The following is a 57369-nucleotide window of genomic DNA, read 5'->3' as shown; positions in this document are numbered from 1 at the left end:
TCCGGGAGGGCGCCGAACTGTCCGGACGTCGCTTCGGCGGTGTGCTCGCCACGGATTTCGAACTCCTCACCCTGTGACCGGGCCGGCCGCCGGGCACGACGAAGCGACACCGACCGTGTCGTCACCTCGCCACGGTGCTGCGACGGCTGCCGGAACCACGCTGTGGCCTCCCGCCTCGGGCGGGCGCGGGACGTCGCCGGGAATGAGCCGGTCGTGGCTGCCTACGCGTCGAGATCCGCTCGGGCACAGGCAGACCGGTGGGGGTGCGGGCGCCCGTGATCCGCGCCAGCTCGGCGTCGCCCGGGGCCACCACCGTGTATTGCGGTCGCACGCCGGCGCGCTCCAACATCCGGCGCACGGTGCGGCGCTGTTCCCGCGTCACCAGCGTCACGACCGTGCCTGACGCGCCCGCGCGAGCGGTGCGGCCAGCGCGGTGGAGGTAGTCCTTGTGGTCGGCGGCGGGGTCGACGTGCAGCACGAGGCTGATGCCGTCGACGTGGATACCGCGGGCCGCGACGTCCGTGGCCACCAGCACCGGCATGCGCCCGGTGCGGAAGTCGGTGAGCACCCGGTTGCGTTGCCCCTGGGTCTTGCCGCCGTGGAGAGCGCCCGCGGGAACACCGGCGGCCCGCAGCCGAGTGGTGAGCCGATCGACGTGGTGCTTGGTGCGCACGAACAGGATCGTGCGCCCTTTTCGCGCGGCGATCTCGGTCACCACGGCCTGTTTGTCCCGCTGCTCGACCTGCAGCAGGTGGTGTTCCATGGTGTCGACACTCGCCGTCACGGGGGCGACGGAGTGGGTCACCGGGTCGGTCAGGTAGCGCGTGACGAGGCTTTCCACTGCGTCGTCCAGCGTGGCCGAGAACAACAGCCGTTGCCCGTCCCTGGGAGTGCGATCCAGGATCTCGCGCACCTGGGGCAGGAATCCCATGTCGGCCATCTGGTCGGCTTCGTCGAGAGCCACCAGTTCGATGCCGTCGAGCGTGCAGGTGCCCTGCCGGACATGGTCCGACAGCCGTCCTGGTGTGGCGATCAACAGGTCCACGCCGCGAAGCAATGCGTCGGCCTGACGCTGCAGGGACATGCCACCGACAGCGGTGCGGCACCACAGGCCCATCGCCTTCGCCAGCGGAGTGAGCGCGTCGGCTACCTGCATGGCCAGCTCTCGCGTGGGCACGAGCACCAACGCCCTCGGCCGTCGCGGCTGCGCCTTCCCACCGTCGAGGCGGGACAACAGCGCCAGACCGAACGCCAGCGTCTTGCCCGAACCGGTCTGTGCGCGGCCGAGCACGTCACGGCCCGCGAGAGCGTCGGGCAGCGTGGCCGCCTGAATGGGGAACGGGGTGTGCAGCCCGGCTTTGCTCAGCGCGCGATGCAGGGCCTTGGGCAGGTTGAGATCGGCGAACGTGATCGACGTCGCGGGGGTTGTCGCGGAAATCTCTGTCACTAAAAGAGCCTCTCGGACGTGGCACGTCGCAAGGAAGCCCGACAGCCCGCAAAGCGGGCAGGGCCGCGAGGAAGCGCGGTGGGCGTGACCAACGACGAACCCGGCGCGTGGACGCGCCGCTGACGAATTGAAAGCACCGCGGCCACGGTCGGGCCTCTGCGAACGGTGCCGGGCGAGTCTACCCCAGATCACGAGTGTCTCCGTCGGCGAACCCGTTTGCGAGAACAATTCCGTTGCACGGACGCGGCGTCGTGACCAGGCTCGCGGGCATGCGTGTGATCGTCATCGGGTCGGGTATCGGAGGAGCGGCGTGTGCCTTCCATCTCGTGCGCCGGGGTGTGGACACCGTGGTCGTGGACGCGGGGGTAGCGGGAACGGCGACCTCGGCCGGGGCGGGCATCGTCAGTCCGTGGACGTCGCACCGCGAGGACGACGCCGAATTCGCCCTGGCCGCTGCTGCGGGTGCCTACTACCGGACGTTGGTCGACGAGCTCGCCGCGGACGGTGTGACGGATTCGTCGTTCGAGATCGTCGGCGGGATGGTGGTCTCGCCGGATGAGTCGGTACTTGCCGCCGGATATGAGCGGTTGTCCGAGCGCGCCGCCCGGTGGCCCGAGCTGGGCGAGGTGCACCGGCTCGACCCTGCGCGGGCACGCGAACTGTTCCCTGTGCTCGCCGAGGACTTCGGTGCCGTGCACTTCTCGGGAGCGGGCCGGGTGGACGGCCGGGTGATGCGGGAAGCGCTGTCGCGGGCCGCCGAGCGGCACGGTGCCCGCACCGTGAGCGGCACGGCCGAGCTGAGGGTGACCGGTGACAGGGTGCGCGGCGTGGAGGTGGACGGCGAGCGTGTCGACGGCGATGTCGTGGTGGTGGCGGCCGGGGCGTGGAGTCCGAGCGTGTTGGCCCCGCTGGGGGTGAGCCTGCCGGTGGAACCACAGCGTGGGCAGATCAGCCACTTCACCCTGCCCGGGGTGGACACCTCGACGTGGCCGGTGGTGTTGCCGCAGACGGGGCACTACCTGCTCGCCTTTCCCGGATCGCGTGTCGTGGCGGGAGCGACCCGGGAGACCGGTGCCGGTTTCGATCACCGGGTCACGGCCGAGGGACAGCGGGAGGTGTTGGAGCACGCGCTGCGCGTCGCGCCCGGACTGAGTACGGCGACGCTGGCCGAGACCCGGGTGGGATTCCGTCCCGCGACTCCGGACGGTCTGCCCGTCATCGGCGCGCTCGACGGGCACCCGGAGGTGGTGCTGGCCACAGGGTTCGGGCCGGCGGGACTGACCGTCGCACCTTATGCGGGGCGGCTCGTCGCACAGCTCGTGCTCGGCGAGGAACCGGACACGCCACTCGACGTGGTGGCCCCACGGCGGTTCAGGAACGGGTGACGATCTCCACCGCGGTCTTTCCGGTCTGTTCACAGTCGAGTCCGGCGGCCCTGGCGATCGTGACGACGTCCTCGATACGAGCGGGTTCCGTGGCACTGGTGGCCAGTGCGGCGGCGAGTCTGCCTTTATGGGCTTTGTTGTGGTGGCTGACCGTTTTCCGGTGGCCCGAGGAGTCCTCGGTGACGACGCGTACGGTGACCGCTGCGGGCACGCGGGCGAGGGTTGCGTAGGCGCCCGAGCGCAGATCCACCACCAGTTCTGTGGCGCCGACCTCGGCCAGGACGGGTTCGAGCGCGGGCCGCCACAGCGAACGCAGCGAACCGAGGCCGGGCAGCGTCGACCCGCCCGACAGTCGATAGGCCGGGATCGGGTCACCGGCCCGCACCACGCCGAACAGTGCGGAGGCCACCGCGAGCCGCCGTTGTGCCCGCTCGCGTTCCACACCGGTGAGGGCGGACGCGTCGAGAGCGTCGTAGAGCACGCCGGTGTAGCGCAGGATCGCCGGGGTGGTCGGTGCCGACAGGAGGGAAGCGTTGCGTTCGACCTCGCCGTGTTGTCGTTCCGACAGTCCCAGTGCCGAAAGACTCGCGGGCACGTCGGCGGCCAGTTCCACGAGCGCGTCGGCCAGTTTGCGCCGCACCGGATTCAACTCCGGAAACGACAGCGCGTCGAAGTCGAGAGGGGAGCCGTCACCGCCGTGGGCCTTGGTCTCGGAAGGGGGCAACAACACGAGCACGGCGGCGAGCCTAACCGTGCGTGACCGCTTCGGAAGGGGTGGGCACAGCTGCCGTGTTCGGCGGCGTAGAGAAAAAGAGAAAACAAGAGAACCCGAGAGAATGTGCACAGTGCGCGAAGCGGAACCACACCATGGAGCCACGGCGAGCACTGGCGAGCAGTCGTGGGCGCCGGAGGTCACCGGCTCGCCGGTAAATACCGGTTGCGGCAGTGTGTGTGGCGCCTACTAGTCTGCCTATAGTTCATCGTCTGTCTCCCTTCGCCGGAGCTTTCGGGCCAGACACGCCAAGGAGAACACCGTGATCACCAGGATGTCGTCGCTGTTCCTGCGCACCCTGCGTGAGGACCCGGCCGACGCCGAGGTGCCCAGCCACAAACTTCTGGTCAGGGGCGGGTACGTGCGGCGCGTCGCCCCGGGTGGGTACTCCTGGCTACCGCTGGGCCTGCGGGTGCTGCGCAACGTCGAGGCGATCGTGCGCGAGGAGATGGACGCCATCGGCGCGCAGGAGATCCAGTTCCCCGCGTTGCTGCCGAAGGAACCGTACGAGGCCACGGGCCGCTGGACCGAGTACGGGCCGAACCTGTTCCGTCTCGTCGACCGCAAGGGCGCCGACTACCTGCTCGGGCCGACGCACGAGGAGCTGTTCGCGCTCACGGTGAAGGGCGAGTACTCGTCGTACAAGGACTATCCGGTCATCCTGTACCAGATTCAGACGAAGTACCGCGACGAGGCGCGGCCGAGGGCCGGCATCCTGCGGGGCCGCGAGTTCGTGATGAAGGACTCGTACTCCTTCGACCTCGACGACGAGGGCCTCGACCGGTCCTACGATCTGCATCGCAACGCCTATCTGCGGATCTTCGACCGGCTGGGATTGGACTACGTGGTGGTCGCCGCGACCTCGGGCGCGATGGGCGGCTCGGCGTCGGAGGAGTTCCTGGCCGTGTCCGAGACAGGCGAGGACACCTACGTCCGCAGCACCGAATCCGACTACGCGGCCAACGTCGAGGCCGTGGCGACGCCCGTGCCGCCGGAACAGTCGGTGGAGGACAAGCCCGCCGCGCAGGTGCACCACACGCCCAACACGCCCACCATCGAGACGCTGGTGGACTTCCTCAACGCCGCCGACCTCGGTCGCACCTTCACCGCCGCCGACACGTTGAAGAACGTCCTCGTCAAGACCCGTATGCCGGGTGAGAAGGACTGGACGCTGCTCGGTATCGGGGTGCCCGGCGACCGTGAGGTCGACATGAAGCGGTTGGAGGCCTCGCTGGAGCCGGCCGAGGTGTCGTTGTTGGAGGACTCCGACTTCGCCGCCAACCCGTTCCTCGTCAAGGGCTACATCGGGCCGGGGGCGTTGCAGGCCAACGGCGTGCGCTACCTGGTGGACCCGCGTGTCGTCCGCGGCACGGCGTGGGTGACCGGTGCGGACAAGCCCGACCACCACGTCGTGGACCTGGTGTGTGGGCGCGACTTCACACCGGACGGCACCGTGGAGGCCGCCGAGGTCCGTGAGGGTGACCCGTCACCGGACAGCCGTGGCACGCTCGTCACGGCGCGCGGTATCGAGATCGGACACATCTTCCAGCTCGGCCGCAAGTACACCGACGCGTTCGAGGTCGACGCGCTCGGCCCCGACTCCAAGCCCGTTCGCATCACCATGGGCTCGTACGGCATCGGGGTGTCGCGTGTGGTCGCGGCCATCGCGGAACAGCACCACGACGAGTTGGGCCTGGTGTGGCCTCGTTCGGTGGCGCCCGCCGACGTGCACGTGGTGATCGCGGGTAAGGATGACGCCGTCAACGAGGGCGGGGAGCGGTTGGCCGCCCAGTTGTCCGAACGCGGTGTGCGGGTCATGCTGGACGACCGCAAGGCCACACCCGGGGTGAAGTTCGCCGACGCCGAACTCATCGGTGTGCCCACGATCGTGGTCGTCGGTCGTGGACTGGCCAAGGGCGTGGTCGAGGTCAAGGACCGCGCGACGGGTGAGCGCACCGAGGTCGCCGTGGACTCGGTTGTGGACCACCTTGTGGATGTGGTCTCCGGGGATGCCACCAAGTAGGTAACCTGCGCCCTCATGGGCTGGTTTCGCAGGCGGCAGGACAATCCCTACGGTTACGAGGATCGGGCAGCCCTCAAGGGCTTCGGTGGCTACGAGCCCTCAGAGCCCACCTCGCCGACATACGGCGTGCCGCAGGTCCCCACGCCTCCCACACCGACCCCCACGTCGGGGTCCCCTTCGACATCGAGCACCCCGTCGTACGGAGACGTCCCGCCGTTTCCCGAGCGGCCCGATGAGACACCCGAGCAGCTCCCGAGCGAGCAGCCGCCGCGGAGGCGGAAGCGCACGGGCCTGATGGGTTTCCTGTCCGTGCTCATGGTCTTCGTGGTCACGTGGTTGGGGAGCCAGGTGCAGGGGGATGACGACGGCGCGGACGTCTCTCCGGGCGAGGAGCTCCCGACGACGGCGCCGTCACCGGAGACTCGCGTCGTGGTGCCGGTGGAGGTGGACGGCTGGCAGTCCGTGGTGCAGAGCGACGGCGACTACGCCTACGACGTGCCGCCCGACTGGGTTCCGAAACCGGATGTCCTGCACGGTTGGGAGTCCGAGGACGACTCCAGCTTCACCCTGGCCACGAGCGCTTTCGTCGGGGAAGGGTACTGCGCCGACGACGCGGATCGCCAGCGCGGCGGCAGTGGATTGACGGTCGCCGAGGGGCGGGACGGCGACACCATCGCCGCTGACACGGTGAGACGGTTCGCCGAGGCCGCCTACAAGTCGGACGCAGGCACGGACCCGGAGGTCACGGTGAAGCCGCCGGAGACCGTCGAGGTCTCGTTCGGGAGTGGGCAGCGGCAGGCGAGTCTCGTGCTGGCCGATGTGGTGGTGCACGACGACGGCGATGGGTGCTTTCCGGACACGGCGCTGGTGGGCGCACTCGCGGTGGAGACCTCGTCGGACAAGGCGGTGGTCTTCGTGGCGTACGACGGCCAGGACGCCCCCGACGCGAGCAGCGAGGAGGAACTGACGCAGCTGCTGACGAGCCTGCGTGTTCCCGAGGAGGACGAGCTCACGACGACGGTGGTCGTCCCCATCCCGTGAGGCGCGGCGGCGTCAACCCGCCAGATAGGACAACCGGACCCGGCGCGTCGGATTGTCGACGTTGGTGTCGACCAGACAGATCGACTGCCACGTGCCGAGCGCCGGTGAACCGTCGAGCACGGGCACGGTGGCGTACGGGGGAAGGAACGCGGGCAGTACGTGGTCGCGGCCATGTCCAGGGCTGCCGTGTCGGTGTCGCCACCGGTCGTCCCTCGGCAACAGGTCGTCGAGGGCGGCGAGCAGGTCGTCGTCGCTGCCCGCACCGGTCTCGATCACGGCGAGCCCTGCGGTCGCGTGCGGAACCCAGACGTGCAGTAGCCCGTCGCCCGCACCCGCTTCGGCCAGGAAGCGGCGGGCATCGGCGGTGAGGTCGTACACCACCGCGTGTGAGCCGGTGTTGACGTGGATTTCCGTGGAATACATGTCTCGACGGTAGCCGGTCGGGGCATGGGAGCGTCGCTTCGGCTATGGCGTGCGTCACGTGAGGTGAATACGGTGGCGGGAGGGCGGGTCCACCGTTGTACTCGCTGCCTAGGAGGTCGCCAGTGGCCGACACACCGACTACTCGTATCGGGGTGGTCGCCGAGACCGCGCCGGGAGAACGCAGGGTGGCACTCGTGCCGGCCCACGTGGAACAGCTGACCGGCCGAGGTCTGGAGGTCGTCTGCGAGCCGGGTGCGGGTGCGGGCGCATGGCACAAGGACGAGGAATACGAGCAGGCGGGCGCCGAGCTCGGCGACCCGTGGAGCGCCGATGTCGTGCTCACGGTGACTCCGCCGAGCGCGGCCGAGATCGACCGGCTCGCCTCCGGTGCGGTGCTGATCGGCTTTCTCTCACCGGCCTCCAATGCCGACGGCATCGCCGCCTTGCGTGAAGCGGGGGTCCGGGCGTTCGCCGTCGAAGCCGTGCCGCGTATCTCCCGTGCTCAGAGCATGGACGCACTGTCATCCCAGGCGACGGTCGCGGGTTACCGTGCGGCGTTGCTCGCGGCCGAACGGCTGCCCCGGTTCTTCCCGATGCTCACCACCGCGGCGGGAACGGTGCTGCCTGCCTCGGTGCTCGTGCTCGGCGTCGGGGTGGCCGGGCTCCAGGCGCTCGCCACGGCGAAACGTCTCGGCGCTCGGACGACCGGTTACGACGTGCGTCCCGAGGTGGCCGACCAGGTGCGGTCGGTGGGTGCACAGTGGCTCGACCTGGAGATCTCCGCCGCCGGTGAAGGCGGGTACGCCCGCGAACTCACCGCCGAGGAACGTGCCCGGCAACAGGAGCGGCTCATCGAGGCCATAGCGGGTTTCGACGTTGTGATCACCACGGCGCTGGTGCCACGCGGTCGGGCACCCACCCTGGTCACGGCCGAAGCCGTCCGCGCCATGAGGCCCGGCAGCGTGATCGTGGACCTCGCGGGTGAGACGGGCGGCAACTGCGAACTCAGCGTCGCCGGCGAGGAAGTGGTGGTGCACGACGTGACGATCTGCTCACCGCTCAACCTGCCGGCCGAATGCGCTGTGCACGCCAGCGAGCTCTACTCGCGAAACCTCGTGGAGTTGCTCGAGCTCATGCTCGACGACGAAGGACGGCTGTTGCCCGCCACCAGCGACGAGATCCTCACGAGCGCGTGTGTGACAGCAACCGACGAGGAGGTCGACTGATGCTGGTCCACAATCTGGCGATCCTTGTGCTCGCCGGATTCATCGGCTTCGTGGTGATCTCGAGGGTGCCCACCACGTTGCACACGCCGTTGATGTCGGGCACCAACGCCATCCACGGCATCGTGCTGCTCGGTGGTCTCATCGTGCTGGGAACGGGCACCGAGGGGGTGCTCAACAAGATCCTGCTGGTGCTCGCCATCGCATTGGGCACGATCAATGTGGTCGGTGGGTTCCTCGTCACCGACCGCATGCTCGGGATGTTCAAACGGAGACCCGGGGACAGACCGGTCGACCGCCCGTCCTCGGGAGCCGACTCGTGACCACCGTCGTCGGTATCGGTTACCTCATCGCGTTCTCCCTGTTCATCGTCGGCCTCATGGGGCTCACTGGCCCGAAGACGGCTGTGCGTGGCAACGCGCTCGCGGCGACGGGGATGGTCGTCGCCGTCGTCTCGACACTCCTGCTCCCGGGGATGGGCAACTGGTGGCTGATCGTTTTGGGGCTCGTGCTCGGCGCGGCCATCGGTGTTCCCGCGGCTCGCAAGGTCAAAATGACGGCGATGCCGCAGATGGTGGCGTTGTTCAACGGTGTCGGCGGCGGCGCGGTGGCGCTCATCGCGTGGGTGGAGTTCCGTGACACGGCCGGATACCTCGGCCTGCCGTTGCACGTGTCGGTGGCGTCGTTGTTCGCCGCGATCATCGGCTCTGTGTCGTTCTGGGGATCGCTGGTCGCTTTCGGCAAGCTCCAGGGGTGGTTGCCCTCGCATCCGGTGATCGCGATAGCGGTTCTGCACCGGCTGCTCACCGTGATCGCGTTGTTGGCCGCGCTCGCCTACGCGATCACGGCCATGGCCGGGGGCACCTCGGAATGGTTGGTGATCGGTGTACTGATCTCGTCCGCGTTCTTCGGCGTGCTCATGGTGCTTCCGATCGGCGGCGCGGACATGCCCGTGGTGATCTCGTTGCTCAACGCGGCGACGGGACTGTCTGCGGCCGCGATGGGTCTGGCGCTGGACAACACGGCGCTCATCGTGGCCGGAATGCTCGTCGGCGCTTCCGGGTCCATTCTCACCAATCTGATGGCCAAGGCGATGAACCGTTCGTTGGTGTCGATCCTCGCGGGCGGTTTCGGTGGTGCTTCGGGGACCACGGGCGGTGAACGGGCGGACGATCGGCCGGTGCTCAGTACGAACGCCACCGACGCCGCCATCCAGCTGGCTTACGCGAACAGAGTCCTCGTCGTCCCGGGCTACGGCATGGCCGTGGCCCAGGCCCAGCATGCCGTGCGGGAGATGGCCGACCTGCTGGAGGGCAAGGGCGTGGAGGTCGGCTACGCCGTCCACCCTGTGGCGGGACGTATGCCGGGGCACATGAACGTACTGCTCGCCGAAGCCGACGTGCCGTACGAGTCGTTGAAGGACATGGACGAGAGCAACTCGCTGTTCGCCCAGACCGATGTGGCGCTGGTGATCGGCGCCAACGACGTCGTCAATCCCGCCGCACGCACCGACCCGGACTCGCCGATCTACGGCATGCCGATACTCGACGTGACGGCGAGCCGGTCGGTCATCGTGCTGAAACGGTCGATGGGCGCGGGCTTCGCCGGGATCGACAACGGGCTGTTCGTCGATCCGAAGACCAACATGCTGTTCGGCGACGCGAAGGCATCGGTGTCCGATGTGGTGGAAGAGCTGAAGAAGCTGTAGCCGTCAGCTCTCGGGGGCCGAGAAGGTCACCTGCGGCACGGTCGTCCTCGCGGCGGGAGCACGTTTGGCCGGTTTCGGCGAGGGAACGGCCGACGACGATTCGGCGGCCGTTGTGGCCTTCGTCCGCCGGTTGCCGCGGGACCGACCGGTTTTCGCGGTCGCACCAGTGGTCTTCGCGGCCGAGGCCGTGGTCTTCGCGGTCGAGGCCGTGGCAGAGCTTGTGGCTGAGCCGGTCGAGGAGTTCTTCCGCGAGTTCTTCCGCCGGGTGGTGGGCCTCGGAGCGAACCGCGCTGTGGAGGACGGGAGCGGCGTGGGGTCGTCGATCAGGCGGCGTGCACGCTTGCGGCCGCCGGTGCGGCGAGCGTGTTCGATGTAGCGGGTGAGGATGGAGCGGAGATCGTCTGCGTGCTCAGCCGTGAGGTCGATTGTGTATCCGACGCCGTCGAGAGCGAAGAACACCGTTTCCCGCGCTGGTTCCCCCGTGATGTCGTCCAGCGTGTGAATTGCTTCGAACCTGGCCAAACGAGACCTCCACTAGCTTCGAACTCCCGTTCGCCGCCCAGGATAGCCCCCTGAGTGCCCGGGCGAGTAAGGCTCCGGGTGTCGGTGGTGGGTGCCCATGAGGGTATGGCGTGATACGGCCTCGATGTCGCCGCCGGGAGCGCGGGGACGCGATCTCCGGTTCAAGGCAGTGGCAACTCCAGCGCGGCCTGCGCGACCCGCAGCGGGAGGTCGTCGCCCGGTTCGGTCTCGCCCTCCACCGGGTCGGCCAGCACCAGCCGAACGGTCGTGTCTTCCCTCCGGGTGAGGTAGGCGGCGTCCGCGAACTTCGGGGCCGGTTCCCGCCATCGCCCGGCCTGGGTGGCCGTGTCGGTTAGCGCACCCGTGCCCGGCTCCTCGGCGAGGGTGTGGAATTCCGCGGCGACGGTGTCGTCGGTGAACGTGACGGACCCTAAGGACACGGCGACGACGCGGCCGTCGAGCACGGTGGTGAAACTGCCGCGGCGCAGTTCCGCGCAGCCGTGTTCGGTGAGATAGGCCTGCACGTCGCCCACGGCATGGTGGGGTTGGCACAGAGTGCTGCGGTCGTGTGCGATGCGGGTGAACGCGACTCCGTTCACCGTCACTGTGGCTTCCTCACCCACCGAGTGCTGCGAGGGGGAGGCCGGAGTGGGGGTGTCTCCCGAGCCCACCGTGAGGATCAAGACCGTGGTCACCGCGACGACCAGGAGCGCGGCCGCCGCTGTGGCCACACGACGGCGGTTCGAACGTCGAGGCGAGCCGGTCACCTGTTCGGCTCCGGTGAACGGCCGTGGCGGTGTGGCGGACGAGATGGGCGGGGCAGGCGATACAGGAGCCTCGGAGCCGTCCGTGTTCGGCGCGGCGAATCCCTCGGCCGACAGGACGGCGTCGTCGAGTTCCGTGGCGGAAGGCGCCAACCCACGCAGCACGGTGCGGGCCTGCCGTGTCGTCAGCGGCCGTGAGGTCGGGGGCAGTGCCTCGGTGGCCGCCAGCATCGAGGGTGCCGACGGGTAGATCACGCGTACGGGGCCTGCGAGGTCCTCGGGTGGTTGCTGCACGGTCTCCACGAACGGGCCCACGGCGATGACGACGCCGATGCCGATCCCCGAGTCGATGCCGTGGACGAGGTCGGCGAACCGTCCCGCGGTCGCGAGTGCGGCCACGGCGGGGTTGATGTCGGCATAGACCCCGCCGTTTTCGTCGCCGTTTTCGCCGTCCGTTGCGTCGGCGGGGCGGACCAGCGGCCATCCGTCGGTTCTCCACTCGCCGTTCAACGGAGCGGTGAGAGTCATGGCGGGATCGGGCAGGTCGACACCGATGACGACCAACACCCCTCGGGGGAGGATCAGTACGGCGTCGAGCACGAGATCGGAGTCGGGCGGTGTCACCCCCAGCACTGCCACTCCGCCGACTATGTTGCCGCCTTTACCGAGAGAGGCGAGCGCGGCCCGGACGTCGTCGGAGACGCGCGTGGGTCTTGCCGGAAACCGGACGACTCGCACGTAGCCCTCCCTGACCGTCCTGGCTCTCGATATGCGTTTATATCCGACGTACCGATGTGCCGCTGCGCAGTGTGCGCATATCGGGACCGGACCCGGTGGAGCGTCGATTGTGGAGCTTGGCGGTGCCGAGTCGAACGTGGGGGCAAACCTCCGACGAACCCTGGCCGAACGTGGGCGAACACCGCGTCATGTGGACACCCGGGATACCTGTGCCGCGCTGATCGGCGCACCAGCTGAATTGGGTATTTTGCTCAGCAGGACAGCACTGCTGTGTGATTTTTGGTGTTCATGTGGCCAAATGGGTGAGTGCGGTGCAGAATAACGGAGGAGTCGCCGCGGTTTGATTATTCCGCTTCGTAGACGAGGTCGTACGGGGAAGACGCCCCTCGTCTAGTAGCGGAGGTCAGCAGTGAGCACTCGTGGCGTTGTGTACGTCCACTCGTCGCCGTCTGCGGTTTGCCCGCACGTCGAGTGGGCGATTTCCGGCGCGCTCGGCAGCCGGGTGGATTTGCGGTGGACGGCTCAACCCGCCGCGCCCGGACAGTTGCGCGCCGAATGTGACTGGCGTGCGCCCGTGGGGACCGGGGGCAAGCTCGCGGCCGCCTTGAAGGCGTGGCCCATGGTGCGGTTCGAGGTGACCGAGGAACCGAGCCCCGGCGTGGACGGGCAGCGGTTCTGCTATGCACCGGGCCTCGGCCTCTGGCATGCCCGCACGAGCGCCAACGGCGACATCGTGGTGGGGGAGGACCGGCTCCGCAGCCTGGTGTCGAAGAGCCGTGCGGGCGAGCAGCTGGCGCACGAACTGGACAAGCTCCTCGGAACCAGCTGGGACGAGGCTCTCGAACCGTTCCGGCACGCCGGTGACGGGGCGCCGGTGACCTGGTTGCACCAGGTCGGCTGACGGCGAAGCAGCTTTTAGGACAACTGGAGAGCCTGGAGCGAACGAAGGACCGCCTCGACTACGTCGAAACGCAGTCGAGGCGGCCCTCATAGTTCCGCCACCCGGCTACATCCGGGTGAACAGCAGCGCGGTGTTGTGGCCTCCGAAGCCGAACGAGTTGCTGACGGCTGCCGTGAGGTCGACCTTGCGTGCCTCGCCGGACACGACATCAAGCTCCACCTTCGGGTCCAGGGTCTCCAGGTTGAGCGTCGCGGGCACGATCCCGTGGTAGATCGACAGGATCGTCGCGATGGCTTCCACCGCGCCCGCGCCACCGACCAGATGGCCGAGCGAGCCCTTCGGAGCTGTCACCACCGGGTGGTCCCCGATGGCCTTGCGGATCGCCGCGGCCTCGCCGACGTCACCGACGACGGTGGAGGTCGCGTGGGCGTTGACATGCCCGACATCGCTTGTCGACAGTCCCGCCATCCGAATGGCGTTCCGCATGGCCGCGACCTGACCGATTCCCTCGGGGTGGTTGCCGGTGATGTGGTAGGCGTCCGATGTGATGCCGTAGCCGCCCAGCCGCGCGTAGACCCGTGCGCCACGTTCGGCGGCCCTGTCCGCGCGCTCCAACACGACCACGCCCGCACCCTCACCGAGCACGAACCCGTCGCGATCGCTGTCGAAGGGGCGGGAGGCTCGCTCGGGGTCGTCGTTGCGCGTGGACACGGTACGAGCCTGCGCGAACCCGGCGATGGTGATGGGAGCGATGCAGGCCTCCGCGCCACCCGCCACAACGACGTCGGCGCGGCCCGACTGGATCATCTGAACCCCGGCCGCGATCCCCTCCGCACCCGACGCGCACGCCGAAGCCGGCGAATGCACCCCGGCCCGTGCCTTCAGGTCGATGCCCACGTGCGCTGCGGGACCGTTGGGCATCAGCATCGGCACCGTCAGCGGCGAGACCTTGCGGATACCGTGCTCCTCCAGCAGGTCGTCCTGGTGCAGCAGCGTGAGCGGGCCGCCGATGCCCGAGCCGATGGAGACGCCGAGGCGGTCGGGCTCGACGTCCTGCTGTTCGTCGGTGGGTGGCTCGAAGCCGGCGTCGGCCCATGCTTCACGCGCTGCGAGCAGAGCGATTTGCTCGCAGCGGTCGAGCCTGCGGGCCTGGACGCGGGGGAGCTTCTCCGTCGGCTCCTCGGCGAGCACAGCGCCGATCTTCACCGGCAGGTCGACCTTCTCGACCCAGTCGGCTTCGAGTGTGCTGACGCCGCTACGACCCGCGAGCAGGCCGTCCCAGGTGGACGGGACGTTCGCGCCGAGCGGTGTGGTAGTGCCGAGCCCGGTGATCACGACGTCGATGTTGCTCATTGGTGCCTCCCCGAGGTGCGTAGTGAGAAGCTCTACTTCGCGTTCGTCGCGACGTAGTCGACGGCGTCGCCCACCGTCTTCAAGTTGGCCAGCTCGTCGTCCGGGATCTTCACGCCGAACTTGTCCTCCGCCTGCACGGCGATCTCGACCATGGACAGCGAGTCGATGTCGAGGTCGTCGACGAACGACTTCTCCGAGGTCACGTCGTCGGCGGACACACCGGCGACCTCCTCGACGATCTCGGCCAGGCCGGAGAGGATCTCGTCTTTGTCAGCCATGAGGGTTCCTTTCTCGTTTTCGTTATTCGGGTCGCGACGGGCCTTGCGCCGTCGGCGTCAGTGGTACCACGGTGCTCACGGACAGATAAAAACTTGTCCCGCGTAGGACAGGCCCGCTCCGAAGCCGACGGCGAGCACGACGTCCCCTCGTTCGATGGTCCCGGCGGCACGCATGTGATCCAGCGCCAGCGGGATCGAGGCCGACGACGTGTTGCCCGAGTACCGGATGTCGTCGGCGACCACCATGTCGTCGCGGGCACCCTTGGCCCGCAGTCTCTTGGCGATGGCCTCGACGATACGCAGGTTCGCCTGGTGCGGGATGAGCACGTCGATGTCGGACAACTCCAGCCCGGCCAGTTCCACGGCACGCATCGCCACCGGGGCGATCTGCGTCGTGGCCCAACGGAACACGGGCTGCCCCTCCTGAAAGATGTAGCGGTGCTCCCGCATGTAGATCATGTCCACCAGGTCGCCGGCGCTGCCCCACGCCACGGGGCCGATCCCGGGTTCCTCGGACGGGCCGACGAGCGCCGCTCCCGCGCCGTCGGCGAAGATGATCGCCGTCGAGCGGTCCGTGGGGTCCACGACGTCGGTGAGTTTCTCCGCCCCGATCACCAGCACCCTGCTCGCCGATCCCGCTCGCACGAGGTCGGAGGCCACGCCGAGGCCGTAGCAAAACCCTGCGCACGCGGCGTTGAGGTCGAAGGCGCCCGCGGCCTTGATCCCGATTCGGTCGGCCACCTGCGCGGCGGCGTTCGGGATGGGGGACGGCATCGTGCAGTTCGGCACGATCACCGTGTCGACCTCGGAGGGGGCCACGCCCGCGTCGGCGAGTGCCTTCGCCCCGGCGGTGACGGCCATGTCGACCACCCGTTCGTCCTTGTCGGCGAACCGGCGTTCGACGATGCCCACGCGGTCACGGATCCACTGGTCGTTGGTGTCCATGTGCTGGGACAGCTCGTCGTTGGTGACGATCCGGTCGGGCTGAGTGCTGCCCACACCCAGGATGCGGGTGGCCTTCGCGCCCTGGGCGAGGTTCAGTGTCGGCCGGGCTCCGGTCCTGCCGGTCATGCCAGTTCCTCCAAGTGCGCGGGTGTCTTCACCGCGAACGGCGTGGTCACGGTGCCCTTCAGAGCACGGCGCACCAGGCCAGTGAGCGTGCCTGCCGGGGGGAGTTCGACCGTCCGGTCGACACCGAGTGCGGCGAGGCCGTCCATCGTCAGGTCCCAGCGCACAGAGCGCGTGACCTGCGAGACCAGTCGGCGCAGGTACTCCTCACCGCTGGCCACGACCTTACCGTCCACATTGGACAACAGGGGGCGCGTGGGATCGGCCGGGTTCAGCTTCTCGGTGTGGGCCCGCAGCGCCTCCTCGGCCGGGGCCATGTACCGGGTGTGGAAGGCGCCGGCCACCTTCAACGCGCGCACCTTGGTGCCCGGCAGGGGCTCGGCGACGATCCTGTCGATGGCGTCGGCGGCGCCGGAGGCGACGATTTGCCCCGCACCGTTGCGGTTGGCGGCTTCGAGACCGTGCTCGTGCAGCCAGGCCACCACGTCGTCGGGGTCGCCGAGCATCACTGCGGCCATGCTGGTGCGCTCGGTGGCGCACGCCGCCGCCATCTCGGCGCCGCGCACGGCGGCCAAGGCCACGGCGTCGTCGGCCGACAACACCCCTGCGATGGCGGCGGCGGCCAACTCACCCACGGAATGTCCCGCGACCGGGGCGTCCTCCGGTACCCCTGCGGGGAGGTACTCGAACGCCAGCAACGACGCGGCGACGACGAGTGGTTGCGTAACGGCGGTGTCCTGGATCTCCTCGGCATCGGCCTCGGTACCCAGCCGTACCAGGTCGAGCCCGCAGTGCGCCGACCACTGCGCGACGCGATCACGCGCGTCGTCGAGTTCGAGCCAGGGTGTGAGCATGCCGGGAGTCTGAGAACCCTGTCCGGGGCAGAGGAGAGCGGTGGTCACTCCTGTAGGGAACACGGAGCGGTCCTTTCGAGGGGATGCCGCCGAGTCACCAAGTCCTTCCGGCGGTGTTGTAGGTGTCCTACAAAAGCGGTGGTGGATATGGGTGATCCGGGCAACGTTGTGCCATACCTCACTCACTGTGGCGGCGAGGTGGCCATTCGGTCACCACAGGCCTCGTGAGCGGGCCAATCGGCCTACGGTCAGAGCTGTTCGCAGTACAAGAGCGTCCCGGGGGTCGGCGGCGTTGCGCCCGGTGAGTTCGGTCGCCTTCTTCAGGCGGTACCGCACGGTGTTGGGATGAACGAACAACTGCCGCGCGCACGTCTCCAACACCCCGCCGCTTTCCAGGTAGGTCTCGATGGTTTCGAGTAGAGCCGGGCCGGCTCCTTCCAGTGGGCGGGCGATCTGTTCCATGAGTATCCGCTCGGCCTCGGCGTCCCCCGCCAGAGCGCGTTCCGGTAGGAGGTCGATCGACCGCGTGGGCCGTGGCGCCGCAGGCCAGCCGACCACGGCACGTAGCCCCGACAGGGCCTCCGCCGCGCTGCGATGTGCCTCGGCCAGACTGCTCACCGTCGGGCCCGCGACGACAGGGCCTTCGGCGAACGCCGTCGACAGGGTGGGAAGGACTTCCTCGTCCTTCGCCGTGCCCTCGGTGGGGCCCGCGACCACCACCACCAGTCGGGAGCCCTGTACGCCCAGCAACACCGGTCTCCCGACGCGGGCGGCCTTGCTCCGCACCTCGAACACCACCGACGGTGGGTCGTCCGACGGGGGATTACCCACGAGGACGGTGGCGTCGGCGGCGGGGTCCCAACCCAGAGCGGCGGCTCGTGACAACACCGATTCCTCGGCGTCGCCACGTACGACGCCGTCCACGACCAGCGCTTCCAGTCGAGCGTCCCAGGCACCCCGTGCCTCGGCGGCGGCTGCGTACGAGTTGGCCGCGGCGAAGGCGATCTCCCGGCCGTATCGCAGGATGCCTTCCCGCAGAATGGCGCGTTCGGCGTCGTCGGCCGCGAACTGGGGGAGTTGCTCCTCGAACACGTCCACCGCCAGCCGCACGATCTCGACGGTCTGGCGCAGGCTGATCCAGCGGGACAGCTCCCTCGGTGCCGATCGGAACGCCTCGGTGGTGAGCTTCAACGCCTCCTGCGAGTCCCGCATCCACCGCACGAAGCCCGCTGCCCCGGCCTGAGTGATCAGCAGCACGCTCGCCCGCTGATCGGCGGGCATTCGTCTGAACCAGGGAAACTGCTCTTCGATAGCCGCCACGCTCGCCTTGGCGAGTCTGCCGGAAGCACGTTCCAGCGCGCGCAGTGTCGACTCGGACAGTTCCTGCCGGGCGAGCGGCGAAGCCGCGGTCTCCACGGTCGGCGGTGTGGACGACGGTTCGATGGACATACTGCGCCGAATCCTACGCCCCAGGTGTGGACAGGTCGGTGATACGGCGACGTGGAGGCCACTCAGGGGGCCGCAAGGGCGCATAAAGAGACCGCCCGGCGCGCCGAGGACGGCACGCCGGGCGGTCTCACTTCCCCGGTCCCCACCGGTGTTTCCACTATGGACTGCGGGATCATGACCCGCCACCGGACTCACTCGTTCGTGAGTGCTGGCGGCGGGTGCCCATCGAGGTCTGTTTCGGACGATAAGGGCCGGGCCGGTGCGTCAGGCCACGCCGGAGTCCGAGGTCTGGGGACCCGCGGCGGAGACGTCGTGGAGCTGGTACTTCCGTGTGGCCTCCACGACTGTGTCCTGCGACACCTCGCCGCGACGGGCCAGCATCGTGAGCACGCCGACCGCGATCGACTCGGCGTCGACCAGGAAGTACCGACGAGCGGCGGGACGGGTGTCGGAGAAGCCGAACCCGTCGGTGCCCAGCGTGAGCATGTCGGTGGGCACCCACGGCCGGATCAGGTCCGGCACGGCACGCATCCAGTCCGACACGGCCACGACCGGGCCTTCCGCCGTCGACAGCTTCTGTGTCACGTACGGCACGCGCGGTTCGTCCGCCGGGTGGAGGAAGTTGTCGCGGTCGACCTCCACGGCCTCCCGACGCAGCTCGCTCCACGACGTGGCCGACCAGACGTCCGCGCGGATGTTCCACTCGTCGGCCAGCATCCGCTGGGCCCGCAGAGCCTCGGGCATCAGGACACCGGACACCAGGATCTGCGCCTTCGGGCCGGTGCCGTCCGGTGCCGTCTTGTAGAGGTAGAGCCCCTTGAGCAGGCCCTCCACGTCGAGGTTCTCCGGCTCCGGCGGTTGCTGGTACGGCTCGTTGTAGATGGTGATGTAGTAGAAGACGTCCTCACCGTTGCCGTTCGGGCCCGTCTCGCCGTACATGCGGCGCAGACCGTCCTTCACGATGTGGGCGATCTCGTACGACCACGCCGGGTCGTACGACACCACGCCCGGGTTGGTCGTCGCCAGCAGCTGGGAGTGCCCGTCGGCGTGCTGCAGGCCCTCGCCGGTCAGCGTGGTGCGGCCTGCCGTGGCGCCCAGCACGAACCCGCGCGTCATCTGGTCGGCCGCCGCGTACAGGCCGTCACCGGTGCGCTGGAACCCGAACATCGAGTAGAAGATGTAGATCGGGATCATCGGCTCGCCGTGCGTGGCGTACGACGTGCCCGCCGCGGTGAACGACGCAGTGGAGCCGGCCTCGTTGATGCCCTCGTGCAACAGCTGTCCTTGCTCGGACTCCTTGTAGGCGAGCATCAGCTGAGCGTCGACCGAGGTGTAGTTCTGACCCTGCGGGTTGTAGATCTTGGCCGTCGGGAACATCGAGTCGAGCCCGAATGTGCGGGCCTCGTCCGGGATGATCGGTACCAGGCGGTGGCCGATCTCCGGGTCCTTCGCCAGTTCCCTGATCAGGCGGACGAACGCCATCGTGGTGGCCACGTCCTGCTTGCCCGAGCCCTTGCGGATGGCCTCGTACACCTTGTCGCCCGGCAGCACCAGCGGCTTGGCCGTGGACCGACGCTCGGGCAGGTAGCCGCCCAGAGCCTGGCGGCGGCCCTTCATGTACTGGATCTCCGGCGAGTCGTCGCCGGGGTGGTAGTACGGCGGCAGCGTCGGGTCACGTTCCAGCTCGGCGTCGCTGATCGGGATGCGCTGAGCGTCCCGGAACAGCTTCAGGTCGTCGAGCGTCAGCTTCTTCATCTGGTGGGTGGCGTTGCGACCCTCGAACGCCGGGCCCAGGCCGTAACCCTTGATGGTGTGGGCCAGGATCACCGTCGGCTGGCCCTGGTGCTCCATCGCCGCCTTGTACGCCGCGTACACCTTGCGGTAGTCGTGGCCGCCACGCTTGAGGTTCCAGATCTGTTCGTCGGTGAGGTGCGCTACCAGTTCCTTGGTACGCGGGTCGCGGCCGAAGAAGTGCTCCCTGACATACGCGCCGTCGTTGGCCTTGTACGTCTGGTAGTCGCCGTCCGGCGTCTGGTTCATGAGGTTCACCAGGGCGCCGTCACGGTCGGCGTGCAGCAGGGCGTCCCACTCACGTCCCCAGATGACCTTGATGACGTTCCAGCCCGCGCCGCGGAAGTAGGCCTCCAGTTCCTGGATGATCTTGCCGTTCCCGCGGACCGGCCCGTCGAGTCGCTGCAGGTTGCAGTTGACGACGAACGTGAGGTTGTCCAGCCCCTCGCCCGCGGCCACGTGGATGAGACCGCGAGACTCGGGCTCGTCCATCTCACCGTCACCGAGGAACGCCCAGACGTGCTGGTCGCTGGTGTCCTTGATGCCTCGCGCGTGCAGGTAGCGGTTGAACCGCGCCTGGTAGATCGCGTTCATGGGGCCGAGGCCCATCGACACCGTGGGGTACTCCCAGAAGTCCGGCATCAGCCTCGGGTGAGGGTAGGACGGCAGGCCGCCGCCCTCGCCGGCATGAGAGATCTCCTGCCGGAAGCCGTCGAGCTGGTCGGCCGCCAGCCTGCCTTCGAGGAAGGCCCTTGCGTAGATGCCGGGGGAGGCGTGCCCTTGGATGAAGATCTGGTCGCCACCACCGGAATGGTTCCTGCCCCGGAAGAAGTGGTTGAAGCCGACCTCGTAGAGCGCTGCGGACGAGGCGTAGGTGGAGATGTGGCCGCCCACGCCCACTCCCGGCCGCTGCGCCCGGTGCACCATGATCGCGGCGTTCCAGCGGATGAACGCGCGGTAGCGGCGTTCGACCTCCTCATCGCCGGGGAACCACGGTTCGTTCTCTGTGGGAATCGTGTTGACGTAGTCCGTCGCGGACAGTGGCGGCACGCCCACGTTGCGTTCGCGGGCGCGTTCCAGCATCCTGAGCAACAGGTACCTGGCGCGCTGTTGACCGCCCCTCGCCAATGCGGCGTCGAAGGAGTCGAGCCATTCGGACGTTTCCTCCGGGTCGATGTCGGGCAAGTGCGCCGCCAGTCCGTCGCGGATGACGCGTACACGTGCCGGTGCTCCCTGGCCGGAGGCGCCTTCAGTGATGCCGCGCCCGGCCTCGTCGTTCTGGGGGGCCAAGGGATCTCCTCGCCGGTTTTCGGAGTTGCTTTGTGTTGTCGTTATGCCATCGTGTCTATGGACGCGGTGCTCGTCAGCAACTACTCTGCGGTAACAATGAGCTGTTCGTAACACCGTGTCTAGTCGTGAGCGGTTTAGCGGGACTCGCCGCTGTGTAAACCCTGCTTCTAGCCTAGTTCAGGTTGTATGAGGACGAGCCGCGTGCAGTGCGTCACGCCCGAGTCGACCGGCATCCGGTGTGGACGGTTGCGCTCTGAGCCGTAGCAGTGTTCGCTAGGTCCATCCGTGTACGTAGTGCGGTCGCCCGCGGCATGCGAGGCGTGCGGCGACCCGCACATGCCCAAAGTTGGAGGAGTGAGAAGTCGTGGTCGCCGCGGGAGACGCTGACCTGAACAGCGTCGCCGAAAGGCTCGGAATCAAGCCCGACATGGTGGTTCAGGAGCTGGGCTGGGACGAGGACGTCGACGAGGATGTCCGTGCCGCCATCGAGGCGTATATCGGTGGTGAGTTGCTCGACGAGGACGCCGACGAAGTCATCGACGTGGTGTTGCTTTGGTGGCGTGACGGCGACGGCGACCTCGGAGACGTCCTGGTGGATGCCCGCGCGCCTCTGGACGAGAACGGCATCGTGTGGGTACTGACGCCGAAGACCGGCCGGCCCGGCCACGTCGAGCCCAGCGAGATCGCCGAGGCGGTGCCCACGGTCGGCATGTCTCAGACTTCGAACCTGAGCATCGGCGAGGGGTGGACCGCCACCAGGCTGGTACCGAGGTCGAAATCACGTCGCTGAGTCTCGACGGCCCTCTCCGCGCCTTCTCGTTCACAAGGTAGGGTTTGCGCGGCACGTCGGCGCCCCGTCGAGGCGAGTCGCCGTAAGATCGGACAAGCGGAAAGGTTGTCGAGCCCATGGCGGTCGAGGTCGGTACCCAGGCCCCGGACTTCACGCTCAACGACTACAACAAGCAGGAAGTCACGCTGTCGTCGTTCCGCGGTGACAAGCCGGTGCTGCTCGTGTTCTATCCTTTCGCCTTCAGTGGCATCTGCCAGGGCGAGCTGTGCCAGCTGCGGGACGAGTTCGACCAGTACCCCGGTGTCCAGGTGCTCGGTGTCTCCGTGGACACACCGTTCGCGCTGAAGGCGTGGGCGGAACAGCAGGGCTACCAGTTCCCGCTGCTGTCGGACTTCTGGCCGCACGGTGAGGTCGCGAAGAAGTACGGCGTGTTCAACGAGCAGGCGGGTCTGGCTCTGCGCGGGACCTTCCTGATCGACACCGAGGGCATCGTGCGGTTCGCCGAGGTGAACCAGCCGGGTGAGCCGCGTGACCAGGAGGCGTGGAAGAAAGCGGTGGCCGCTCTGGCCTGAATCGACGGAGCTTCCGGCGCCTCGTGTGCCGGAAGCCCTTCGGGCGCATAGCTCAGCGGGAGAGCACCTGCCTTACAAGCAGGGGGTCGCAGGTTCGAACCCTGCTGCGCCCACCAAGCCCACAGAACACAGGATGACCGTGTTCTGTGGAGCGGCATCTTCGGAAGGTTGTGGCTGGCCGTCGTTCCGGGCTCGACGCGGTCGATGGGTCTTTTTTCCAAAGCTCCGAAAAGGGTCGCCGTTCGCGGCTCTTTCCTCGTCTTCTTCCTTGTCTTCTGCCTCGTCTTCGCTCCGTGTGCTTCGGCGATACCGAGTTCCGACAGTCGCCGCCCATGATCGAGACGGGCTCGAAGGTTGCTCGAAGCATTCGCCTGCATCCGTTTCGTGACCATGCGCTGTGACGTGCGTGGCGGTGAGGCCCTATCCTCGTCGCCGGTATGTGATGTCAACCGTGAAGGCTGCTGTGCACACTGTCGGCGATGCGGCAGAGGAACCGGACCGTGAGTCCGGGGCCGTCCGGCCGTACCTTGACGATCTTCCTCTGGAGTTGTGGGACGCGGAGGACACTCCCGTATCGCCACCAGGGCCGGCACGGAAGCGTCCGTGGTGGCACACCGTTCTGCCCGTCGTCGTGGTGCTTGCGCTCATCGGCGCGCTCACGTTCGTGGTGCCCGCGTTCGAGGACGAGAAAGCCGTGGATCCCGGCGCGACATCCGATGACGAAGCCGTCCTGTCGCTGGCCTCGATCGGTGACAATCCGCTGTTGAGGTCCGGCACCGTCCTGGCCGATGTCAGTTGCGAGCTACCCGAGCTCCGCAGCGGGGAGGAGCAACTCCACGAGTTCTACACCGCCCAACTGCGTTGTTTGGAACGCGCGTGGGAGCCCGCGTTGACCGGTGCGGGCCTGCCGTTCGAGCCGGTCACCGTGGACCTCGCCGACGACCCGGCCACCGCCTGCGGCGAATTGCCCCCGGCTGATCAGGCCACCGGACTGTACTGCGCCGAGGACACCACCATCTACCTGCCGCGTGAGCGCACCCTGGAGGCGTTCGGCCTCGCCGACGAGGCCCATATCGCCACCCTCTCGCACGAGTACGGCCACCACGTGCAGCACCTCAGTGGCATCCTGTCCGACGCCAACGAGCAGCTCAATCGCTATCCGGCCGGGAGTCCACCGGATCGCGAGCTGGGCAGGCGGCTCGAGCTGCAGGCGAACTGCTTCGCCGGGGTCTTCCTCGCCGGGGCGTCGGGGCGCGGGTCCATCAGCGAGGACCTGGCCCGCGCCGCAGTGGACGACTTCCGCAACTGGGTGGACAGCGACACTCACGGCACCAGCCAGACCCAGCGGGAATGGGCCACTCGCGGCCATCGACACGCCGATGTCGGGTACTGCAACACCTGGCACGCGCCGATCGAGGACGTCACCTAAGGCAGCGAAGGCAACGACCACCGTTGGCCCGTCGAGCTGTCGATGAGCGCGGCACGGCTGACACGCACCGTCAACGGAAGGATGTCGTACACCGAGGACGCCACTGTCGGTAACTGCGATGTCGTCGCCCTCGTCGCCACGGACGTGTGCGGCAACCAGCGGTCGACGGCGTAGTGACGGTATACGTTGGCGCCCGTCGCGCTCACCGCGCGGACCACCGCCCGTTGTCGAGCCAGCAGTTCGGCGGACATCAACGGGACGAGTGAGATCCGGCCCCGAGGAAACGCCGCCAGAGCGTCGAAGGTGAGTTCCATCGAACCGCCGTCGGGTAAGGCTTCCACGGCCGCGCGCACCGCGTCGAGATCCCAGTCCAACAACACCACGTACGACAGGTGCGGATGGTGCCTGCCGTGGGTATGAGTCTGCAGTGTCGCGACACCGAACTCCTCGAGCCGCGACCACAACCCGCGCAAGGCTCGTTCGGAGGGCTGGTCGAACAACAGACAGACGGCCAGAGCCACGCCGATGACACTAGGCTGTGGGAAGCCCGCTCGCCGTTTCGCCGCCCACCACTCGGGTACTCGCTCGACTGAGTGATGCCTTGCATACCTGAGGAGGAGGCGCAGTCATGACTCGTCCAACAGAGGCCCGCATGAGCAGGGGAGGGCTGCAACCCGTTCAGGTACTTGCCGGACTGATCGGCCTGGTTTACCTGGCCATCGGGATCATCGGCATGATAATCACCGGGTTCGGGGGGTTCGCCGACGCGAGCCACAGCACCCTCTGGGTCTTCTCGATCAACCCGCTTCACAACGTTTTCCACATCGTCATCGGCGTCCTAGGCGTGCTGATGGCGTTGAGTTCCGGCTTGGCGAGGACCTACGGCTGGGTGCTGCTCGCGGTCTTCGGCATCCTGCTCCTGTGGGGGCTCGCCGTGACGGGAGTGTTCGCCGGGAACCCGGTGTCCGGACTGGGTAACCCGTTCGCGCTCGACGCGGCCGACAACTGGCTGCACTTGGGCACGGCTCTGCTGGGTCTTGTGCTGGCCGTGATGCCCGCGCGTAAGAAGATCAGCGCGCCGACGAGGGACGAGCACGATGCCGCGGGTGGTGTTACCGGCCGCACCGACATCGGTGGTACTCCGGCGGGGCAGGCCGGTGAGGCCGGTGGGCGTCGAACTCCTCGGACGGCGGGGCGTCGCCTCTGGCGTCGCGGCACCGCCCACTGACAAGTTTTCGCTGACGAACCACCGATGAACCACTGACGAGCCCACGATGTCCACGAGAACAGGGCGTGCGACCCACGGCACGCGGACACGGGACGCGTCAGCCTTCCTCCGGCGTGACGTGGACGACCACGCAGGTGATGTTGTCGGGGCCGCCACCCTCGTTGGCGAGGTCGATGAGCGACGTCACGGCCTCGTCAGGGGTGGCGTCCTTCGACACCACCTCCGCGAGCACCCGGTGGATCTCGTCGACCTTGACGACGTCCGTGAGTCCGTCGGAACACAACAGGTACACGTCGTCGGCTTCGGCGGTGTGCAGCGAGACGTCCGGCTCGGCGGGGACTCCGGCGAGCAACGCCCGCACGAGTACCGACCGACTGGGATGCCGCTCGGCGACGTCCGGGGTGAGACGCCCTTGATCCACCAGCGTCTGCACCATCGTGTGGTCGCGGGTGAGCTGGGTCAGGACATCGTCACGCAGGTGGTAGCAGCGCGAGTCGCCGATGTGGGCGAGCGCGAACCGCGGGCAGTCCCACAGCATCGCTGTGACGGTGGTTCCCATGCCGGTGAGATCGGGGTCCTCGGCCACGCTCCGGTTGAGCCGGTCGGCCGCGGCGACGATGGCGCCCGACAGTTCGTCGGCCAGGTCCACCTCTCCCAGGTCGGTGTCCGCTAGACGGGCATCGAGTTCCTCCAACGCGGCGACAGCCTGAGCGCTGGCGACTTCACCCGCGGCATGTCCGCCCATGCCGTCGGCGACGGCGAGCAGCCGGTCGGTCGCGTAGGCGGAATCCTCGTTTCCGCTGCGGTGTCGTCCCACATCGGAGCCCGCGGCGTAGTGGAGGGCGAGTGCCTGGTCGTGTGTCATGAGTGCAGTGAACCATTGCTCGGTGAGCAGCGAGGTACAACAGTACGCTAATTGGTCTCGTTTCGCCGCTCCGACCGCACCTCCGATATCGGACGGCGAAAGGTACCCCATCGGTAGCGGCATGCCATCCCGGTGTGGGCCGTCGGCGGAGCTAAGCTGGTCGGCACGTCTTGGCCGTCCTGAGGGTGTTTTCGGAGGTTTTCCGCCGGTGTCGAACGATTCCTTCGTCCACCTACACGTCCACACCGAGTACTCGATGCTCGATGGGGCGGCGAAGATCGCTCCGTTGTTCGCGGAGGCGTCCCGGCTGGGAATGCCCGCCGTGGGTATGACCGACCACGGCAACATGTACGGCGCGGACGACTTCTATCAACAGGCGAAGAAGGCCGGCATCAAGCCGATCATCGGTATCGAGGCCTACGTCGCGCCCGAGAGTCGCTTCCACAAGAAGCCGGTGTTCTGGGGGAACTCCGGTCAGCGCAGCACCGACGAGTTCGGTGAGGGCGGTGACGTCTCCGGCGGTGGTGCCTACACCCACATGACGATGCTGGCCGAGAACTCCGCCGGTCTGCGGAACCTGTTCGGGCTCTCGTCCCTGGCGAGCATGGAGGGCTACTACCGCAAGCCGCGCATGGACCGCGAGCTGATCGCGGAACATGCCGAGGGCATCATCGCCACCACCGGTTGCCCGTCCGGCGAGGTACAGACGCGGCTTCGGCTGGGACAGAAGGAGGAGGCGCTTCAGGCCGCCTCCGACTACCGCGACATCTTCGGGCAGGACAACTTCTTCCTGGAGCTGATGGACCACGGCCTGCCCATCGAACGCGCGGTACGCGAAGGGCTGTTGGAGATCGGGAGGAAGCTCGGTCTGCAGCCTCTGGCCACCAACGACTCCCACTACGTCACCAAGGATCAGGCGGAATCACACTCGGCCCTGCTGTGCGTGCAGTCGGGCAAGACACTGTCCGACCCGACTCGCTTCAAGTTCGACGGCGACGGTTACTACCTCAAGTCCGCGCAGGAGATGCGTGAGTACTGGGACACCGAGGTGCCGGGCGCCACCGACTCGACGTTGCTGATCGCCGAGCGCGTGCAGTCCTATGAGGACGTCTTCGCCCACCGGGACCGGATGCCGAAGTTCGAGGTTCCCGAGGGACACACGGAGGCGAGCTGGCTGCACCACGAGGTGATGAAGGGCCTCGAATGGCGCTTCCCCGACGGTGTGCCCGACGGGTACAAGGAGCGAGCTGAGTTCGAGCTCAAGGTCATCGAGCAGAAGGGCTTCCCCGCTTACTTCCTCGTCGTCGCCGACTTGATCAACTATGCCCGTAGCGTGGGCATCCGGGTCGGTCCCGGGCGTGGCTCGGCCGCCGGGTCGCTGGTCGCGTACGCGTTGGGTATCACCAACCTGGACCCGATCCCGCAGAACCTGCTGTTCGAACGGTTCCTCAACCCCGAGCGCGCGTCGATGCCCGACATCGACATCGACTTCGACGACCGCCGTCGCGGCGAGATGGTGCGGTACGCCACCGAGAAGTATGGCGCCGACCACGTCGCGCAGGTGATCACCTTCGGCACCATTAAGACCAAGGCCGCGATCAAGGACGCGGCGCGCGTGCACTTCGGCCAGCCGGGCTATTCGATCGCCGACCGGATCTCCAAGGCACTGCCCCCGCCGATCATGGCCAAGGACATTCCGTTGGCCGGCATCGTCGACCCGGAGCACGAGCGCTACGCGGAAGCCGCCGAGGTGCGCTCGTTGATCGAGACCGACCCCGAGGTCAAGACGATCTTCGAGACGGCCCGGGGCCTGGAGGGCCTGATCCGTAACGCGGGCGTGCACGCCTGCGCGGTCATCATGTCCAGCGAGCCGTTGCTGGGGACCATTCCCCTCTGGCAACGCGACGACGGCGCGATCATCACCGGCTGGGACTACCCGTCGTGTGAGGCCATCGGCCTGTTGAAGATGGACTTCCTCGGTCTGCGCAACCTCACCGTCATCGGGGACGCTATCGACAACATCAAGGCCAACCGAGGCGAGGAGATCGACCTCGACCGGCTCGGATTGGAAGACCCCGAGGCGTACAAGTTGCTGGGCCGGGGGGACACACTCGGCGTGTTCCAGCTCGACGGTGGTGCGATGCGCGACCTGCTGCGCCGTATGCAGCCCACCGGGTTCGAGGACATCATCGCCGTGCTCGCGCTGTACCGGCCCGGTCCGATGGGCATGAACGCCCACAACGACTACGCCGACCGCAAGAACGGCCGGCAGCAGATCAAACCGATTCACCCGGAGCTCGAGGAGCCCCTGAAGGACATCCTGTCCGAGACCTACGGCCTGATCGTCTATCAGGAACAGATCATGCAGATCGCGCAGAAGGTCGCGGGCTACTCGATGGGTCGCGCCGACGTGCTGCGCCGGGCGATGGGCAAGAAGAAGAAGGAGGTCCTCGAAAAGGAGTTCGAGGGCTTCCGTGCCGGGATGAGGGACAACGGCTTCTCCGACGAGGCCATCCAGGCTCTGTGGGACACGATCCTGCCGTTCGCCGGGTACGCGTTCAACAAGTCGCACGCGGCCGGCTACGGCCTGGTGTCCTACTGGACCGCGTACCTGAAGGCGAACTATCCCGCCGAGTACATGGCCGCGCTGCTCACCTCGGTCGGTGACAACAAGGACAAGTCGGCGGTGTACCTGTCCGAATGCCGCAGGCTCGGCATCCGGGTGCTGCCGCCGGACGTCAACGAGTCGGACCGTCGTTTCGCCGCTGTCGGCGACGACATCCGGTTTGGGCTGGGCGCAGTGCGCAACGTCGGCGCCAACGTCGTCGACTCGATCATCACCACGCGGGAGAAGAAGGGGAAGTACACGTCGTTCACCGACTTCCTCGACTCCTCTGAGCTCGTGGTCTGCAATAAGCGCGTCATCGAGTCCTTGATCAAGGCCGGTGCGTTCGACTCGTTCGGCAACACACGGCTGTCGATGATGCGCGTGCACGAGGACGCGGTCGACGCCGTCGTGCCGCTCAAGCGGCAGGAGGCGATGGGACAGTTCGACCTGTTCCAGGGCTTCGGCGGAGGCGCCGACGACGACACCACGGCGCAGACGGCCTCGTCGCCGCTGGCGCACCTGAAGTTCGACGACGAGGAGTACCCGCGCAAGCAGAAACTCGCCTACGAACGCGAGATGCTCGGCCTGTACGTGTCCGCGCATCCGCTCGACGGGGCCGAGCGCATTCTCCGCAAGCACGCCAAGCGACCGATCGCGGCGATCCTGGCCGATCCGCCGAAGGAAGGCGAGATCGAGATCGCCGGGCTCATCACCTCCTTGGAACGACGGGTGAACAAGAAGGGTGAGCCCTGGGCCATCTGTACGGTCGAGGACATGGACGCCTCGCTGGAGGTGCTGTTCTTCCCGAAGTCGTACGCGCTGTTCGCCGCCGACCTGGTCGAGGACAACGCGGTGGTGGTGAAGGGCCGCGTCAACTGGCGGGAAGACAAGATGTCGGTGTTCGCCGCCGGGCTCGTGCCACTCGACCTCAGTGACGTCGCGCTCGGTGACGAGGAGCCTCCGCTGATGCTGCTGGCGTCGGCCGAGAAGATCACCAAGAGCGTGGTGATCGAGCTGAAACAGACGTTGCAGGCACACCGCGGTGACACCCCGGTGCGGCTCAAACTCGTCGGTAGGTCGTCCGAGACCGTCTTCGCGTTGTACGACTATCCGGTGACGGTCAGTTCGATGCTGTTGGGAGAGTTGAAGAGCATCCCCGGTATCGCAGCGGCGAGCAGTTGAACCGCGGGTTCAAGACGGTGAAGGAGTGAACTCGAAGATCGACAGGCCTGATCCGCGGCGGTGGAGGGCTTTAGCCGTCACGCTGGCTGCCGGGTTCATGTCCCTGCTCGACGTCAGCATCGTCAACGTGGCGCTGCCGTCGATCCAGCAGAGTCTGGGTGCCTCCACGGCCGGTGTGCAGTGGGTCGTGTCGGGGTACGCGTTGGCGTTCGGGCTCGTGCTGGTGTCCGGTGGTCGGCTCGGTGACGTGCTGGGCAGGCGCCGGATGTTCCTCTTCGCGCTGTCGGCGTTCGTGTTGACCAGCGCGCTCGCCGGGTCGGCCGTCAACGAGACGATGCTCGTGGTCGCCCGGTTGTTGCAGGGCATGGCGGCGGGCATGTTGACTCCGCAGAACACCGGTCTGATCCAGGAGTTGTTCAGCGGTGCGGAGCGCGGGAAGGCGTTCGGCCTGTTCGGCACGACCGTGTCGCTGTCCACGGCCGTGGGGCCGTTGATCGGTGGTTCGATCATCGCTGTTTTCGGGGCGGAGGACGGCTGGCGCTGGGTGTTCTTCGTCAATGTGCCCATCGGGGCGCTCGCGTTGGTGTTGGCTGCCCGGCTGTTGCCTCGTGCGCCGCGACGCGGGTCCTCGTTGCGGTCGGAACTGGACTTCGTGGGCATCGGCCTGCTGGGTGTGGCCGTGCTTGGGGTGCTTTTCCCGCTCGTGCAGTCCGACCAAGGCGGGTTGGCCGCGTTCTGGTGGATGCCGGTGGCGGCCGTGCCGTTCGGGGCCGCGTTCGTGTTGTGGGAACGGCGGGTCGTGCGGCGTGGAGGTTCTCCGCTGCTCGACGTGCGACTGTTCACCGAGACACCGGGATACGCGACGGGTGCGGCGATCGGGGCGGTGTATTTCGCGGGGTTCTCCGGGATCTGGCTGGTGTTCGCCTTGTTCTTCCAGCAGGGCCTGGGATACACGCCGTTGGAGTCCGGGCTGATCGTGACACCGTTCGCCATCGGAGCCGCGGTGTCGGCGGCCGTGGCGGGACGACTCGTCGCGCGCTTGGGGAGGCGGTTGACCCTGCTAGGACTGTCCTTGGTGACGGTGGGGTTGACGACGGTGGGGATCGTCGTGCCGATGGTCTCCGCCTCCATGGCGGGGTTGGCCGCGGCGGCTCCGTTGCTGGTCGCGGGCGTGGGCGGCGGCATGGTGATCTCACCCAACACCACGTTGACGCTGGAACAGGTGCCTACGCGGATGGCCGGTGTCGCCGGGGGAGCGTTGCAGACGGGGCAGCGTATCGGTACCGCGATCGGCGTGGCCATGTTGGCGTCGATGTTCCACGTGGGCATCGATTCGGCGGGCGGTTATCTGGCGGGGCTGCGATGGGCGATGTTGAGTGCGGTGGCCATGATCCTGGTGGCACTGGTCCTGGCTGTGGTCGATGTGCGTCGACGCCCTGGACTTTCTCGGACGGAACAAGCTCAAGCCGCGAACACCACCCCTACTCCTACGGAGTGACCGAATAAGTGAATGGCCCGTCTCGGCTGGCATAACACTGACCGGTGAGTAATCCTGGTACGGACCTTCGGCGAGGCGGAACCACCACCCGATCCATGCCCTTACCTGGGGCGATGGTGCGGTGGCGTTTTCGAAAGGATCGGGCAGGAACCACATCGGCTCGATGTGCTTGCCGTGTCACCTCACGCGAGGGCCGCGCTCGGCGACCGCGGGGGATCGACCGGGACGGCCTCGAAGGTTTTTTGATTCGGGTGGGTCCTGGGAGGAAGGGGACAGGACCCACCCGGAACGTCTGGCGGCGTGTCGATGTGTGCTGTGGGAAACGACGAGCTCAGCCGCGGTCGTCGGCTGGTTCCTTCGTGGCGGCGGCGAGTGCGGCGGCGGCCTTCTTCCTCTTGTAACGGACGAGGAAGAAAAGACCGATGGCCGCGAGCACGCCGACGACGATCATGCCGCCGGTGCTGAGAACGTCCTCCACCTGACGCGCGGCTTCGCCCAGCGCCGCGCCGAGACTGACGTGCAGGAGTGACCAGCACAGGGCGCCGGAGACCACGGCGGGCAAGAACTTGCGGTACGGCAGTTTGGACGTCCCCGCCGCCGCTGGGGTCAATGTGCGTACCACCGGCAGGAAGCGGGCGAAGAACACCGCCCACGCTCCCCGCCGTTGGAGGATGCCGGTGGCCTTGTCCCAGGCGTCGGTGCCGTATCGCTGGATCAGCTTCGTCTCCCGGAGGCGCGGCCCGAACCGGCGACCGATCGCGTACCCGATCGAATCGCCGATACCGGCACACACCGTGACCACGAGGACGAGGACGATGAATCGGGGGGCCGTGGTGGCCGTGGTGGCCGCGATGAGCAGCCCTGACTCGCCTGGCGCGATGAACCCCAGACCCACGGTGCACTCAAGCAGGACCAGCAGTCCTGTCGCACCGACCAGGGCCGGCTGCGGCAGGCTCTGCAGCCAGTTGAGTACCTCGGTTACCACGGAAAAGCCCCCTGAATGCCGTCTGTATCGGATCGACTGTCCCAGACAGTCCTACGGAATCAGACGACACCAGCCCTCGTCCGGTTCACTCGATCCAGGAGTTTTCTTTCAAGTTTTACCCGTGGAAGGGCCTCGGCCCCCGGATCAGCTCATTCGGGAGAGGACGCTGCTGGCTTCCTGGGCCGCCGGTGCGGCGGCCGCGAGGTGCTGCAGGTTCTCCGGCAACGGTTCGCCCCGGTGCTGCTTGGTTTGGGCGAACAGTTTGCCCGCGCGGTACGAGGAGCGCACCAGGGGACCCGCCATGACTCCGGCGAAGCCGAGGGCCTTGGCCGCCTTCGTGTGCTCCACGAACTCCTCGGGCTTCACCCAGCGGTCCACCGGATGGTGCCGCACCGAGGGACGCAGGTACTGAGTGATGGTGAGGATCTCGCAGCCCGCTTCCGCGAGGTCGCGCATGGCGGGTTCGACCTCTTCAGGGGTCTCGCCCATCCCGAGGATCAGGTTCGACTTGGTGACCAGCCCGGCCTCACGGGCCTTGCGGATCACTTCCAGTGAACGCTCGTAACGGAAACCCGGCCGGATGCGCTTGAAGACCCGCGGCACGGTCTCGATGTTGTGGGCCAACACCTCGGGTTCGGACCCGAACACCTCGGCCAGCTGCTCGTCGTTGGCGTTGAAATCCGGGATCAGCAGTTCGACGCCCGTGCCCGGGTTGAGTGCGTGGATCTGCCGGACCGTCTCGGCGTACAGCCACGCTCCACCGTCGGGCAGGTCGTCGCGGGCCACACCGGTCACGGTCGAGTAGCGCAGGCCCATGGCCTGCACGCTCTCGGCGACCCGCCTCGGTTCGTCCCGGTCGAACTCGGCGGGTTTACCGGTGTCGATCTGGCAGAAGTCACAGCGTCGGGTGCACTGGTCACCTCCGATGAGGAAGGTGGCCTCGCGATCCTCCCAACATTCGTAGATGTTGGGGCAGCCCGCCTCCTCGCACACGGTGTGTAGACCCTCGCGCCGGACCAGCCCCTTGAGTTCGGTGAACTCCGGGCCCATACGCGCGCGGGTTTTGATCCATGACGGCTTCTTCTCGATCGGTGTCTGGCTGTTGCGGACTTCCAGCCGCAGCAGCTTCCGACCTTCCGGCACCACAGTCACGCTCCCAGCCTACGCCCGAGGCGGCCCGGAACTCGACCACGTGGGGGATCCGGGGTGACCCGGTCAACTCTTCCCCCGCTCCCGGGTGGCTTTCCGGCCCCCTCACATGGGGCGGGACGTGTCGCGTGCGGTGCTCACGCGGACGAGGCCAACCGGCCGAGGCGACGCAGCCAACGCTCGGCCGTGGTGGTGCGGTTGCTCGAGCGAACGGTGTCGCGATGCCGCAGTAGCGCCACCAGCGTCGCCCCGATGCGTGCGGCCTCGTCGTGCGGCTCGTGCGGTTCGGCCAGACCGGAGGTCACCGCGAGCATCCGCAGCTCGGCCTGGTGGGCTCGGCGCAACGCGGGGTAGCGCTCCACGTTCGCGTCCACCACCGCGTGCAGTGTCGGATTCCGGCGTACAGCGGCTCGCCAGGCGCGGGACACGGCGTCGACGTGGTCGCCGTGGCTCTCGCTGCCTTCGCCGGGCACGTCGTCGGCGTCCTCGGGGCCCGCCACATAGGTGCGGAGGTGCCCGGTCAGCACCTGTGTCCAGCGGTGGTGCAGGGCCAGCAGGAGGTTCTCCTCGGTGCCGAAGACCTCCCTGGCGCCGTCGATGTGGTCGAACGGAATACGGGCCTCTTCGTCGTGCCGCGCGCGGGCCAGTGCGGTGTCCATGATGTCGCGACGGCGGTAGTGATCACTCCAGCCCATGGCCTCGGCCTCCCCCTTTTCGGCCTGTCCTCGACTGTACCGGCGGCCATACTCGAAGTCGGGTTCATACTCTCGGTATGTGCGGACGAGATCAACATACCACCGGTATGTGACGAGGAGGGGTGCGTAAGGTTGTGAATGTGGCGACACCGAGGTCCAGGCGGGACGACTACACGGAATCCACCCGTGACGCGTTGATCGACAGCGCCATCGCGCTGTTCACCGAGCGCGGCTACGCGGGCACGTCGCTCGACGAGATCGCGCGCCGCGCCCGAGTGACCAAGGGCGCGCTCTACCACCACTTCACCGGCAAACAGGCGGTGTTCGAAGCCGCGTTCGACGCCGTGGAGACCGATGTCAAGGGCCGGTTGGAGAAGATCCTCCGTGGAGCCGAACCACCGTGGGAACGTGCGCTCGCCGGATTGCGGGAGTTCATCTCCAGCTGCCTCGACCCCGCCTACCAGCGGATCGCACTGCACGAGGCCCCTGTGGTGATGGGCTGGCAGCAATGGCGGGACGCCGAGGAACGCTACAGCTTCGGCCTCATCAAAGCCGCCCTCCAGGACCTCATCGACGCGGGCGACGTGACGAGCGTGCCGGTGGACGTCGCCTCCCGTCTGCTGTTCGGTGCCCTGGCCAGCGCCGCCACCGAGATCGCGAGTTCGGCTGAACCCGAACGGGTGGGAGCCGAGGTCGAACAGGTGGTGGTCGCACTGCTGCAGCAGGTGCGGGACGCCGCGCGTTCCCACCGGGCTCGTTAGGCTCGAGTGCGTGGAACTCAGGATCTTCACCGAACCCCAGCAAGGTGCCAGCTACGACGATCTGCTGCGCGTGGCGAAGACGACCGAGGACGCCGGTTTCAACGCGTTCTTCCGATCGGATCACTACCTCAAGATGGGCTCGGTCAGCGGTCTCCCCGGGCCGACCGACGCCTGGATCACCCTCGCGGGACTAGCCAGGGAGACGTCCCGGATCCGGTTGGGCACGTTGGTGACGGCGGCGACGTTCCGGCACCCCTCGGTGCTCGCGATCTCCGCGGCGCAGGTCGACCAGATGTCCGGTGGCCGGGTGGAGTTCGGCTTCGGCTCCGGCTGGTACGTCGACGAACACACCGCGTACGGCATCGAACTGCCGCCGATGCGTGAGTTGTTCGACCGCTACTCCGAACAACTGCAGATCATCACGGGCCTGTGGGACACCTCGGAAGGGGAGACCTTCGATTTCGAGGGCAAGCACTACCAGCTGAAGGAGGCGCCGGGGCTGCCCAAACCCGCGCAGCGTCCGCGTCCGCCCATGATCCTCGGAGGTACGGGTAAGAAGCGCACGCCCGAGCTCGCGGCCCGTTACGCCGACGAGTTCAACGTGCCGTTCAAGGACATCGAGACGGCACGCGCTCAGTACGAGCGAGTGGACGCCGCCGCCGAGGCCGCGGGTCGCAGGCGGGGTGAGCTCATCCGTTCGGCCGCTCTCGTGGTGGCCGTGGGCAAGGACGACGCCGAGGTGGCCCGTCGCGCCGACGCCATCGGCCGCGAGGTCGACGAACTCAAGACCAACGGTGTCGCGGGCACCGTGTCCGAGGCCGTGGACACGATCGGCCGTTGGCGTGAGAGCACGGGCATCACGCGCCTGTACCTCCAGGTGCTGGATCTGTCCGACCTCGACCACCTGGAACTGATCGCCTCGGAGATCATGCCCCAGCTGAACTGAGGTCTCGCTGGATCGTGGTGGCTCGGCCGACCGTCGGGCCACCACGAACCGGCCTCGGAGTCGCTCTTTTTCCGGGTCGCTCCTTCTCAGGGCTGCTGGAGAGCGAAGGTCACCCCGGGAGCCTCCGGTTGCTGTGGACGCGGCAGCCAGCGGTCCTCGTTCACCGGCAGCTCGCCGTCCAACGCGGCGAGCACCGCGTCCCTCGCCACGGGCAGGGCCTCCGCCACGGTCACCGTGCGGCCCAACTCCTCCGACAACGACGTCGTGCCCGCGTCCCGGATACCGCACGGCACGATGCGATCGAACGCCGTCAGATCGGGATTGCAGTTGAGCTCGAAACCGTGCATGGTCACGCCTTGCTGCACCCGGATACCGATCGCCGCGATCTTGCGTTCGGGGCGGGTGTCGTCGGCGGGAACCCAGACTCCGCTGCGCCCTTCGACCCGACCGGTGTGAAGGCCGAACCTCTCGCACACCGAGATCAGCGCTTCCTCGATGCGCCGCACGTAGTGCACGACATCGATAGGGTCGGCGAGCTTGACGATCGGATATCCGACCAGCTGGCCGGGTCCGTGCCAGGTGATGCGGCCTCCCCGGTCGACATCGATCACGGGTGTGCCGTCGGTCGGCCGGTCCTCCGGCTGGGTGCGTTTACCCGCCGTGTAGACCGAGGGGTGTTCCAGCAACAGCATCGTGTCGGGGCCCTCGCCGTCCGCACGGGCGCCCGCCAGCTCACGCTGGAGTTCCCAGGCTTCGAGGTAGTCGATGGTGCCGATGTCGCGAACGTCCACGGGGTCACTGGACGCGCGACAGGAACGGGTCGCTTTCTGACTCACGATGACGAGGCTACGCCCTGCGGTCTGGGCGGCAACAACCGCAGAGCCGGGGCCACCAGCAGTCCGACCCCGACGACAGCGAGGACCGAGCCGATGGTGTCGGTGAGCCAATGCACCTGCAACGTCACCCGAGCGGCGCCCGCCAGCACCGTCGCGACCACGGTGACGACGCCCACGGTGGTGACCGAACGCGGTGCAAGCCACAGGCACAGCACCACCAGCACGAACCCCGTGCTCGCCACCGATGCCACGTGTCCGCTCGGGTAGCCGAGGTCACCGTGCTTCAAGGGGCGTTCCCTGTCGAACGCGAGTTTGGCGAACACGCTGCTGAGACGGCAGGCACCGAGCAGGACCACCAGACGCAACGTCACCCACGCCCTCGGGTCCGAACGTCGTCGCCACACGACCGTGGCCGCGATCAGGCCCAGTCCCGACAGGATCGGCAGCGGAGGCCCGAGAACGGCACTGATGACGGCCGCGGCCTCGTCGAAGTCGTCTCGCCACCACGTGCTCGCGGCATCGTGCAGCGCCCGATCCGCGGCCGGTGGATCCTGTCGGACCACGATCCCGAGCACCACGAACGCGGTGAGCGACAAGGACCCGAGCAGGTACTCGACCCTCACCGGTGAGCGTTTTCGTGACGCTGTCACGACAAGGCGGAGGCGAGGGCCTGATCGAGATCGTCGAGCGTGTACGTGAACCCCGCTTCGGTGAGCACACCGGGCACGGCCCGTGGCCCTGCCAGCAACAGCTCATCAGCGGCCTCTCCGAAAACCACCCGCAGCAGCCCACCGGGCACCCGCCACGGAGTGGGACGGCGAACCGCGCGTCCCACGGCCCGAGTGAACTCGGTGTTGGTCGCCGGACGTGGGGCGGTCGCGTTGACCGGGCCGGAGACATCGTCGCGAAGAAGGCAGAACACGATCACCTCGACGAGATCGGAGAGACCGATCCACGGCATGTACTGCCTGCCGTGACCGAGGGTGCCGCCCAAGCCGCCGCGGAACACGGGGGCCAACAGGCGCAGCATCCCGCCCTGTCGCGCGAACACGGGTGCGATACGGAGCAACACCACCCGGCTACCCGCTCGGCTCGCCGGCGCACACGCCCCCTCCCACTCGGCACACAGCCGGGCGAGGAAACCGTCACCGATCGGGGCCGATTCGTCGACTTCCACGGCGCCGGTGTCACCGTAGTAGCTGATTCCCGAGGCGTTCACCAACACCGGTACGCCGTGTTCGGCCACAGCCTCGGCCAGCACCTCGGTCGGCTCGGTCCGGGAGTCGCGCAGCAACTGCTTACGTGCGGCGCTCCACCGGCCGGACGCCAGCGGCGTACCGCACAGGTTCACAACGGCGTCGACACCGTCGAACGCATCGTCGTCGATCCGCCCCGACGGGGGGTCCCAGCGTCGTTCGTCGCGATGCGCGGGAGCACGTCGAACCAGCCTCACCACGTCGTGCCCCGACTCCCGTAACCGGGAACGCAGGGCAGTGCCGATGAGTCCGCTGGAACCGGCCACGAGAACCCGCATGGGCACACTTTATGCGCCATATGCGACGGGGCGTCCACCATGTGCGGTAGACGCCCCCGAGCGCGTGATACGGCGAGTCAGAGCCCGAGCTCGTCCTCGAAGTTACCTTCCTCGAGACGCTGCTTGATCGTCGTAAGGAACCGTCCCGCGTCGGCACCGTCGATGAGGCGGTGGTCGTAGGTCAGCGGGAGGTAGGCCATCGAACGGATCGCGATGGTGTCGTTGCCCTCGGTGTCGGTGACCACGACCGGCCGCCGCACGACCGCGCCCACGCCCAGGATCCCCGACTGCGGCTGCACGATGATCGGCGTGTCGAACAGCGCGCCGTTGCTGCCGAGGTTGGTGATCGTGAACGTGCCGCCGGTGAGCTCGTCCGGGGTTACCTTGTTGCTGCGGGCCCGCTCCGCCAGGTCGGCGATCCGGTGTGCCAGGCCGGACAGGCTCAGCTCACCCGCGTCGTGGATGACCACCGACAGCAGACCACGCTCGGTGTCCACGGCGAGGCCGAGGTTGATCGAGCCGTGGTAGGTGATCTCCTTCGTCTCCTCGTTGTAGGAGGCGTTGACGTTCGGGTGCTGCTTCAGCGCCTCGACCGTGGCCTTGGCGAAGAACGGCAGGAACGTCAGGTTCACACCCTCACGCTCACGGAACGCCGCCTTCGCGCGCTGCCGCAGCTGCGCGATCTTGGTGACGTCCACCTCGTGCACCTGCGTCAGCTGGGCCGAGACCTGCAGCGACTCCTTGGTCTTGGCGGCCGTGATCTGGCGGATGCGGTTGGCCTTCTGCACCGTGCCACGCAGCGCGGCCTTCTCCGCTTCCGACACGGGGGTCGGTGCGGCGGGCCGGGACGGAGCGGCCGGGGGCTGCTGCGCGGCGGCGGGCTTGGGCTGCTGGGCGGCCTGCTGCTGCTTGGCCTCCGCGGCGGCCAGCACGTCCTGCTTCCGGATACGACCGCCGACGCCGGTGCCCTTGACGGTGTTCAGGTCGATGCCGTGCTCGGCCGCGAGCTTGCGCACCAGCGGCGTGACATACGGCGTGCCCGCGCTGTCACGCTCGGTCGAGGCGGGCCGAGCCTGCTGCGGTGCCGGAGCCGGTGCCTGCGGAGCGGGAGCGCTCGGTGCGGGCTGTGCCTGCGGTGCAGGCTCGGGCTCGGGCTGAGGTGCGGGCTGGGGCGTGGGAGCGGGCTGTGCCTGCGGCGCCGCCGGCTGCTGCGGTGCGGGCTCGCGCTCGGGCTGCGCGGGCGCCTGCGGGGCCGGGGCGGCACCGGCGGGCCCCACGACGGCCAGCTGAGCACCCACCTCCACGGTCTCGTCCTCGGCCGCGGTGATCTCCAGGACCGTACCCGCGACCGGCGAGGGCACCTCGGTGTCGACTTTGTCGGTGGAGATCTCGAGCAGCGGCTCATCGACCTCTACCGTGTCACCGACCTGCTTCAGCCACCGGGTGACGGTGCCCTCGGTGACGCTCTCACCGAGCTCCGGCAGCGTCACAGGAGTGCCGGACGCGGCACCGGAGGATGCCGACGGTGCCGGCGCCTGCGGCTCGGCGGCGGGCTGTGCGGCCTGCGGCTCGGGCTGGGCCTGCTGCTGAGGCTCCGAGGGCGCGGCCGCGGCAGCGCCGCTGTCGGCCCCACCACCGGAACCGTCGTCGATCACGGCGAGTTCGCCGCCGACCTCCACGGTCTCGTCCTCACGCGCCACGATCCGAAGCACCGTGCCCGACACGGGCGAAGGTACTTCGGTGTCGACTTTGTCGGTGGAGATCTCGAGCAGCGGCTCGTCGACCTCTACCGTGTCACCCTCCTGCTTCAGCCACCGGGTGACGGTGCCCTCGGTGACGCTCTCACCGAGCTCCGGCAGTGTGACGGAGTACGCCATCGTTGCTGACTCCCTTGTGTGTGCTGGTGTGGTCTGCAGTTGCTGCGTCGGCAGTGCCGGCTGTCTTCGTCGGTTCCTTACCTCAGCCGTGCACGTGCAGCGGCTTGCCCGCCAGAGCGAGGTGCGCTTCGCCGAGAGCCTCGTTCTGAGTGGGGTGGGCGTGGATCAACGGGGCGACGTCCTCGGGGAATGCTTCCCAGTTGAAGATGAGTTGCGCTTCGCCGATCAGCTCGCCGACACGATCCCCGACCATGTGCAACCCGACGACCGGGCCGTCGGGAGCCTTGATGAGCTTCACGGCACCGGAGGTCTTGAGGATCTGACTCTTGCCGTTACCCGCCAGGTCGTAGGTGAAGGTGGTGATGTCGGGACCGTACTTCTCCCTCGCCTGGGCCTCGGTCAGGCCCACGGACGCCACCTCGGGGTGCGAGTAGGTGACCCGCGGGATACCGGACTCGTCGATGGGTGTCGGGTTGAGACCGGCGATGTCCTCGGCGACGAAGATGCCCTGCTGGAAGCCACGGTGGGCGAGCTGCAGGCCCGGCACGATGTCGCCGACGGCGTAGACGTTCGGGAGGTTGGTGCGCAGGCGCTCGTCGGTCAGCACGAAGCCGCGCTCCATGCGGACACCGGCCTCGTCGTAGCCGTGGCCCGCCGTGTTCGGCCCGCGACCCACGGCGACCAGCAGCACGTCGGCCTCCAGGGTCTCGCCGGACTCCAGCGACACCGTGACGCCGTTGTCGTCCTGCTTCGCGCCGGTGAACTTCACGCCCGTCTTGAAGGCGATCTTGCGTCGGCGGAACGCCCGCTCGAGTTGCTTGGAGGAGAACTCGTCCTCCGCGGGAACCAGCCGGGGCAGCGCCTCGACGATGGTGACCTCGGAGCCGAAGGAGGCCCAGACACTGGCGAATTCGACGCCGATCACGCCACCGCCCAACACGACGGCCTTCTTGGGCACGAAGTCGAGCGACAGCGCGTCCTCACTCGTGATGATGCGCCCGCCGAGTTCCAGGCCGGGGATCGTCTTCGAGTACGAGCCGGTGGCGAGCACGACGTTCTTCCCGGTGTAGCGGGTGCCCTCGACGTCGACGGTGGTGCCGCCGACGAAGGTGCCCGTGCCCTCCACGTAGTTGATCTTGTGGGCCTTCGCCAGGCCCTGCAGCCCCTTGTACAGCCGCGTGACCACCGAATCCTTGTACTTGTGGACACCGGCGACGTCGACGCCGTCGAACACGGTCTTGACGCCGAACTGTTCGCCGTCCCGCGCCGAGTCGGCGACCTCGGCGGCGTGGAGCAGCGCCTTGGTCGGAATGCAGCCTCGATGCAGGCAGGTGCCGCCCAGCTTGTCCTTCTCGATCAGCGTGACGGATAGACCCAGCTTGGCGGCGCGGAACGCCGCGGCATAACCACCGGATCCGCCACCAAGGATCACCAGGTCGGCTTCAGCGTCGGTCACTTCTCAAACTCCTCGGCAGGCAGTGTTCAGTAAGCCGATAACGGCAGTCGTCTGATCGTCTTCACGGGCGCTGTGGGGCGCCTCATGCCACTTCATCTTGTCACTTCGCTCGAACGACATGCGACCTAGTGCGGGTGTGATGAGGTCTGGGGCATTGCGTAGCCGGGATAATGCACAGTGCGAGGCCGGAAGGAGAGTGGTCGCCATGGGCCTGTTCGACGCATTCCGCAGACGTCGCCGAGGAAGGAAGAAGAACAGACCCGGGACCTTACGTAGCGTATCCTCCGCCGACATCGCGCACCTGGACCAATGGGTCGCCACGCACAGGGGCGTGGAGGCCTACGTCGAGCCTCGGACCACCGTTACCGAAACCACAGTGGTGTTGGTCGCACACGACGGCGAGTGGACTCGGCGCCGCATAGGGAGTCTGGACACCGCGCAACAATTCGGTCGCAAGCGGTCCATTCCCGTGTACGAGGTCGCCAAGACCGGATATCCGAAACGGATGCGTGAATACACGGAGCGTCAGCGCATCCTGCGGAAAAAGGCGCAACGGGAACGAGACGAGTCGGCCTAGGAGTCGGCCTGGGATGACTTAACTCTCGGTGTCTTGGCCGTCTTCGGCGTTCGCGCTGTCTTCGGCGTTCGCGGTGTCTTCGGCGTTCGCGGTGTCCTCGAGCGGCCCCACGGCGGCTTCGAGCAGCCTCCGGTGGTGTTCGAGCAGTGCGCGCACGTCATGATGGACGCTGACACCGAACATCGGGTCGTGCTCCACCACTTCGCCGGTCGTCGAGCGCAACACCAGCACAGCAGGCTCGGCGATCACCACGTCGGCTTCGGATTCGTCCTTCGTCGTTCGCATGGTGAGTTCGCCCACGCTCAACAGGCGGGGGAACACCACGTCGGCCGGCAGTCCGTCACAGGTGAACAGGAATCGGCGGTAGGAGTCGGGCAGAGCGACACCGAGGCGGTGTTCGGCCTCCGCCAGCGCCTCGCTCGATGCCGGTGGCGGGGCGGTGCCCGGTACGCCGCGTAGCCGCAGGATCTCGTCGATCAGCTCAGACCACGAGGAACCCGCCGCGTCGGTCGGATGCCGGGCGTGGAGAGCCGCGATGAGTGCGTCGGCGTAGGCGTTCGCCCACTCCGCCGGCAGAGTGAGCGCACCCTGCGCCAACAGCGCCGCGACCGGACGGCATCCCGCGAGTAGAGCCACGTCCGGACGTGGTGTGTCACGTGCCACGCTCGCCCACGCCGCCACCGCGGCACGGGCACCGTCCACGTCTCCCGCCTCCGCGCGTTCCCGCGCTCGTGCGGCCAGTTCGGTGAGTGTGTCCTCCGGAGCATCCCGACGCTGGGCCCGGGCCAGGCGGTCGCGGTGGGCGCGTTCCTCCGCGTCGAGATCCAGCGGGGGCAGTTCGGCGGCCCATTCGGGCACGGCCTCGCGCACGGCGAACAACATCACCCAAGCCCGCGCGGTCGAAGAGTCCCGGACCAGCCGCGTCACCGACCTACCCGTCGTACGCCGCCACTGCCGAACCAGTCGATCGGCGGCCCCGCTCACGTTGGCGCACGCCAACAGCAGAGCCGCCTGACCGACCGTGGTGTCCACCTCGTCGTCGGCCGCCGTGAGGACGGTACGCACGGCGGCCTCGACGAAATCCTCACTACCGTCGCCGGAGGAGGACATGGTGACCGGATTCACATCCTGCGACGGTCAGCCGTTCTCGGCGATGTCGGCCAGGACCGCGGCGATCGTGCGCACCGGCACACCCGTGCCGCCCTTGCCCGTGTAGCCCCACGGAGAACCGGAGTTGTAAGCGGGACCCGCGATGTCGATGTGCGCCCACTGCACGTCGTCGGCCACGAACTCACGCAGGAAGATTCCCGCGGCGAGCATGCCGCCCCACCGCTGTCCGGTCACGTTCGCGATGTCGGCGAGCTTGGAGTCCAGTTCGGAACGCAGTTCCTCCGGCAGTGGCATCGGCCAGCCACCCTCGCCCGTGGCCTGCGCGCTCTCGGCGACGCGATCGCGGAAGTCGTCCGAGCCCATGACACCCGCCGTGCGGTCGCCCAGCGCCACCTTCTGCGCACCGGTCAACGTGGACGTCTCGATGAGATAGTCCGGCTCCTCCTCGCACGCCCGCATGATCGCGTCCGCCAGCACCAGGCGGCCCTCGGCGTCGGTGTTGAGCACCTCCACGGTCTTACCGCCGTACATCGTGAGTACGTCACCCGGCCGGTACGAGGTGCCCGACGGCATGTTCTCCGCGAGCGGGATGTACGCCACCACCTCGAGCGGGTACTTGAGCTTCGCCGCCAACACCATGGAGGCGAGCACGGCCGCGGCACCGGCCATGTCCGAGGTCATCTCGTCCATACCCGCGGCCGGCTTGAGGGAGATGCCGCCGGTGTCGAAGGTGATGCCCTTGCCCACCAGGGCCACGCTCTTCTTCGCCTTGGACCCGCGGTAGGCCACCCGCAGCAGCCGCGGCGGGCGCGACGACCCGCCGCCGACGCCGAGGATGCCGCCGAAGCCCTTGCGCTTCAGAGCCTTCTCGTCGAGGACCTCGATGTCGAGATCGTGGGCACTCGCCAGCTCCTTGGCACGGTCGGCGAAGGACGCGGGGAACAGGTCGTTCGGGGGAGTGTTCACCAGGTCCCGGGCGATGGTGACCGCCTCGGCGATGGCCGTGGCGGCCTTCAGCGTCGCCTTGTGCGAGCGTGCGGTCCCCTCTTCGGGCGAGACGAACTCCACGTTGGACGGCGGCGCGTCACCCGGCTCGGACTTGTAATCGGTGAAGCTGTAGGCACCGAGCACGGTGCCCTCGACCGCGGCCTGCAGGTCCAGCGCGGACAGTGTGGTCAGCACTCGCTTGTGGCCCGCCAGCAGTCGCCCGGAGGCACCGGCGGCCCGGCGTACCCGCTCGTCGGTGATGTCGTCGGGCTTTCCGAGCCCCACGGCGAGCACGACCCCCGCGGGCACCCTGCCCAGGCTCGGGACCTTCACGGTCTCCTCGGGCTTGCCCGTAGCGCCCAGAGTGGTCAGAACATCGGCCAGCGTGCCGTCGAACGCGGCATCCACCGCCTCTGCCCCGGCTGCCAGCTCGAGTCCGTCGGGTCCCTGAACGGTTCCCACCACGACGACCTCGGCGCGGGTCTTGGCCAGCGCCGCCTCGGAATTATCGGACAGGGACAGTTTCGGCACGCTCACGTCAGGCTCCTCTGTGTCATCGCGTCATCGCGTGTGGACCGACCTCGGCACCCTCGTGGGGCGGCGAGCGAAGTCCGTCGACCTCCTCCGCCATGCTATTGCCGATACCGGTGTGAGTGTGGAGGTAGGTCGGGTCGATGTCGCTGCCAGCGGGACTGTTCCTCATCCTGGCCGTCGCCGCGTCCTGGGCCGGGTGGTGGCTGCTCGCCGCGGTCGTCCTGGCCGGCTGCCTCGCGTGGGTGACGGGACGTTCGAAGCCACGGGGCCGGGGTGGTGAGTTGCTCGCCGCGGTGCGGGAGTGGTCGTTGTTCGTCTCCTCGGCCGCCGTTCCCGCGGCCTATCTCGGGAGCGCTACCGCTTCCGCGGACATCACCTATGTGGCGGTCGCGCTCGTGGTCGTCCTCGTCGCCGTGGCGGCCGACGCTTTCGGGGCGAACCGCTCCGATCGGTCGTCCCGCTGGCCCGTGGCGCTGTTGGGGGTGGCCGCGGCAGCCTTCGTGGCCGTCTGCGTGGCGATCCCGCCGGCAGCATCGACGACCGCGAGCCCCGAACCGTTCTCCCCGATCGGCCTGATCGTGGCCGTGGTGGTGGTACTGCCGTGGCTCATGGGACTGAGCCCGGTCCGGCTCACCATCGGAACCGTTGCGGCACTGGCGGTCGGGGCCGCCGCGCTGTATCAGGTGGGACCGGTCCGACTCGGACTGTCGGTGACGTCGCTGCGGGACGTGCTGGCCGCCGCCGACGCCGCCGCGTTGACCCCGATGCTGGTCGCGGTGGCCGTGCTCGCGGGACTCACCTCGGCGGTCGCGTGCGCCGGTCGGCTCAGGCAGGCCGGGAACAGGCTCGCCGGACGCGACGACACCGGCCGGTGGAGAGGGGCCACGCTGGTGGCCGTGGGGGGCGCGGGGGTGTGGGCCGCCGTGTTCGACCCGCTGCCGGCGGTGTTGCTCGCGGGCGTCGTCGCCCTGATCGAGGTGATTCACCGCCTAGCCGGACGGGCGGGAGCGGCCGACCGCGGTTGACCCGACTGTCCCAGCCGACACGCCGGGCGGTGCGGCTGGGTTCGGGCCGGCTCAGGCCATCAGTGCTGCGAGTCCGAACAGCACCAACGCCGCCACCGTGAGTAGCGTCAGCGACTTGCCCGGCAGGTCACGCGGCAACATCCGGCCGTGTTGCTCCTTCCACCACACCAGAGCGAACACGACACCCACGATCCCGAGGAGCACGCCGAAGCCGCCGACCATGATGTAACCGATCACGGCGACCATGCCGGAGGCGAACGTCAGCAACGCGGCGGCGAAGAAGGCTTTGGCGTCCGACGCGGGCCCGGCGGAGACTCTGTTGGCGTTGAAGGCGCGTTCAGGCTGTGAGGTCACGCTCGTCATGGTAGGACGCGCGACCCTCTCGTGTTGTCATTCGTGCGAGATATGCTGGCGCCCATGACTACCACGATCCCGTTCAGCCACCGTCCCAGCACTCGTCCGGCCTCGGCGGAGCGGGTAGCTGAGGTACTGGCGAAGCCGGGGTTCGGGGTGTACTTCACCGACCACATGGTCACGGTGACGTGGACGGAGGAGAAGGGCTGGCACGACGCCCAACTACGCGCGTACGAACTGCTGCAGCTGGACCCGGCCACGGCCGTGTTGCACTACGGGCAGAGCATCTTCGAGGGGTTGAAGGCGTATCGGCAGCCGGACGGTTCCGTGAAGGCGTTCCGGCCCGAGGCCAACGCGGCCCGCTTCCGGCGTTCGGCCCGCAGGATGGCGATGCCGGAACTGCCCGACGAGCTCTTCCTCGGCTCGATCCGCGAGCTGCTCGCAGCTGACGACCGGTGGGTGCCCACGAATCAGGGTGACTCGCTCTACCTGCGGCCGTTCATGATCGCCACCGAGGTGGGTCTCGGGGTGAACAGCCCGTCGCGGAGCTATCTCTACACGCTCGTCGCCTCACCGGCGGGTTCGTACTTCGCAGGCGGCGTGAAGCCGGTGAGTGTGTGGCTGTCCACCGAATACGTGCGGGCCGCGCCCGGGGGCACCGGTGAAGCCAAGTGCGCCGGGAACTACGCCGCGTCCTTCGTGGCACAGGCTCAGGCGGTGGAACAGGGCTGCGACCAGGTCGTCTGGCTCGACGCCAACGAGCGCCGCTACGTCGAGGAGATGGGCGGCATGAACCTGTTCTTCGTCTTCGGCTCCGGCGGCGACGCGCGAGTGGTGACGCCCGAACTGAGCGGTTCGCTGCTGCCCGGCGTCACCCGGGACTCGCTGCTGAGGCTGGCCGCCGACTTCGGCTACCAGGTCGAGGAACGCAAGCTGTCCACCGATGAGTGGGAGAAGGCTGCCACCTCCGGCGAGCTGACCGAGGTGTTCGCCTGTGGAACGGCCGCGGTGATCACTCCTGTCGGCCACGTCAAGCACGCCGGGGGAGAGTTCCGTATCGCCGACGGTCAACCGGGCGAGGTCACCATGCGGTTGCGCGAGGAACTCACCGGTATCCAGGAAGGCACCCGGCCCGATCCGCACGGCTGGATGCACACCCTGGGCTGAGGTTTGTGACCACACGCCGAAAGGCCGCCCCGGTGGTTGGAACACCCGGGCGGCCTTTCGGTTTCTCATCGATTTCTCACTGCGATCGGCGTAGCACCGCGGCCATCGAGACCAGCGGCAGAAGGGCGGCGGCCCCGGTGCCCGCTTCCTCGGCCATACCGAGGTCCACGAGCGGTTCGAGGTCGAGGTGTTCCAACGCGAGCGTGTGGGCCGGTTCGCTCGTCCGGTGCGCCGCCAGCCACCACGAGCGAGCTCCGGGGGCGAGTTCCTCGGCGAGCAGGGCCGCCGCGCACACGGTGAGTCCGTCCAACAGCACGGGCGTGCGGCGCACGGCGGCTTGCGCGAGGAACCCGGTGATGGCGGCGAGGTCGGCGCCGCCCACTGTCCGCAGCAGCTTCATCGGTTCGGTGGCCACCGGTCGTGCTCTGCGCAGGGCGTCGCGGATGGCGGCGGCCTTACACATCCAGGCGTTGTCGTCGACGCCGGAGCCGCGTCCGACGACGGCGACGGGCTCGGTGTCGGTGATCACCGACACCAGTGTCGACGCGGGGGTGGTGGCCCCGACGCCGAGTCCGGCCGGGACGAGCAGGTCGGCTCCTTCGTCCACCTCGGCGTCGGCGATGCGCATACCCACGCGCACGGCCTGTTCGGCTTGGTCGTCTGTCAGAGCGTCCTCGGAGTCGATGGAACCCGAGCCCCGACGGATTTTGAATTCCCCGGTGTCCTCGTTGTCGACGGCGACGTCGACGACCCGCACGCCACTACCGGCTTCGGCGGCGAGGACCCCGAGTGGGGTGCCCTCGTCGAGCAGTTCCCCGATGAGTTCCGAGGTGGTCCCGGGCGGCCGGGCGGACACGCCCTTGGCGGCGATGCCGTGGTCTGCGGCGAACGCCACGATCCGCGTGCGACGTGGCGGTGTCGGCGGGGATTGGCCCTGACACGCGGCCAGCCAGTCACCGAGTGTGTCGAGCATGCCGAACGGGCGGCGACTCGTGCGCGGTAGGTCGTCGGGACGGGGGACCTCGGCGAACTCGATAGGCACGGTGCTTACCGTACCCAGGGGTGTGGCCGTCGGATGACGAACGTCGGGCACAGCACGACTACGCAGGCTGCGGACACGGCTACGCGGGCTGCGGACACGATCACTCTAAGATCGGGCGGATGAGTGAGCGCGGAGCGTCGGGCGCGGTCGGCGTCGTTCTGGCCAGTGGCGCGGGTACCCGGGTGGGAGCCGCGACCAACAAGGTGTATCTGCCGTTGGCCGGCCGTCGTGTCGTGTCGTGGTCGTTGGACGCATTCGCGCGGACCCCCGGTATCGACACCCTTGTACTGGTGACCAGGCCGGTGGACGCGGAACTCGTCGAACACGTGCTGCGGCACGAGGTCTCGGCCGAGGTCGAGGTCGTTCACGGCGGGCGGACGAGACAGGAATCGGAGCTCGCCGCGCTGCGCCATCTACGCGGGCGCATCGAGACAGGTGTGATCGACACGGTGTTGCTGCACGACGGCGCGCGTCCGCTGGTGAGTACCGCTTTGATCGCGGAAGTGCTGCGGGTGGCACGGGAACACGGCGGTGCGCTGCCGGGTCTGCGCGCCGATGACATCGTGGCACTCGCCGACGACACCGGTGACATGGTGACCTCGCCGGGGAAGGACACGCTGGTACGTGCCCAGACACCGCAGGGTTTCCGCGCGGCGCCGTTGCTGGAGGCCTACGAACGGGCCGAGGCCGAAGGGTTCGTCGGTACGGACACGGCGTCGTGCATGGAGAGGTTCAGCGACCTACCCGTGCGCTGGGTGACAGGGGAGGAACGCAACATCAAGGTCACCTACCCGCACGACCTGGTGATCGCCGAGCAGGTGCTCGCCCAGAAGGCGTGAGTGGCCGCCCACGGGCTTCGTCCACTCACGCCCCCGAGCTCGCGTCAACGGGAAAGGATCACAGAATCGGACTCTTGGTGAGGCCCGGGTCCCGCTCCACGACGCCGTCCAGCACCTCGTCGATGGCCTGCATCAGGTCGGCGTCGAGCTTGACCCCGGCGGCCTTCACGTTCTCCTGGACCTGTTCGGGGCGGGACGCACCGATGATGGCGGAGGCGACGTTGTCGTTCTGCAGCACCCACGCGACGGCGAGCTGGGCCAGCGTCAGCCCGGCCTGATCGGCCAGAGGACGCAGTCGCTCCACGCGCGTGAGGACCTCGTCGCGGAGGAACTGCTCGACCGTCCTCGCCCCACCCTTCTGGTCGGTGGCACGCGATCCCTCGGGCGGCGGCTGGCCCGGCTTGTACTTACCGGTGAGCACACCTTGCGCGATGGGGGACCACACGATCTGGCTCATTCCCTCGCGCTCGCAGGTCGGTACGACCTGCTCCTCGATGACGCGCCACAGCATGTTGTACTGCGGCTGGTTCGACACGAACGGGATCTTCAGTTCGCGTGCGAGTGCGGCACCGCGGGCGATCTGCTCGGCACTCCACTCGGACACCCCGATGTAAAGCACCTTGCCCTGCCGCACCAGGTCGGCGAACGCCGTCATCGTCTCCTCGAGCGGCACCGTGTGGTCGAACCGGTGCGCCTGGTAGAGGTCGATGTAGTCGGTGCCGAGCCGCTTCAGCGACGCGTGGGCCGACTCCATGATGTGCTTGCGGCCGAGACCCTTGTCGTTCGGGCCTTTCGGGCCGGTCGGCCAGAAGACCTTCGTGAAGATCTCCAGGCTCTCCCTGCGCTGGCCCGCGAGGCCTCGGCCGAGGACCGACTCGGCAGCGGTGTTGGCGTAGGTGTCAGCAGTGTCGAAGGTCGTGATGCCGGCGTCGAGCGCGGCCTTGATGCATGCGTGGGCCTGCTCCTCCTCGACCTGGGAGGCGTGAGTGAGCCAGTTACCGTATGCGATTTCACTGACCGAAAGGCCGCTGCGGCCGAGACGACGAAACTCCATGGATCCAGACTAAACCCGGGTTGCTTCGCTTAACTAATGACCCGAGTGTGGGAGGGGCCCGGTTCTTCAGTCGACCTTCAAGCCGACCTTCAGTCGACGCGGTCGCCCGGCTTCACCCGCGGTTTGGGAACGCGCAGTTTACGCAGCTGGCTGGCGCGTACGAAGGCGTACCAGCCGAGCGAAGCTCCACGGATCTGTTCCTTGGGGAACTTCGCGCGGACCGCCTTGACGATGCGTCGACCGTTGAGATAGCCCTCCACGATCATGCCGAGCAGCATCACCGTGGTGAGCAACGTCGCGCACTGCTGCACCACCAGGCTCGGGATCAGCAGTGTGATGAAGACGATGATGGCCAGCGGCATGAACAGGCCGAGCACGTTGCGACGTGAGTCGACGAGGTCACGCACGTATGCCTTGACCGGACCGCGGTCCCTGGGCAACAGGTAACGCTCGTCACCGGCGAGCATGCGCTCCCGTCGTTCCCGAGCGGCGGCGCGGCGCTCCTCCTTGGTCACCGGGTTTTGTTTCCGCAGCTCGCGGCTACGCCGGATGGCTTCGCGAGTGGTGCGGGGAGGGGGCGCGACCGGGCCTCGCCGCTTGCCCTCGGCCTCCCGTCGTTTGGGCGTGGGACGCCCCTTGCCCGGGGTGTAGCCCTTGGGAAGCGACGTGTCCGCCGAGGACTCGGCGCCGTCGGCAGCAGTGCTGGTGCTGTCGGCCTCGGCCTTGGTGCTGGAACGACGCAAGAACCTCACCCCACCAGGGTATTGCAGCCCACACTGTGCATGTTCATCCGGTCGACGAATGTGACACCATGGGCGGTGGGGAACAGAACGGGTGTTCGGTGTGTTGGAGCTGATGCCCGCCTGAATCAAGACCGTGAGGGAGAGTCATGACGACCGCTGAGCAGACCGGCAACACCTCCGCCGACGCCGGCGAGGCCACGCACGGCGTCACCCTGACCGATGCGGCTGCCGCCAAGGCGAAGGCGCTCCTGGAACAAGAGGGTCGGGACGACATGCACCTGCGCATCGCCGTGCAGCCCGGTGGCTGCGCTGGTTTGCGCTACCAGCTCTTCTTCGACGAGCGCACCTTGGACGGCGACCTCTTCCGGGAGTTCGACGGCCTCCGGGTGGCGGTCGACCGGATGAGCGCTCCGTACGTCGAAGGCGCCGAGATCGACTTCGTCGACACCATCGAGAAGCAGGGCTTCACCATCGACAACCCGAATGCCGGTGGTGCCTGTGCCTGCGGTGACTCCTTCCACTGAGTCCGCGGGTTTCTCGTCACGCGATCAGTTGATTCACCGACTTCCCGGGTGATTCGTCCCACATCGGACGGGTCGCCCGGGAAGTGGTGTGTCGTGGGCATGTCCTGAAGCCTGAAGAGCTGGTAACACGGCGGTGCTCGGTGGACCCGGGCGTTCTTCCGTGCCGAGGCCTGCTCGCCCGAGGCTTATGACGTATCGCTCACCGGGACCGGTGGCCGGATACGGTCCGGTTGTCACCGGCCACCGGCGAAAGCGAAGTCGTAGGGCGCGGGCCGCGTTTCCACGTCCCGCGCCCTACGGTCCTTCAGACGGCCTCAGAGCTGCACCGGGTACTGCGGCTCGGGCACGTCGGGCTTGATGCGGTCCTCGACGAAGATGCCGTGCCACAGCATGAAGACCAGCAACGCCCACAGCCTCCTGCTGTGATCGAGCGTGCCGTTGCGGTGTTCCTCCAACATCGCGAGGATCGCGCGCTTGTCGAGCAGTTCGTCGGTCTTCGACTCGCTGATGATGCCGCGGGCCCAGTCGTACATGTCAGAGCGCAACCAGTGCCGGATCGGCACGGGGAAGCCGAGCTTACGGCGGTTGAGTACGTGGGCCGGCACGATGCCGTCCAATGCGCGACGCAACGCGAACTTCGTTGTCTCCTTGGTGATCTTCTGATCCAGCGGGATCGTCGACGCGACGCGGAACACCTCGGAGTCCAAGAACGGCACCCGCAGTTCCAGCGAGTTGGCCATCGTCACCTTGTCGGCCTTGACGAGGATGTCGCCGCGCAGCCACGTGAACAGGTCGACGTGCTGCATCCGTGCCACCGGGTCCCAACCACGGGACAGCCGGTACCACGGCGCGGTGACATCGCGGTGGCTGACGTCGTCGCGGAAAGTCCGCAAGACCGGCTTCAGCTGGTCGTCCCGGAACAGTCGGGCATTGCCGTAGTACCGCTCCTCCAGCGTCAACGCGCCGCGACGCAGCAGGTCTTTGCCACGCTTGCCCTCGGGGATCAGCGTGGAGGCCTTGCCGATGAGCTTGCGCACCCCACCGGGGACCTTCTCGAACGGCGCCAGCGACAGTGGTTCCCGGTAGATGGTGTATCCGCCGAACAGCTCGTCCGAACCCTCGCCGGACAGCACCACCTTCACGTGCTTGCGCGCCTCGCGGGCGATGAACCACAACGGCACGAGTGCGGGATCCGCCACAGGGTCGTCGAGGTACCACACGATCAGGGGCAGTGTCTCCATCATCTCCTCGGCGGAGACGGTGCGGACCACGTGCTTGACCCCGATGGCGGCGGCGGACTCGGCGGCGACGTCCACCTCGGAGTAACCTTCGCGCTCGAACCCGGTGGTGAAGGTGATCAGGTTCGGGTTGTGTTCCTTCGCCAGCGCGGCGATGGCGGTGGAGTCGATGCCACCCGACAGGAACGCGCCCACCGTGACGTCGGCGCGCATGTGCTTGGCCACCGAGTCACGCAGGACCTCGGCGATGCTTTCGTGTAGTGCGGCCACCTGAGCGGCGCCCGACACCGGCTGTGCGCGGAACTCGGGGGAGAAGTAGCGCTCCGTCTTCAGTTCCCCGCCCGGTGTGACGGTGAACGACGTGCCGGACTCGATACGCCGGATGCCCTGGTGCAAGGACTCGGGCTCGGGCACGTACTGCAGCGTCAGGTAGTGCTGCAACGCCGTGCGATCCAACTCGGGTTCCATGCCCAGTGTGGCCGCCAGCTCCAGCAGGCTCTTCTTCTCACTGGCGAAAGCGATCCCTTTAGGACCTGTCGCGTAGAACAGGGGCTTGATGCCGAACGGGTCGCGCGCACCGAACAGGACCTTGCGCTCGGAGTCCCAGATCAGGAACGCGAACATGCCACGCAGTCGGCCGACCGCTGCCGGACCGAGATGGTGATAGGCCGCGACGATCGCCTCGGTATCACCTGCTGTGGCGAATTTCGCACCGTGTTCTTTCTCCAGTTCCTCACGGAGCTCGAGGTAGTTGTAGATCTCGCCGTTGAAGTTGATGGTGTAGCGGGTGGGATTGTCTTCGGGGCCCCAGGTCAGCGGCTGGTGCGAGTGCTCGAGGTCGATGATGGCGAGCCGGTTGAAGCCATAGATGACCTGCTCGTTTGCCCAGATATCGGTCTCGTCCGGGCCGCGGTGACGCTGACACTGCAGCGCGCGGCCTACGGCGTCCTTGGCGTTCGCCGCGTCTTCCTCACTGCCACAGACCAGTCCAAGCAGGCCGCACACGCCGTCTCACACACCCTTATTTCCGTCAACATTTGAGTCGTAAGTCGCAAGTATGCCGGGGAAGGCGGTGACGCCGCCGTCCCGGGTCTCGGCTAGAGTCCCATGCGTTGCAAGGATCGGGCGAGGAGGCATCACGGAGTGGGCGTTCCAGAGCGCACCCGGGGCACACGACTAGGCAAAGCCGGCAAAGTCGCCGCGCTCGCCGCGCTCGTCGCTTTGACGGCGACCGGCTGCTCCGGTGAGGAGATTCTGCGATTCGGCTGGCCCGAGAGTGCCACGGTGGAAGCCGCGGAGATGCGCACGTTCTGGACGTGGGCGGTCATCGCTGCGCTGGCCGTCGGCGCGATCGTGTGGGGACTCATCTTCTGGTCGGCTGCGTTCCACCGGAAGAAGAAGAACTCGACCGAGGCACTGCCGAGGCAGTTCCAGTACAACGTGCCGCTGGAGCTGTTCGTGGTCGTGCTGCCGGTTGTCATGGTCTGTGTGCTGTTCTTCTTCACGGCCGTCACCGAACAGTCGGTGCTCGCCGAGGAGGAGGACCCCGACGTCGTCGTGGACGTCACGGGTTTCCAGTGGAACTGGGAGTTCTCGTACCCCGACTACCAGACTCCGGACGGACAGCCCGTGAGCACGGTCGGCAGCTCGAGCGAGATCCCGCTGCTGGTGGTCCCGGCCAACCAAGTGACTCAGTACAACCTCGAGTCCACCGACGTCATTCACTCTTTCTGGGTGCCGGAATTCCACTTCAAGCGTGACGTGTTCCCGTACCCGCGTAAGAACAACCAGGACGAGTCGTTCCAGACGACCGTCGACCGGGAAGGTGCCTTCGTCGGCCGTTGCGCCGAGCTGTGCGGCGTCTACCACGCGATGATGAACTTCGAGGTCCGCGCCCTGTCGCCGGACAAGTTCGACCGCTACATGGAGCTGCGTACTCAGAACAACCCTGAGACGGGTCAGCCGTACACCGCTGCGGAAGCACTGGCCACCATGCAGGATGAGGGTTGCGATGCGCAGCTGTGCAGCCCGGTCGCGACGACCACGTCCCCGTTCGCGACGGACCGCGTCGCGCGCACGGCGTCCGGTTGAGTCGACCACCGAGAAGTGACTCCAGCGATCGAGTAAGAAGGACACACGCTCATGAAGGTCGAAGCCCGGGTTTTCGACATCGTCGCGATCTTCGGCATCGTCATCGCGATCATCTACGCGGTGATGACCGCCATGATGACCCAGGACGGCGTTGAGCCGGTCGGCACGGTGGCGCTGCTTCTTTCAGGTGGTCTGGCGCTGCTGGTGGGCAGTTACTTTCGGTTCGTCGCTCGGCGTATCGAGCCTCGGCCGGAGGACCACGAGGACGCAGAGGTCAGCGATGGCGCAGGTGAGTTGGGATTCTTCAGCCCCGGTAGTTACTGGCCGGCCGCCGTCGCGGCTGGTTGCGCTCTGGTGAGCGTGGCCCTCGCGTTCTTCCAGGTGTGGCTGATCATCCTCAGCGGCGTCGTGCTGGTCATGATGATCGGTGGTTTGGTGTTCGAGTACCACACCGGTTCACGTCGCCACTGACGTCTGATTTCGTCTCGATCCCACACGTGCGCGGGGCACCGGAGGAACCGGTGCCCCGCACGTGCGTGTGGTCGTGTTCTCGGTGCCGCCCAAGCTCACCTCGGTAGGCGAATCCGATGGGGCTTACCGGGGAAGAGGCCCGCGAAGCCTGGCTGTGCTTGTGAAGCTGCGTGAAACAGGCTCCTGAAACGACAAGGAAGCGAGCCCTGTACGTATCGGGACTCGCTTCCTTGTCGTCTGTTCTGGGGCTTTCTGGCCGGTTTTTCAGCCCTTGTCGATCCAGCGGGCGAGCAAGTCGGCCGCAGCACCGGAATCGATGGCTGTAGCGGCTTTCTCCAGGCCCGCGCGCAGGTCTGCGGTGAGGTCGTCGGAGAAGCCCGTGTGGGCCGCCAGGGCGCCCGCTGCGTTGATGAGGACGGCGTCCCTCACCGGGCCGTGCTTGCCTTCGACGAGGTTTCTGAAGACCTCGGCGTTGGCGGCGGCGTCACCGCCCCGTAGCGCGTCCGGTTCGGACTTCGGGATCCCCAGCACCGTCGGGTCGATGGTCTCGGTGCGGATCTCGCCGCCGGCGATGATCCACGCCGTACTGGTGGTCGTGGTGGTGATTTCGTCGAGTCCGTCGTCGCCACGCACCAGCAGCACGCTGTGGCCGCGCCGGGCGTACACCTCGGCCAGCACCGGGGCCTTGTCCGGATAAGCGCAACCGATCAGTCCCGAGGTCGGCTGAGCGGGGTTGGTCAGCGGCCCCAGCATGTTGAACACGGTGGGGATGCCCAGTTCTCGTCGGGGCCCGCCCACGTGCCGCAGCGCGGGATGGAACGCGGGAGCGAAACAGAAACCGATGCCGAGCTCCTCGACACACCGCCGCACGTCGTCGGGGGTGGTCTCGATGCTGACGCCCAACGCCTCCAGGACATCGGCGGCCCCGGACTTCGACGAGGCGGCCCTGCCGCCGTGTTTGACGACGGGCGTCCCGCTGGCGGCCACCACCAGCGAGGTCATGGTGGAGATGTTGACCGAGCCCTTGCGGTCACCACCCGTGCCCACGATGTCGACGGCACGTACGTCGAGGTCGACGCGGTTGGCGTGGTGGAGCATGGCGCGCGCCATGCCGGAGATCTCGGCGGCCGTCTCGCCCTTCGCCCGCAGCGCCACCGCGAACCCCGCGATCTGGGCGGGGGTGGCTTCGCCGGACATCACCTGGTCCATGGCCCACGCCGTGGCGTCCTCGGACAGATCGACACGCTCGATGAGCTGATTGAGGACGGTTGGCCAGGTGTATTCAGGCATGTTCATCTCCGGCCGCCGACACTCCGAAGTGTTCGGCGGATCGTTCAAGAACTCACTCACGCGGGGGGTGAGTAGTGATTGTCACAGTTCGTGATTCGGACATAGCTGACCGAGCGAAGCCGACCCGACGGCCGAGTCGGCCACTCGGCCTCACTCGGCTCCACCCGGTCGAGGTCTGTCTTCGATGTTCAGCCGTTGACGGCGGGCACGCGCTGGGTCCGCAGTACGTCCGCAACGGTCTCGGCCGCGGTCAGCGGGTCGAGAGGGTGCACCAGGACGGCATCGGCCTGCGACCAGGTGGCGAGCCATCGGTCATCCTTGCGGCGCACAGCTACCACGATAGGCGGACAGCCGGCGAGTTCGTGCTTGAGCTGCCGAGTGAGACCAATACCACCGGTGGGCTGCGCCTCACCGTCGAAGATGGCGAGATCAATCTCACCGGAGTCCATCTCGGTCAACACCTCGGCCACGCCCGCGGCTTCGACATAGGTGACTTTGCCCAGGTCAGCGGCCGGTCGTCGGCCGACTGCGTTGATGATCGAGTCGCGCACCTCGCTCCTGTGGCTGAAAACAAGGACCTTCTTCGCTCGCTCGGTCATCCTCGCGTCCTTTGCGCCTCGACGATGGTGACGAGGTTCATGCTAGCTGGCCTACGCCCCCGATACCCAGCGGGTTCGTCTCCTTTTCGGTAGCGTTTTCCCTTCGTGCACGACCGTCCGTAGGACCCGAGCTGCAGGGCTAGGTCGAGGGGAGACATAATGCGAGCCGTGACAACGGCAGCTCCTTCCATCAGCCAGCGAGTGCACTCGCTCAACCGGCCGAACATGGTCAGCGTCGGCACGATCGTGTGGCTGTCCAGCGAGCTCATGTTCTTCGCTGGGC

53 protein-coding genes, 1 tRNA gene and 1 pseudogene (1 of these 55 only partly in view) are annotated in these 57369 nt (G+C 67.6%); 25 read left to right on the top strand and 30 right to left on the bottom strand.

Translation table 11 applies throughout. The annotated features are described in order from the left end of the window. On the top strand, positions 1-77 hold the end of the coding sequence (locus tag M7H19_RS12745) for a PIG-L deacetylase family protein (RefSeq protein WP_298181015.1). Its footprint begins 628 nt before the window's first position; the window shows 77 of its 705 coding nt (coding positions 629-705); the start codon falls outside the window, past its left edge; its stop codon occupies positions 75-77. 44 nt (positions 78-121) lie between these two features. Here M7H19_RS12745 and M7H19_RS12740 read toward each other — a convergent pair whose 3' ends face one another. Then, a complete protein-coding gene (locus tag M7H19_RS12740) occupies positions 122-1447 on the bottom strand; it encodes a DEAD/DEAH box helicase (RefSeq protein WP_298181004.1) in 1326 nt (441 codons plus the stop codon). Positions 1448-1716: 269 nt separating this feature from the next. Here M7H19_RS12740 and M7H19_RS12735 point away from each other — a divergent pair, with 269 nt between their 5' ends. After that, a complete protein-coding gene (locus M7H19_RS12735) occupies positions 1717-2832 on the top strand; it encodes an FAD-dependent oxidoreductase (RefSeq protein ID WP_298181014.1) in 1116 nt (371 codons plus the stop codon). Here M7H19_RS12735 and yaaA read toward each other — a convergent pair. Beyond that, a complete protein-coding gene (yaaA, locus tag M7H19_RS12730; RefSeq protein ID WP_298181003.1) occupies positions 2819-3568 on the bottom strand; it encodes a peroxide stress protein YaaA in 750 nt (249 codons plus the stop codon). The two genes, M7H19_RS12735 and yaaA, sit on opposite strands and share 14 nt — an antisense overlap. Positions 3569-3866: 298 nt before the next feature. Here yaaA and M7H19_RS12725 point away from each other — a divergent pair, with 298 nt between their 5' ends. Together M7H19_RS12725 and M7H19_RS12720 are read left to right on the top strand one after the other, a co-directional pair. Further along, a complete protein-coding gene (locus M7H19_RS12725; RefSeq protein ID WP_298181002.1) occupies positions 3867-5627 on the top strand; it encodes a proline--tRNA ligase in 1761 nt (586 codons plus the stop codon). A gap of 15 nt (positions 5628-5642) precedes the next feature. Continuing rightward, on the top strand, positions 5643-6668 hold the full coding sequence (locus tag M7H19_RS12720) for a hypothetical protein (RefSeq protein ID WP_298181001.1): 1026 nt from the start codon (positions 5643-5645) through the stop codon (positions 6666-6668). 12 nt (positions 6669-6680) lie between these two features. On the opposite strand, the gene M7H19_RS12715 is transcribed toward M7H19_RS12720, so the two are convergent. Then, complete coding sequence (locus M7H19_RS12715) at positions 6681-7091, bottom strand: YjbQ family protein (RefSeq protein ID WP_298181000.1); 411 nt, start codon at positions 7089-7091, stop codon at positions 6681-6683. Positions 7092-7213: 122 nt separating this feature from the next. Here M7H19_RS12715 and M7H19_RS12710 point away from each other — a divergent pair, with 122 nt between their 5' ends. The 3 genes from M7H19_RS12710 to M7H19_RS12700 are packed head-to-tail and all read left to right on the top strand — an operon-like array spanning position 7214 to position 10022. Continuing rightward, on the top strand, positions 7214-8317 hold the full coding sequence (locus M7H19_RS12710; RefSeq protein ID WP_298180999.1) for an NAD(P) transhydrogenase subunit alpha: 1104 nt from the start codon (positions 7214-7216) through the stop codon (positions 8315-8317). After that, the gene (locus M7H19_RS12705) at positions 8317-8637 is read left to right on the top strand and encodes an NAD(P) transhydrogenase subunit alpha (protein ID WP_298180998.1); all 321 of its coding nucleotides are present in this window, start codon (positions 8317-8319) and stop codon (positions 8635-8637) included. Before M7H19_RS12710 ends, M7H19_RS12705 begins: the two co-directional genes overlap by 1 nt. After that, positions 8634-10022, top strand: a complete 1389-nt coding sequence (locus M7H19_RS12700; protein WP_298180997.1) for an NAD(P)(+) transhydrogenase (Re/Si-specific) subunit beta — start codon at positions 8634-8636, stop codon at positions 10020-10022. The genes M7H19_RS12705 and M7H19_RS12700 overlap by 4 nt, the downstream gene beginning before the upstream one ends. A 3-nt stretch (positions 10023-10025) precedes the next feature. On the opposite strand, the gene M7H19_RS12695 is transcribed toward M7H19_RS12700, so the two are convergent. Then, positions 10026-10544, bottom strand: coding sequence for a histone-like nucleoid-structuring protein Lsr2 (locus tag M7H19_RS12695; protein ID WP_363321373.1), 519 nt, complete (start codon positions 10542-10544; stop codon positions 10026-10028). 161 nt (positions 10545-10705) lie between these two features. Continuing rightward, positions 10706-12046 carry a hypothetical protein gene (locus M7H19_RS12690; protein WP_298180995.1) on the bottom strand — a complete coding sequence of 447 codons (1341 nt, stop codon included), beginning with the start codon at positions 12044-12046 and terminating at the stop codon, positions 10706-10708. 409 nt (positions 12047-12455) lie between these two features. Here M7H19_RS12690 and M7H19_RS12685 point away from each other — a divergent pair, with 409 nt between their 5' ends. After that, entirely contained in the window at positions 12456-12947 is a 492-nt protein-coding gene (locus M7H19_RS12685) for a DUF3145 domain-containing protein (RefSeq protein ID WP_298180994.1), read from the top strand. A 105-nt stretch (positions 12948-13052) separates the two neighbouring features. Here the strand turns inward: M7H19_RS12685 and M7H19_RS12680 are convergent, their stop codons facing one another. The 6 genes from M7H19_RS12680 to aceE all read right to left on the bottom strand — a co-directional run bounded on the left by M7H19_RS12680 (position 13053) and on the right by aceE (position 21030). Next, positions 13053-14300, bottom strand: coding sequence for a beta-ketoacyl-[acyl-carrier-protein] synthase family protein (locus M7H19_RS12680; protein ID WP_298180993.1), 1248 nt, complete (start codon positions 14298-14300; stop codon positions 13053-13055). A 32-nt stretch (positions 14301-14332) separates the two neighbouring features. After that, the gene (locus M7H19_RS12675) at positions 14333-14578 is read right to left on the bottom strand and encodes an acyl carrier protein (RefSeq protein ID WP_298180992.1); all 246 of its coding nucleotides are present in this window, start codon (positions 14576-14578) and stop codon (positions 14333-14335) included. 75 nt (positions 14579-14653) lie between these two features. Further along, positions 14654-15649 (bottom strand): beta-ketoacyl-ACP synthase III, encoded by a 996-nt coding sequence (locus M7H19_RS12670; protein ID WP_298180991.1) that lies wholly within the window; start codon positions 15647-15649, stop codon positions 14654-14656. Further along, a complete protein-coding gene (locus tag M7H19_RS12665) occupies positions 15646-16563 on the bottom strand; it encodes an ACP S-malonyltransferase (protein WP_298180989.1) in 918 nt (305 codons plus the stop codon). Before M7H19_RS12665 ends, M7H19_RS12670 begins: the two co-directional genes overlap by 4 nt. Before the next feature lie 147 nt (positions 16564-16710). Next, complete coding sequence (locus tag M7H19_RS12660) at positions 16711-17949, bottom strand: PucR family transcriptional regulator (protein WP_298180988.1); 1239 nt, start codon at positions 17947-17949, stop codon at positions 16711-16713. 264 nt (positions 17950-18213) lie between these two features. Continuing rightward, positions 18214-21030 (bottom strand): pyruvate dehydrogenase (acetyl-transferring), homodimeric type, encoded by a 2817-nt coding sequence (gene aceE / locus M7H19_RS12655; protein ID WP_298180987.1) that lies wholly within the window; start codon positions 21028-21030, stop codon positions 18214-18216. Between the two features lie 364 nt (positions 21031-21394). On the opposite strand from aceE, the gene M7H19_RS12650 reads away from it, so the two are divergent. The 4 genes from M7H19_RS12650 to M7H19_RS12635 all read left to right on the top strand — a co-directional run bounded on the left by M7H19_RS12650 (position 21395) and on the right by M7H19_RS12635 (position 23821). Then, a complete protein-coding gene (locus M7H19_RS12650; protein WP_298180986.1) occupies positions 21395-21820 on the top strand; it encodes a DUF3052 domain-containing protein in 426 nt (141 codons plus the stop codon). 116 nt (positions 21821-21936) lie between these two features. Then, positions 21937-22392, top strand: coding sequence for a peroxiredoxin (locus tag M7H19_RS12645; protein WP_298180985.1), 456 nt, complete (start codon positions 21937-21939; stop codon positions 22390-22392). 41 nt (positions 22393-22433) lie between these two features. Continuing rightward, positions 22434-22508: transfer RNA gene (locus M7H19_RS12640), tRNA-Val, on the top strand. A gap of 347 nt (positions 22509-22855) precedes the next feature. Beyond that, positions 22856-23821, top strand: a complete 966-nt coding sequence (locus M7H19_RS12635) for a neutral zinc metallopeptidase (RefSeq protein ID WP_298181012.1) — start codon at positions 22856-22858, stop codon at positions 23819-23821. Here M7H19_RS12635 and M7H19_RS12630 read toward each other — a convergent pair. Then, positions 23818-24342, bottom strand: a complete 525-nt coding sequence (locus M7H19_RS12630) for a 2'-5' RNA ligase family protein (protein ID WP_298180984.1) — start codon at positions 24340-24342, stop codon at positions 23818-23820. The genes M7H19_RS12635 and M7H19_RS12630 overlap by 4 nt on opposite strands. A gap of 107 nt (positions 24343-24449) precedes the next feature. Between M7H19_RS12630 and M7H19_RS12625 the strand changes: the two genes are divergently transcribed. Continuing rightward, complete coding sequence (locus M7H19_RS12625; RefSeq protein WP_298180982.1) at positions 24450-25049, top strand: DUF4383 domain-containing protein; 600 nt, start codon at positions 24450-24452, stop codon at positions 25047-25049. Positions 25050-25146: 97 nt separating this feature from the next. Here M7H19_RS12625 and M7H19_RS12620 read toward each other — a convergent pair whose 3' ends face one another. Next, entirely contained in the window at positions 25147-25914 is a 768-nt protein-coding gene (locus tag M7H19_RS12620) for a protein phosphatase 2C domain-containing protein (protein ID WP_298180981.1), read from the bottom strand. A gap of 208 nt (positions 25915-26122) precedes the next feature. On the opposite strand from M7H19_RS12620, the gene dnaE reads away from it, so the two are divergent. Together dnaE and M7H19_RS12610 are read left to right on the top strand one after the other, a co-directional pair. Next, a complete protein-coding gene (gene dnaE / locus M7H19_RS12615; RefSeq protein WP_298180980.1) occupies positions 26123-29704 on the top strand; it encodes a DNA polymerase III subunit alpha in 3582 nt (1193 codons plus the stop codon). A 25-nt stretch (positions 29705-29729) separates the two neighbouring features. Then, positions 29730-31202, top strand: coding sequence for an MFS transporter (locus M7H19_RS12610; RefSeq protein WP_298180979.1), 1473 nt, complete (start codon positions 29730-29732; stop codon positions 31200-31202). Positions 31203-31533: 331 nt separating this feature from the next. On the opposite strand, the gene M7H19_RS12605 is transcribed toward M7H19_RS12610, so the two are convergent. The 3 genes from M7H19_RS12605 to M7H19_RS12595 form a co-directional block, all read right to left on the bottom strand. Beyond that, positions 31534-32187 carry a DedA family protein gene (locus M7H19_RS12605; RefSeq protein WP_298180978.1) on the bottom strand — a complete coding sequence of 218 codons (654 nt, stop codon included), beginning with the start codon at positions 32185-32187 and terminating at the stop codon, positions 31534-31536. 144 nt (positions 32188-32331) lie between these two features. After that, on the bottom strand, positions 32332-33339 hold the full coding sequence (lipA, locus tag M7H19_RS12600; protein WP_298180977.1) for a lipoyl synthase: 1008 nt from the start codon (positions 33337-33339) through the stop codon (positions 32332-32334). A gap of 134 nt (positions 33340-33473) precedes the next feature. Further along, positions 33474-34031, bottom strand: a complete 558-nt coding sequence (locus M7H19_RS12595) for a hypothetical protein (protein ID WP_298180976.1) — start codon at positions 34029-34031, stop codon at positions 33474-33476. Positions 34032-34165: 134 nt separating this feature from the next. Between M7H19_RS12595 and M7H19_RS12590 the strand changes: the two genes are divergently transcribed. Then, entirely contained in the window at positions 34166-34792 is a 627-nt protein-coding gene (locus tag M7H19_RS12590) for a TetR/AcrR family transcriptional regulator (RefSeq protein WP_298181011.1), read from the top strand. Between the two features lie 10 nt (positions 34793-34802). Further along, a complete protein-coding gene (locus M7H19_RS12585; RefSeq protein ID WP_298180975.1) occupies positions 34803-35738 on the top strand; it encodes an LLM class F420-dependent oxidoreductase in 936 nt (311 codons plus the stop codon). 86 nt (positions 35739-35824) lie between these two features. Here the strand turns inward: M7H19_RS12585 and lipB are convergent, their stop codons facing one another. The 5 genes from lipB to lpdA form a co-directional block, all read right to left on the bottom strand. Then, positions 35825-36574 carry a lipoyl(octanoyl) transferase LipB gene (lipB, locus tag M7H19_RS12580; protein ID WP_298180974.1) on the bottom strand — a complete coding sequence of 250 codons (750 nt, stop codon included), beginning with the start codon at positions 36572-36574 and terminating at the stop codon, positions 35825-35827. After that, entirely contained in the window at positions 36571-37197 is a 627-nt protein-coding gene (locus M7H19_RS12575) for a phosphatase PAP2 family protein (RefSeq protein WP_298180973.1), read from the bottom strand. The genes lipB and M7H19_RS12575 overlap by 4 nt, the downstream gene beginning before the upstream one ends. A gap of 23 nt (positions 37198-37220) precedes the next feature. After that, complete coding sequence (locus M7H19_RS12570; protein WP_298180972.1) at positions 37221-38108, bottom strand: TIGR01777 family oxidoreductase; 888 nt, start codon at positions 38106-38108, stop codon at positions 37221-37223. A gap of 77 nt (positions 38109-38185) precedes the next feature. Next, positions 38186-39985 carry a 2-oxoglutarate dehydrogenase, E2 component, dihydrolipoamide succinyltransferase gene (gene sucB, locus M7H19_RS12565; RefSeq protein WP_298180970.1) on the bottom strand — a complete coding sequence of 600 codons (1800 nt, stop codon included), beginning with the start codon at positions 39983-39985 and terminating at the stop codon, positions 38186-38188. An 82-nt stretch (positions 39986-40067) separates the two neighbouring features. After that, entirely contained in the window at positions 40068-41441 is a 1374-nt protein-coding gene (gene lpdA, locus M7H19_RS12560) for a dihydrolipoyl dehydrogenase (protein ID WP_298180969.1), read from the bottom strand. 205 nt (positions 41442-41646) lie between these two features. Between lpdA and M7H19_RS12555 the strand changes: the two genes are divergently transcribed. Next, positions 41647-42018: an oxidoreductase gene (locus M7H19_RS12555; RefSeq protein ID WP_298180968.1), complete on the top strand. Its 372-nt coding sequence runs from the start codon at positions 41647-41649 to the stop codon at positions 42016-42018. An 18-nt stretch (positions 42019-42036) separates the two neighbouring features. Here M7H19_RS12555 and M7H19_RS12550 read toward each other — a convergent pair whose 3' ends face one another. Continuing rightward, entirely contained in the window at positions 42037-43128 is a 1092-nt protein-coding gene (locus M7H19_RS12550) for an SMI1/KNR4 family protein (RefSeq protein ID WP_298180967.1), read from the bottom strand. Positions 43129-43155: 27 nt separating this feature from the next. Continuing rightward, the gene (locus M7H19_RS12545) at positions 43156-44652 is read right to left on the bottom strand and encodes a leucyl aminopeptidase (RefSeq protein WP_298180966.1); all 1497 of its coding nucleotides are present in this window, start codon (positions 44650-44652) and stop codon (positions 43156-43158) included. A 137-nt stretch (positions 44653-44789) separates the two neighbouring features. On the opposite strand from M7H19_RS12545, the gene M7H19_RS12540 reads away from it, so the two are divergent. After that, on the top strand, positions 44790-45674 hold the full coding sequence (locus tag M7H19_RS12540) for a hypothetical protein (protein WP_298180965.1): 885 nt from the start codon (positions 44790-44792) through the stop codon (positions 45672-45674). A gap of 51 nt (positions 45675-45725) precedes the next feature. Here the strand turns inward: M7H19_RS12540 and M7H19_RS12535 are convergent, their stop codons facing one another. Continuing rightward, positions 45726-46037 carry a hypothetical protein gene (locus M7H19_RS12535; protein ID WP_298180964.1) on the bottom strand — a complete coding sequence of 104 codons (312 nt, stop codon included), beginning with the start codon at positions 46035-46037 and terminating at the stop codon, positions 45726-45728. A gap of 54 nt (positions 46038-46091) precedes the next feature. Between M7H19_RS12535 and M7H19_RS12530 the strand changes: the two genes are divergently transcribed. After that, on the top strand, positions 46092-47195 hold the full coding sequence (locus tag M7H19_RS12530) for a branched-chain amino acid aminotransferase (RefSeq protein WP_298180963.1): 1104 nt from the start codon (positions 46092-46094) through the stop codon (positions 47193-47195). A 76-nt stretch (positions 47196-47271) separates the two neighbouring features. Here the strand turns inward: M7H19_RS12530 and M7H19_RS12525 are convergent, their stop codons facing one another. After that, positions 47272-48237, bottom strand: a complete 966-nt coding sequence (locus tag M7H19_RS12525; RefSeq protein ID WP_298180961.1) for a nicotinate-nucleotide--dimethylbenzimidazole phosphoribosyltransferase — start codon at positions 48235-48237, stop codon at positions 47272-47274. 119 nt (positions 48238-48356) lie between these two features. On the opposite strand from M7H19_RS12525, the gene ispD reads away from it, so the two are divergent. After that, the gene (gene ispD / locus M7H19_RS12520; RefSeq protein WP_298180960.1) at positions 48357-49076 is read left to right on the top strand and encodes a 2-C-methyl-D-erythritol 4-phosphate cytidylyltransferase; all 720 of its coding nucleotides are present in this window, start codon (positions 48357-48359) and stop codon (positions 49074-49076) included. Between the two features lie 58 nt (positions 49077-49134). Here ispD and M7H19_RS12515 read toward each other — a convergent pair whose 3' ends face one another. Both M7H19_RS12515 and M7H19_RS12510 read right to left on the bottom strand, forming a co-directional pair. Continuing rightward, positions 49135-50130, bottom strand: a complete 996-nt coding sequence (locus tag M7H19_RS12515) for an aldo/keto reductase family protein (RefSeq protein WP_298180959.1) — start codon at positions 50128-50130, stop codon at positions 49135-49137. A gap of 89 nt (positions 50131-50219) precedes the next feature. Continuing rightward, positions 50220-50882, bottom strand: a complete 663-nt coding sequence (locus M7H19_RS12510) for a DUF3043 domain-containing protein (RefSeq protein ID WP_298180958.1) — start codon at positions 50880-50882, stop codon at positions 50220-50222. 137 nt (positions 50883-51019) lie between these two features. Between M7H19_RS12510 and M7H19_RS12505 the strand changes: the two genes are divergently transcribed. Then, a complete protein-coding gene (locus M7H19_RS12505) occupies positions 51020-51397 on the top strand; it encodes an iron-sulfur cluster assembly accessory protein (RefSeq protein ID WP_298180957.1) in 378 nt (125 codons plus the stop codon). A gap of 314 nt (positions 51398-51711) precedes the next feature. Here the strand turns inward: M7H19_RS12505 and asnB are convergent, their stop codons facing one another. Beyond that, the gene (gene asnB, locus M7H19_RS12500; RefSeq protein WP_298180955.1) at positions 51712-53640 is read right to left on the bottom strand and encodes an asparagine synthase (glutamine-hydrolyzing); all 1929 of its coding nucleotides are present in this window, start codon (positions 53638-53640) and stop codon (positions 51712-51714) included. A 138-nt stretch (positions 53641-53778) separates the two neighbouring features. Between asnB and coxB the strand changes: the two genes are divergently transcribed. Next, the gene (gene coxB, locus M7H19_RS12495) at positions 53779-54726 is read left to right on the top strand and encodes a cytochrome c oxidase subunit II (RefSeq protein ID WP_298180954.1); all 948 of its coding nucleotides are present in this window, start codon (positions 53779-53781) and stop codon (positions 54724-54726) included. Between the two features lie 51 nt (positions 54727-54777). Further along, positions 54778-55197 (top strand): cytochrome c oxidase subunit 4, encoded by a 420-nt coding sequence (locus M7H19_RS12490; protein WP_298180953.1) that lies wholly within the window; start codon positions 54778-54780, stop codon positions 55195-55197. 264 nt (positions 55198-55461) lie between these two features. On the opposite strand, the gene trpD is transcribed toward M7H19_RS12490, so the two are convergent. Together trpD and M7H19_RS12480 are read right to left on the bottom strand one after the other, a co-directional pair. Next, positions 55462-56487, bottom strand: coding sequence for an anthranilate phosphoribosyltransferase (trpD, locus tag M7H19_RS12485; protein WP_298180952.1), 1026 nt, complete (start codon positions 56485-56487; stop codon positions 55462-55464). Between the two features lie 188 nt (positions 56488-56675). Next, on the bottom strand, positions 56676-57086 hold the full coding sequence (locus tag M7H19_RS12480; RefSeq protein ID WP_298180951.1) for a hypothetical protein: 411 nt from the start codon (positions 57084-57086) through the stop codon (positions 56676-56678). A gap of 159 nt (positions 57087-57245) precedes the next feature. Here M7H19_RS12480 and M7H19_RS12475 point away from each other — a divergent pair. Beyond that, positions 57246-57369: pseudogene (locus tag M7H19_RS12475) on the top strand (cytochrome B); the annotation flags it as partial.

Origin of the sequence: Saccharomonospora sp. (genome assembly GCF_027317685.1) — a bacterium.
Classification (GTDB): domain Bacteria; phylum Actinomycetota; class Actinomycetes; order Mycobacteriales; family Pseudonocardiaceae; genus Saccharomonospora.
This window is presented reverse-complemented; position numbering and strand designations above follow the sequence as displayed.

Bases quoted from the DNA above. Each gene is read 5' to 3' on its own strand.
- M7H19_RS12735 (WP_298181014.1), top strand. From the start codon at position 1,717: ATGCGTGTGATCGTCATCGGGTCGGGTATCGGAGGAGCGGCGTGTGCC.
- M7H19_RS12720 (WP_298181001.1), top strand. From the start codon at position 5,643: ATGGGCTGGTTTCGCAGGCGGCAGGACAATCCCTACGGTTACGAGGAT.
- M7H19_RS12715 (WP_298181000.1), bottom strand. From the start codon at position 7,091: ATGTATTCCACGGAAATCCACGTCAACACCGGCTCACACGCGGTGGTG.
- M7H19_RS12705 (WP_298180998.1), top strand. From the start codon at position 8,317: ATGCTGGTCCACAATCTGGCGATCCTTGTGCTCGCCGGATTCATCGGC.
- M7H19_RS12680 (WP_298180993.1), bottom strand. From the start codon at position 14,300: ATGAGCAACATCGACGTCGTGATCACCGGGCTCGGCACTACCACACCG.
- M7H19_RS12675 (WP_298180992.1), bottom strand. From the start codon at position 14,578: ATGGCTGACAAAGACGAGATCCTCTCCGGCCTGGCCGAGATCGTCGAG.
- M7H19_RS12670 (WP_298180991.1), bottom strand. From the start codon at position 15,649: ATGACCGGCAGGACCGGAGCCCGGCCGACACTGAACCTCGCCCAGGGC.
- M7H19_RS12660 (WP_298180988.1), bottom strand. From the start codon at position 17,949: ATGTCCATCGAACCGTCGTCCACACCGCCGACCGTGGAGACCGCGGCT.
- M7H19_RS12645 (WP_298180985.1), top strand. From the start codon at position 21,937: ATGGCGGTCGAGGTCGGTACCCAGGCCCCGGACTTCACGCTCAACGAC.
- M7H19_RS12625 (WP_298180982.1), top strand. From the start codon at position 24,450: ATGACTCGTCCAACAGAGGCCCGCATGAGCAGGGGAGGGCTGCAACCC.
- M7H19_RS12620 (WP_298180981.1), bottom strand. From the start codon at position 25,914: ATGACACACGACCAGGCACTCGCCCTCCACTACGCCGCGGGCTCCGAT.
- M7H19_RS12595 (WP_298180976.1), bottom strand. From the start codon at position 34,031: ATGGGCTGGAGTGATCACTACCGCCGTCGCGACATCATGGACACCGCA.
- M7H19_RS12570 (WP_298180972.1), bottom strand. From the start codon at position 38,108: ATGCGGGTTCTCGTGGCCGGTTCCAGCGGACTCATCGGCACTGCCCTG.
- sucB (WP_298180970.1), bottom strand. From the start codon at position 39,985: ATGGCGTACTCCGTCACACTGCCGGAGCTCGGTGAGAGCGTCACCGAG.
- M7H19_RS12555 (WP_298180968.1), top strand. From the start codon at position 41,647: ATGGGCCTGTTCGACGCATTCCGCAGACGTCGCCGAGGAAGGAAGAAG.
- M7H19_RS12550 (WP_298180967.1), bottom strand. From the start codon at position 43,128: ATGTCCTCCTCCGGCGACGGTAGTGAGGATTTCGTCGAGGCCGCCGTG.
- M7H19_RS12540 (WP_298180965.1), top strand. From the start codon at position 44,790: ATGTCGCTGCCAGCGGGACTGTTCCTCATCCTGGCCGTCGCCGCGTCC.
- M7H19_RS12535 (WP_298180964.1), bottom strand. From the start codon at position 46,037: ATGACGAGCGTGACCTCACAGCCTGAACGCGCCTTCAACGCCAACAGA.
- M7H19_RS12530 (WP_298180963.1), top strand. From the start codon at position 46,092: ATGACTACCACGATCCCGTTCAGCCACCGTCCCAGCACTCGTCCGGCC.
- ispD (WP_298180960.1), top strand. From the start codon at position 48,357: ATGAGTGAGCGCGGAGCGTCGGGCGCGGTCGGCGTCGTTCTGGCCAGT.
- M7H19_RS12515 (WP_298180959.1), bottom strand. From the start codon at position 50,130: ATGGAGTTTCGTCGTCTCGGCCGCAGCGGCCTTTCGGTCAGTGAAATC.
- M7H19_RS12505 (WP_298180957.1), top strand. From the start codon at position 51,020: ATGACGACCGCTGAGCAGACCGGCAACACCTCCGCCGACGCCGGCGAG.
- M7H19_RS12490 (WP_298180953.1), top strand. From the start codon at position 54,778: ATGAAGGTCGAAGCCCGGGTTTTCGACATCGTCGCGATCTTCGGCATC.
- trpD (WP_298180952.1), bottom strand. From the start codon at position 56,487: ATGCCTGAATACACCTGGCCAACCGTCCTCAATCAGCTCATCGAGCGT.
- M7H19_RS12480 (WP_298180951.1), bottom strand. From the start codon at position 57,086: ATGACCGAGCGAGCGAAGAAGGTCCTTGTTTTCAGCCACAGGAGCGAG.